The sequence below is a fragment of the Citrobacter sp. MGH100 genome (genome assembly GCF_001034465.1).
Taxonomy (GTDB): domain Bacteria; phylum Pseudomonadota; class Gammaproteobacteria; order Enterobacterales; family Enterobacteriaceae; genus Citrobacter; species Citrobacter youngae.
On record NZ_KQ089801.1, the window covers coordinates 1,255,420 to 1,299,095 of the forward strand.

Annotated in this window: 39 protein-coding genes and 1 rRNA gene (1 of these 40 running past the window's edge); 25 read left to right on the forward strand and 15 right to left on the reverse strand. The window is 51.3% G+C overall.

Annotation, left to right across the window (positions count from 1 at the left end; translation table 11 throughout):
* Positions 1–65, reverse strand: the 5' end (the start) of a protein-coding gene (mdh, locus tag SK32_RS17610) for a malate dehydrogenase (protein WP_040234161.1). It extends 871 nt beyond the left edge of the window; only the first 65 of its 936 coding nucleotides appear in the window; its start codon is at positions 63–65; the stop codon falls past the left edge of the window.
* A gap of 436 nt (positions 66–501) precedes the next feature.
* Here mdh and argR point away from each other — a divergent pair, with 436 nt between their 5' ends.
* Complete coding sequence (argR, locus tag SK32_RS17615) at positions 502–972, forward strand: transcriptional regulator ArgR (protein ID WP_003025162.1); 471 nt, start codon at positions 502–504, stop codon at positions 970–972.
* Between the two features lie 377 nt (positions 973–1,349).
* Positions 1,350–1,616 carry a peroxide/acid stress response protein YhcN gene (gene yhcN / locus SK32_RS17620; RefSeq protein WP_005121357.1) on the forward strand — a complete coding sequence of 89 codons (267 nt, stop codon included), beginning with the start codon at positions 1,350–1,352 and terminating at the stop codon, positions 1,614–1,616.
* Between the two features lie 49 nt (positions 1,617–1,665).
* Here yhcN and SK32_RS17625 read toward each other — a convergent pair whose 3' ends face one another.
* Complete coding sequence (locus SK32_RS17625; protein WP_048213449.1) at positions 1,666–1,950, reverse strand: barstar family protein; 285 nt, start codon at positions 1,948–1,950, stop codon at positions 1,666–1,668.
* Between the two features lie 418 nt (positions 1,951–2,368).
* Here SK32_RS17625 and xapA point away from each other — a divergent pair, with 418 nt between their 5' ends.
* The 3 genes from xapA to SK32_RS17640 are packed head-to-tail and all read left to right on the forward strand — an operon-like array spanning position 2,369 to position 5,419.
* Positions 2,369–3,202 carry a xanthosine phosphorylase gene (gene xapA, locus SK32_RS17630; protein ID WP_048213450.1) on the forward strand — a complete coding sequence of 278 codons (834 nt, stop codon included), beginning with the start codon at positions 2,369–2,371 and terminating at the stop codon, positions 3,200–3,202.
* 50 nt (positions 3,203–3,252) lie between these two features.
* A complete protein-coding gene (tsgA, locus tag SK32_RS17635) occupies positions 3,253–4,458 on the forward strand; it encodes an MFS transporter TsgA (RefSeq protein ID WP_048213451.1) in 1,206 nt (401 codons plus the stop codon).
* A 58-nt stretch (positions 4,459–4,516) separates the two neighbouring features.
* Positions 4,517–5,419 (forward strand): LysR family transcriptional regulator, encoded by a 903-nt coding sequence (locus tag SK32_RS17640; protein ID WP_048213452.1) that lies wholly within the window; start codon positions 4,517–4,519, stop codon positions 5,417–5,419.
* A 40-nt stretch (positions 5,420–5,459) separates the two neighbouring features.
* On the opposite strand, the gene aaeB is transcribed toward SK32_RS17640, so the two are convergent.
* From aaeB to aaeX, 3 genes are read right to left on the reverse strand one after another with little or no spacing between them, the layout of a single operon-like run.
* Complete coding sequence (gene aaeB / locus SK32_RS17645; RefSeq protein WP_048213453.1) at positions 5,460–7,430, reverse strand: p-hydroxybenzoic acid efflux pump subunit AaeB; 1,971 nt, start codon at positions 7,428–7,430, stop codon at positions 5,460–5,462.
* Positions 7,431–7,435: 5 nt separating this feature from the next.
* Positions 7,436–8,368 carry a p-hydroxybenzoic acid efflux pump subunit AaeA gene (aaeA, locus tag SK32_RS17650; RefSeq protein ID WP_048213454.1) on the reverse strand — a complete coding sequence of 311 codons (933 nt, stop codon included), beginning with the start codon at positions 8,366–8,368 and terminating at the stop codon, positions 7,436–7,438.
* A gap of 7 nt (positions 8,369–8,375) precedes the next feature.
* A complete protein-coding gene (aaeX, locus tag SK32_RS17655) occupies positions 8,376–8,579 on the reverse strand; it encodes a p-hydroxybenzoic acid efflux pump operon protein AaeX (RefSeq protein ID WP_003025177.1) in 204 nt (67 codons plus the stop codon).
* Between the two features lie 184 nt (positions 8,580–8,763).
* Here aaeX and aaeR point away from each other — a divergent pair, with 184 nt between their 5' ends.
* Positions 8,764–9,693, forward strand: a complete 930-nt coding sequence (aaeR, locus tag SK32_RS17660; RefSeq protein WP_038634351.1) for an HTH-type transcriptional activator AaeR — start codon at positions 8,764–8,766, stop codon at positions 9,691–9,693.
* An 86-nt stretch (positions 9,694–9,779) separates the two neighbouring features.
* Here aaeR and tldD read toward each other — a convergent pair whose 3' ends face one another.
* From tldD to csrD, 8 genes are all read right to left on the reverse strand, one after another.
* Entirely contained in the window at positions 9,780–11,225 is a 1,446-nt protein-coding gene (gene tldD / locus SK32_RS17665; RefSeq protein WP_003025183.1) for a metalloprotease TldD, read from the reverse strand.
* A gap of 162 nt (positions 11,226–11,387) precedes the next feature.
* A complete protein-coding gene (gene yhdP / locus SK32_RS17670) occupies positions 11,388–15,188 on the reverse strand; it encodes an AsmA2 domain-containing protein YhdP (RefSeq protein ID WP_048213455.1) in 3,801 nt (1,266 codons plus the stop codon).
* A 111-nt stretch (positions 15,189–15,299) separates the two neighbouring features.
* Positions 15,300–16,769 carry a ribonuclease G gene (gene rng, locus SK32_RS17675; RefSeq protein WP_003828822.1) on the reverse strand — a complete coding sequence of 490 codons (1,470 nt, stop codon included), beginning with the start codon at positions 16,767–16,769 and terminating at the stop codon, positions 15,300–15,302.
* A complete protein-coding gene (locus SK32_RS17680; RefSeq protein ID WP_048213456.1) occupies positions 16,759–17,352 on the reverse strand; it encodes a Maf family protein in 594 nt (197 codons plus the stop codon). Before SK32_RS17680 ends, rng begins: the two co-directional genes overlap by 11 nt.
* 8 nt (positions 17,353–17,360) lie before the next feature.
* The gene (mreD, locus tag SK32_RS17685; RefSeq protein ID WP_040234168.1) at positions 17,361–17,849 is read right to left on the reverse strand and encodes a rod shape-determining protein MreD; all 489 of its coding nucleotides are present in this window, start codon (positions 17,847–17,849) and stop codon (positions 17,361–17,363) included.
* Complete coding sequence (gene mreC, locus SK32_RS17690) at positions 17,850–18,872, reverse strand: rod shape-determining protein MreC (protein ID WP_048213457.1); 1,023 nt, start codon at positions 18,870–18,872, stop codon at positions 17,850–17,852. It abuts the gene before it with no gap.
* A gap of 63 nt (positions 18,873–18,935) precedes the next feature.
* Positions 18,936–19,979: a rod shape-determining protein MreB gene (mreB, locus tag SK32_RS17695; protein WP_000913396.1), complete on the reverse strand. Its 1,044-nt coding sequence runs from the start codon at positions 19,977–19,979 to the stop codon at positions 18,936–18,938.
* A 306-nt stretch (positions 19,980–20,285) separates the two neighbouring features.
* Positions 20,286–22,226, reverse strand: a complete 1,941-nt coding sequence (gene csrD, locus SK32_RS17700) for an RNase E specificity factor CsrD (protein ID WP_048213458.1) — start codon at positions 22,224–22,226, stop codon at positions 20,286–20,288.
* A 225-nt stretch (positions 22,227–22,451) separates the two neighbouring features.
* Here csrD and acuI point away from each other — a divergent pair, with 225 nt between their 5' ends.
* From acuI to SK32_RS25095, 12 genes are all read left to right on the forward strand, one after another.
* The gene (gene acuI, locus SK32_RS17705) at positions 22,452–23,426 is read left to right on the forward strand and encodes an acrylyl-CoA reductase (NADPH) (protein ID WP_048213459.1); all 975 of its coding nucleotides are present in this window, start codon (positions 22,452–22,454) and stop codon (positions 23,424–23,426) included.
* 119 nt (positions 23,427–23,545) lie between these two features.
* The gene (msrP, locus tag SK32_RS17710) at positions 23,546–24,550 is read left to right on the forward strand and encodes a protein-methionine-sulfoxide reductase catalytic subunit MsrP (protein WP_048213460.1); all 1,005 of its coding nucleotides are present in this window, start codon (positions 23,546–23,548) and stop codon (positions 24,548–24,550) included.
* Positions 24,551–25,150: a protein-methionine-sulfoxide reductase heme-binding subunit MsrQ gene (gene msrQ / locus SK32_RS17715; RefSeq protein ID WP_048213461.1), complete on the forward strand. Its 600-nt coding sequence runs from the start codon at positions 24,551–24,553 to the stop codon at positions 25,148–25,150. It begins immediately after the preceding gene.
* Positions 25,151–25,542: 392 nt separating this feature from the next.
* Positions 25,543–26,013, forward strand: a complete 471-nt coding sequence (accB, locus tag SK32_RS17720) for an acetyl-CoA carboxylase biotin carboxyl carrier protein (RefSeq protein WP_005121378.1) — start codon at positions 25,543–25,545, stop codon at positions 26,011–26,013.
* A gap of 10 nt (positions 26,014–26,023) precedes the next feature.
* Positions 26,024–27,373, forward strand: a complete 1,350-nt coding sequence (gene accC, locus SK32_RS17725; RefSeq protein ID WP_003025213.1) for an acetyl-CoA carboxylase biotin carboxylase subunit — start codon at positions 26,024–26,026, stop codon at positions 27,371–27,373.
* 107 nt (positions 27,374–27,480) lie between these two features.
* Positions 27,481–27,723 (forward strand): YhdT family protein, encoded by a 243-nt coding sequence (locus tag SK32_RS17730; RefSeq protein ID WP_048213462.1) that lies wholly within the window; start codon positions 27,481–27,483, stop codon positions 27,721–27,723.
* Entirely contained in the window at positions 27,713–29,164 is a 1,452-nt protein-coding gene (gene panF, locus SK32_RS17735) for a sodium/pantothenate symporter (protein ID WP_048213463.1), read from the forward strand. Before SK32_RS17730 ends, panF begins: the two co-directional genes overlap by 11 nt.
* Positions 29,165–29,175: 11 nt before the next feature.
* Positions 29,176–30,057, forward strand: coding sequence for a 50S ribosomal protein L11 methyltransferase (gene prmA, locus SK32_RS17740; RefSeq protein ID WP_003025221.1), 882 nt, complete (start codon positions 29,176–29,178; stop codon positions 30,055–30,057).
* A gap of 360 nt (positions 30,058–30,417) precedes the next feature.
* Positions 30,418–31,383, forward strand: a complete 966-nt coding sequence (dusB, locus tag SK32_RS17745; protein ID WP_003025224.1) for a tRNA dihydrouridine synthase DusB — start codon at positions 30,418–30,420, stop codon at positions 31,381–31,383.
* Between the two features lie 25 nt (positions 31,384–31,408).
* Positions 31,409–31,705: a DNA-binding transcriptional regulator Fis gene (gene fis / locus SK32_RS17750; protein WP_000462905.1), complete on the forward strand. Its 297-nt coding sequence runs from the start codon at positions 31,409–31,411 to the stop codon at positions 31,703–31,705.
* Between the two features lie 87 nt (positions 31,706–31,792).
* Positions 31,793–32,677 carry an adenine-specific DNA-methyltransferase gene (gene yhdJ, locus SK32_RS17755; RefSeq protein ID WP_048213509.1) on the forward strand — a complete coding sequence of 295 codons (885 nt, stop codon included), beginning with the start codon at positions 31,793–31,795 and terminating at the stop codon, positions 32,675–32,677.
* Positions 32,678–32,759: 82 nt separating this feature from the next.
* Complete coding sequence (locus tag SK32_RS25095) at positions 32,760–32,924, forward strand: DUF2556 family protein (RefSeq protein ID WP_048213464.1); 165 nt, start codon at positions 32,760–32,762, stop codon at positions 32,922–32,924.
* Between the two features lie 53 nt (positions 32,925–32,977).
* Here SK32_RS25095 and envR read toward each other — a convergent pair whose 3' ends face one another.
* Positions 32,978–33,634 carry an acrEF/envCD operon transcriptional regulator gene (envR, locus tag SK32_RS17765; RefSeq protein WP_048213465.1) on the reverse strand — a complete coding sequence of 219 codons (657 nt, stop codon included), beginning with the start codon at positions 33,632–33,634 and terminating at the stop codon, positions 32,978–32,980.
* A 412-nt stretch (positions 33,635–34,046) separates the two neighbouring features.
* Between envR and SK32_RS17770 the strand changes: the two genes are divergently transcribed.
* From SK32_RS17770 to SK32_RS17800, 7 genes are all read left to right on the forward strand, one after another.
* The gene (locus SK32_RS17770; protein WP_048213466.1) at positions 34,047–35,207 is read left to right on the forward strand and encodes an efflux RND transporter periplasmic adaptor subunit; all 1,161 of its coding nucleotides are present in this window, start codon (positions 34,047–34,049) and stop codon (positions 35,205–35,207) included.
* An 11-nt stretch (positions 35,208–35,218) separates the two neighbouring features.
* Positions 35,219–38,332, forward strand: coding sequence for an efflux RND transporter permease subunit (locus SK32_RS17775; protein WP_048213467.1), 3,114 nt, complete (start codon positions 35,219–35,221; stop codon positions 38,330–38,332).
* A gap of 269 nt (positions 38,333–38,601) precedes the next feature.
* Entirely contained in the window at positions 38,602–38,823 is a 222-nt protein-coding gene (locus SK32_RS17780; RefSeq protein WP_048213468.1) for a putative periplasmic lipoprotein, read from the forward strand.
* A 460-nt stretch (positions 38,824–39,283) separates the two neighbouring features.
* A complete protein-coding gene (locus SK32_RS17785; protein ID WP_048213469.1) occupies positions 39,284–40,309 on the forward strand; it encodes an amino acid ABC transporter substrate-binding protein in 1,026 nt (341 codons plus the stop codon).
* 69 nt (positions 40,310–40,378) lie between these two features.
* A complete protein-coding gene (locus SK32_RS17790; RefSeq protein ID WP_048213470.1) occupies positions 40,379–41,560 on the forward strand; it encodes an amino acid ABC transporter permease in 1,182 nt (393 codons plus the stop codon).
* Between the two features lie 9 nt (positions 41,561–41,569).
* A complete protein-coding gene (locus SK32_RS17795) occupies positions 41,570–42,673 on the forward strand; it encodes an amino acid ABC transporter permease (RefSeq protein WP_048213471.1) in 1,104 nt (367 codons plus the stop codon).
* Between the two features lie 7 nt (positions 42,674–42,680).
* Positions 42,681–43,439, forward strand: coding sequence for an amino acid ABC transporter ATP-binding protein (locus tag SK32_RS17800; RefSeq protein WP_048213472.1), 759 nt, complete (start codon positions 42,681–42,683; stop codon positions 43,437–43,439).
* A 149-nt stretch (positions 43,440–43,588) separates the two neighbouring features.
* On the opposite strand, the gene rrf is transcribed toward SK32_RS17800, so the two are convergent.
* Positions 43,589–43,676, reverse strand: a 5S ribosomal RNA gene (rrf, locus tag SK32_RS17805); the annotation flags it as partial.

The window sequence follows — 43,676 nt, forward strand, 5'->3', positions numbered from 1 at the left end:
GTTTTTAACAGTAATGCTAGCGCCTGACCGATACCACCAGCAGCGCCGAGGACTGCAACTTTCATCCTAAACTCCTTATTATATTGATAAGCAAAATGTCTATTGCTCCGCGGCGGCGACCTTAATTCACAAATCCAACGAATTCAATAACCACGCGTCAAGAATGCGTAGTCACGCAAATTTGGCTTTTATGCATTTAACTTACGTAAAATAAAACCTAAGTTACGTAATTCAAAACCACTCGCACAGTAGAGCAACTTTCCAACAGGTGCTGACAATATACCCTACAGCCATCTCAAAACAACATCAATTTGATAACATTTAATTTACTTTTAATCTTATTTGCGAGCCGTGACACAGGCATGTTTCTTGATAACGAAATTTGATAAAATTCCGCTCTTTCATAACATTATTTCAGCCTTGAACGAGGCAGACCGTTTGCATAAAAATTCATCTGTATGCACAATAATGTTGTTTCTACCGCCATATTACGGGTGACTTATGCGAAGCTCGGCAAAACAAGAAGAATTAGTAAAGGCGTTTAAAGCGCTGCTTAAAGAAGAAAAATTCAGCTCTCAGGGCGAAATCGTCCTCGCGTTGCAGGATCAGGGCTTTGATAATATCAACCAGTCCAAGGTTTCACGCATGCTGACCAAGTTTGGTGCCGTGCGTACCCGCAATGCGAAAATGGAAATGGTGTACTGTCTGCCTGCAGAGCTGGGAGTCCCGACAACGTCAAGCCCGTTGAAAAATCTGGTGCTGGATATCGACTACAACGATGCCGTTGTCGTTATTCATACCAGCCCAGGCGCTGCGCAGCTAATTGCCCGCCTGCTGGATTCACTGGGTAAAGCAGAAGGTATTCTTGGAACGATTGCTGGTGACGATACCATCTTCACCACACCGGCCAAAGGTTTTACGGTCAAAGACCTGTACGAAGCCATTCTGGAACTGTTTGAACAAGAACTGTAATCCCCTTCCCCGTCACGCCCTGTGGCGGGGAAAAATCTCTCTTTTCTGCTCCCCTTCTCAACTTTCCACTACCGAACATTTAACAAATAGTGCGTTTCACCGCCAAAATACATTCACACAGTGAATGATCCCAATCAAAAACGCACAATTTGCAAAATATCATATCCTCATGAATTTATTGATTTTATTTTCAAAAATAAGTTCTAACCTGTATTTTTAATTCCATATAGTTATAAAAAAAATTTTTTTTAACACTTGATTACCATAGAAACAATTAGCGTGGTATTAATTTATCACGTGATTAGTGTATACTTGATTTTGTGATGAGGGTCACGAAACAAAGACCCCTAGTAAAAGAATTCGACGAGGTAAATATCATGAAAATCAAAACCACTGTTGCAACTTTAAGCCTTCTCTCAGTTCTCTCTTTCGGTGCAAGCGCCGCTGTTAATCAGGTGAACTCGCAAGAAGCACAGAATCTGCAATCCATGGGTACCATCTCTGTATCTCAGATCGGTAGCTCACCAATGGATATGCGTCAGGCAATCGCCGCTAAAGCAGAAAAAGCGGGCGCCAGCAGCTATCGTGTCACTGAACTCCGTGAAGGTGCTCACTGGCATGCAACCGCAGAATTGTACAAATAAACCCTCGTCGTCTAGTCCGACGACTTGCCCCCGCCTGCCGGGGGCTTTTTTATACCTGTTTTGAGTGACGAACGTTAAAGCGTAACTGTCCTTCGAGCTCTTCTTCTGCTTCATCGAACAGTAAAATCAGCGCGCCATATCGCCTGCGTAACTTATCCGGTAAATGAACAAATTCGATTTCCAGAGGTAAAGGCAAGATTTCCCCAACCACAACCTCCCACAAAGAATCTAAATCAACCACCTTTTCCCGGGCCAGACCGAATGTACGTGCAAACTCACGGTAGAAATCACTCTGATTTTCAATCTCGTCAAAATCAAACGTATAGATATTCATCTATAGCCACCATCCCGACGCCAGTTACTCCACAGACCACCGATATGCAGGGTCTTCCTCAACCTGTTTCCCCTATCCCGCCAGCAAAATTTTATGTTCCTGCGGTCCAGGCATCGTTTACCACCCCCAGCTAAATACTCGTCTTAAGTATAGCCCTGCCTCAGTGTGCGTAATACGTCAGGAATGAACTGTTCATCGTTTAGACAAAGAGAGATACATCACATTTTTGTGCAATCCTATGACTGCGTTTCGGAAACAGTATGAAACAGGTTGGCCATAACTTTCTGAAAAATAATAGATCCGATATTTATCTGATTTTTTCAATATAAAAATCATATCAATAACCGCATTTATCATATTGGATTTGTAATTGAAGCCTCCACAAAATGCATGCAACTAAATAGTCTCTGGAGTCGATATGTCCATGTCTGTTGTCAACGATACCCCGTATGAAGCGGCTGAAATTCTGCGTTCTGCAAAACCCAATTTTCATCCACGTATCGCTCTGATACTTGGGTCAGGTCTGGGGGCTCTTGCCGATCGCATGGAAAATAAAACCACGCTTTCATATCAACAATTACCTGGGTTTCCGGTCAGCACTGTAATCGGCCATGCCGGGGAAGTGGTGATGGGAACGCTTTATGGTATCGACCTCATCTGCATGAAGGGACGTGGGCATTTTTATGAAGGGCTGGGAATGGGCATCATGACCCATGCCGTACGTACCTTTAAACTGTTGGGCTGCGAATTTTTATTCTGTACCAACGCCGCGGGTTCGCTGAACGTAGATATTCCTGCAGGTAGTCTGGTCGCCCTCAACGATCACATCAACACCATGCCATCTACCCCACTTGTCGGGCCGAACGATGAACGCTTTGGTCCTCGCTTCTTTAGCCTCGCTAACGCATACGATCGCGAACTGCGCCAGCAGCTTCACGGTGCCGCAGAGCAGTTGGGTATCACGCTTCATGAAGGGGTTTTTGTCTCTTATCCTGGACCTAATTTTGAGACGGCTGCGGAGATTCGCATGATGCAGCGTATGGGCGGCGATGTCGTCGGTATGTCGGTGGTACCGGAAGTGATAGCTGCACGCCACTGTGGCCTGAAAGTACTGGCCGTTTCAGCCATCACAAATATGGCTGAAGGTCTCAGTGATGTTGAGCTTTCCCATGAACAAACGCTGAAATGCGCTGCCATGGTAACCGAAGATTTTATTCGTTTGATCAGCCAGTTCCTCAAGCAGTACGCCTGATCGTGGTTCCGTAGACGGACAGGTCGTCCTGCTCCGTCTGGAGAAAAGTTATGCCAGACAATCAGTTTTCTCGCGCAAATCTCAATGCCGTTTCGTACCTGAGCTATTACTTTGTTGGCGCACTGGTGTCGACACTGGGGATTGTGCTTGGGCCACTTTGTGCCGCTTTTCATAAAGACCCCAGCTTTATCGGGCAGGTCTTTACTCTGATGAACATCGGAATGTTTGTGCCTATTATGCTTGGCGGCATTCTGATGAAAAAATGGGGGCTGAAAAAACCATTAGTTATTGCTGCAACGCTCACCGTGATTATCAGCGTAGTACTTTTTATCCAACCAACCTTAACGCTGTTTAGCGTTGCAGTGGCCGGAATTGGTGCCTGCGGGGGCGTGTTTATGACCATCGGCAGTTATCTGGTGGTCCGTATTAATCCCGATGAAAAGAGCCGCTCTTCCAGCCTGATTTTTACCGATTTCTTTTTCAGCTTTGCCGGAGCAACCCTTTCCTTACTGTTAGCCTGGATGTTTAAACTGGGTGCCAGTTGGATTGCGATGTATGGGATTATGGGCGGTCTGGGCGCGTTGATGTTGGCACTTACCCTGCGTTGTCGCTTCCCATCGACAGAGGCTGCGCAGCCGCAGCAACACGAGAAAACGGAAGAGTCAGAACCCTGGGGGATCTCTGTCTATTTGATCTGTTTTACTCTCTTTGCTTTCCTGCTGGCTGAACCCATTTTTACCATGTGGACACCGGGCTACCTGCAATCGCGTTTTACACTTCAGGCGCAGGATGCCGCGCTATTCACTACTGTGTATTGGGTGACGAAAGCCATTGGCCTGTTCCTGAATCAGTTCACCGTGAAATGGATGAAACTGCGCACTTTCCTGCTGATCTGCGCAAGCATTGGTCTGGTCTCTATTGCGCTAATTGCCAACAGCAACAATACCACGCTGATTCTGATAGCGTGCGGCGTGTTGGGTTTCTTTAACTCCGGTTTATTCTCCGGCCTGATGAGCTATGGTTCACTGCAGGTGAGTCGCAGTTCACCAACCTTGATCTCCGCCTTGTTGACGTGCGGCACAGTGGGCACGCTACTGTTTGCCAGCGTCTCCTCCATGGTAAACAGCCACTTTGGTCTGCAGGGTGCGGTGAATACGTCAACTGTCGCCTATTGTGTGTTACTGCTGACGCTGGTTATCGCTGTCACCTGCAGCCAGGCCGAGCGTCTCGCCCGCCCGCCATCCGCTGCGGTTTGACAAGCTTTGGGGAGGACGGCATGATGCCGTTTCTCTCCCTCTCTTACGCGTAACCAGCATGATTGATCTCCAGGCCAATAGCCGAATTCGTCTTCGAACATTGCGTTATTTTCAGGTTCTCGCTGACGAGCTGCACTTTGGCCGGGCCGCGGCCCGGTTAAACATCTCTCAACCGCCGTTGAGTATGCAGATTAAAGAACTGGAAGAGATCCTTGAAACGACGCTATTTGAACGTACCAGCCGTAAAGTGGTTCTCACGCGAGCCGGACAGGTATTGAAAACGGAAGTCGATCGTATCCTGAGTACCACCGATCAATCCCTCAATTATGTGCGGCAGATTGGCCGTAGCGAACATCAGCATTTCAACATTGGGATAGTCGGTAGCGCATTGTGGGGAACGCTGCTGACACGTCTAAAGGACTTTAAGAAGCAACAGCCGTACGTAAACTGGAGTTTGCAGGAGCTTTCCCAACATCAGCAAATTGAAGCCTTGCATGCCCGGACGATTGATATTGCGATTAGCCGGAACGTACTGCCCCAATCCGAGACGAATATTCGTAGCCAATTGATTTCCCGCGAAGCGGTTGCTCTCGCCGTACCTGAACACGATCCTCTCTGCCAACACCAAAGCGTCTCACTGGCGATGCTCGCTGAACGCCCCATCATTTCGCTTTCATTCAATCAAAGCAATTTCGCCCGTCAGGTACATGACCGCTGTGTTGAGGTAGGATTTTATCCTCTGATTACCCACCAGGTTAACGAACCGCAAACAGCGCTGGCGCTGGTTAGCGCAGGAATTGGTCTCTCTTTGCTGCCAGAAACCTGCGGATTGATCCACTGGCCAGGCGTTCGTTTCTTACCGTTGAATGACCCTATTCCAGCCGATCTTTATGCCTACTGGTACGACGAACAGCTCTCCACATTAATGAACGCGTTTATCATGACATTACAGGGGCGGTAAAACTGAAACCGGAAGAGATATCCTCTTCCGGTTAGATGAGTTATGAATTGCTGGTCAGCGCATGCTGGTATTTGTGCAACATTCCCGTGAGTCGTTTCACTGGCTCCGTCACCTGAGGCGGGGCTTCCCAAAGCGTTAATTTTTCCTGGTAGATATCAAGCTCCTCCAGCAACTGACCAAAGTAGCGTCGGCGTTTGTCATCATTGACTGCAGAAATAACTTGATCGGCGGTACGGCGAAGCTGGCGATGAAACGCCGATAAATCGTCGTTTACCGGTACAGGCGCATCACGTAAACGCTGGTGAGCAATAATCATCGTCAGTGCCAGGCGGAACTTTGCCAGATCACCGGGGAATTTGTTCATCAGTAAAAACAGCTGCTGATACAACGCCGGAAGGTGGTTTTCTTTACGGCGCACAACATTGGTGGTCATTGCGGAAACCGCTGCCGACACAAACTGGTTAAGCAACACACGACCTGTTCTGTCACGCGAGTTATCCCGCACCAACAGAATAACGATAAACGCCAATACGCAGCCGACAATCTGCCCCAGTGCACTGTCGAGGAACTGACTAAAGTGGAACGTCATCGGGTTATCAAGCACGATAATGTTAATGGTGCTCGCCAGCGCCCCCATTGAGCCCAGACGCCGCTTCTGCACCTCAATACCCAGAAAGAATCCCAGCACCGCCAGACTCAGACACAGCAACAACATGCTTTGCTGGGTATTGGGGATAATCACCAGAAAATAGAGCGCCCCCAGCGGCAATGCTGCCAGCGTGCCATAGATAAAGTCGATGGCCACCATGCGGGGGTTAGGCAAACGCATGGCCAGCGAGGTGACGACTGCTATCATGACCATCGCGCCGCTACCTGATGTCCAGCCGGTCCACAACCAGAATAAGGTTCCCAGCACACAGGACAGCGTAGTACGCCAGAAGTTGACCAGCGCATGGTGATGTTCGGCGGATTCCACCTTCACCACCGGTTCGCCTTGCAGGATCTCTTCTTCAATAGCGCTAATTTTGGTATTGCTGACCACACCGCGTTTCAACAGCAGGTAGCGCGTCGCCGCGCCGGCCCAGCTATAGATCGTCACTGGCGTATCACGCTCACCGGTCCAGACAATCACGCGGCGCATCCGCTTCAATTGTTTATGTACGTCCTGCACCGTTTCAACCGGCGTATCAAACAACTCGCGGAAGGTATCTGTAATCAGTTCTGGTCGCGTATTCTGAATAAGATAGGTTTCGCAGGACTGCGTGATGAGTGTGAGCGACAGCGTATTCAATGCCTTGAGTCTACGATTGGCGCGCACCCAGCGTGAGGATTCCATGTTCAGGTTGCTGCGCATACCTTCAAGCGCCGCCGTACGACGAACTAAAGCGCCCCAGGCCTTGTCCACCTCTTCGCTATCGCCATGCTTTATACACAGTTGCATAAGCTGATATTGCGCCACCAGAAGACTGTCTAACTCGACATCTATCTCCTGTTTCACTGAACGGGGCGAAAAGAGCAGGTCGGCGATGATAGCGCAGACAATCCCCATCACAATCTCGCTGCAGCGTTCAAGCGCAAATTGTGGCGTCAGCAGAGGCTCCGCCTGAATGGTAATGACGATAATCAGAGCCGTGTAACCCGAAAGCCCCCAGGCATAGGAGTTTTCGATCTTTACCAGTGAAGAGATCCAGGTACAAAAACCGGCCCAGATACAACACACCAGGATCATCAATAGCGGGGCGCGGATCATGCTGATGATAATGATCAGTGCGGCAATACAGCCGATAAATGTCCCGACAATACGCAACATGCCGCGATAGCGGATAGCGCCTGAATAAGGTTCTCCGCCAGCGGCAAAGGCAGGGCCTGCCGCCACAATGGCTGCGGTCAGTACCGCCCAGCGAGGGGTCTCAAGCTGGAAGTGAAAGCCAACGAACAGCGCCAGTACAATCGCGCAGGCCAGTTTTACCGCAAAGCGGATATGCTGGTTGGCAATGGAGAAAATACCCATCGCGATTAACCAAACTCGCGCAGGCGATGCGCCATTTTACGGAAGAAAGATTCCTGGCTGGCATCGCGATCCTGCTTGCCGGTAATGACGACGGTCGCCGTCGTCCCGGCAGGCCACAAGGTTCCCTGCTGCTCATCAAGACGAATTCGCACCGGCACGCGCTGCGCCAGACGCACCCATTCAAGATTGGAATCAATGGTCGCCATACCCTTTGCGTCCCGCGTGCTGCTGGCATTCGTTACGCCAGCCGCCACGCTATCAACGGTGCCTTTCAGCACATTATTACTGCCAAGCGGGGTGATTTCAGCGCGATACCCTGGGCGAACGCCTTCCAGTTTGGTCTCTTCCATATACGCCAGTACATAGAATGAGTGCTGTTTTACCAGTGCCACCGCCGTGGAGCCGCGCGTAATAAATTCACCGCTATAGACGTTCAGGTTAGTCACCCATCCGTCTGCAGGCGCACGGATAACGGTACGTTCCAGATCTAATTTTGCCAGGTCGCGGGTCGCTTGTGCTTTCGCAAGCTGGTGTAATACGGTTTGCAGGACGTTGTTGGACTGGTCGATCTCTTCGCGAGACATAGCCTGCACGCCCAGTCGGTTACGACGACCGGCCTCCTGGCGTTTTTCCTGCGCCAGAACCTGATAATAAGCGACGTCAGCTTCGGCCTGCTCAAGGGCTTTCTTATAGCGTGGCTGGTCGATGGTGAACAGGATCTGATCCCTTTTCACCAGTTGGTTATCATGGATGTTAACGTTGGTAATAAGCCCCGCAACATCCGGCGCAATCGCGACGACATCGGCGCTGAAACGCGCATCACGCGTCCACGGCGACTCGGTGTAGAACACCCATGCGCGGAAAATAGCGATGAAGGCCAGAATGACCAGTATCACGGTAATGGCCGTGCGGGAGAGTTTTCTTGTTAGTGTTTTCACTTCAACCTCAAACGAACAGGCGCGTTATTAAGTAGAACAGACAGCAATACAGCGCAGTGTTAAACAGAGCCGGATGCCAGACAAAATCATAGATGCCAGTCGGAACAAGCACCCGGCGCACCAGCCAGAAAATCGCCAGTGACAAAAGTAATTCGAAAAAAATCGGTGGGAAGGACAGACCAAACACCACGATAACGGGAAACAGACTCATGTTGACCTTGGTAACGTAAGAGAGTGCAGATGATAGATTTTCTAGCGTATGTCACCGCAGAGAAGGGCAAGGATGAGCCAGGCGAGAGCGACATAGCCGTTATTTGAATAATAATATATTAACGTAACTGTTATGCTGTTATCTATATTATGTGATCTAAATCACTTTTAAGCCAGAGTGAACAATGGAACGATTAAAACGTATGTCGGTGTTCGCCAAAGTTGTCGAACTGGGCTCCTTCACCGCCGCCGCAAGACAGCTACAAATGAGCGTTTCATCGATAAGCCAGACGGTCTCAAAACTGGAAGATGAGCTACAGGTCAAGCTGCTAAACCGCAGCACGCGTAGTATTGGGCTAACTGAAGCCGGTAAAATTTATTATCAGGGCTGCCGCCGGATGCTGCACGAAGCGCAGGATGTTCACGAGCAACTGTATGCTTTTAACAACACGCCCATCGGCACGCTGCGCATTGGTTGTTCTTCAACCATGGCACAAAATGTCCTCGCCGGACTGACCGCAAAAATGCTCAAAGAGTATCCTGGGCTGACGGTAAATCTGGTGACGGGAATACCGGCACCCGACCTGATTGCCGACGGTCTGGACGTGGTTATCCGCGTGGGTGCCCTGCAGGACTCCAGCCTGTTTTCACGTCGTCTGGGGGCTATGCCGATGGTGGTCTGCGCGGCAAAAAGTTATCTCGCCCAGTTTGGCGTCCCGGAGAAACCCGCCGATCTCAGCAACCACTCGTGGCTGGAATACAGCGTGCGTCCGGATAATGAATTCGAGCTTATCGCCCCGGAGGGCATCTCTACCCGCCTGATCCCAGAGGGACGTTTCGTAACTAACGATCCGATGACGCTGGTACGCTGGCTGGCCGCAGGCGCGGGCATTGCCTATGTACCGCTGATGTGGGTGATCAATGAGATCAATCGTGGCGAAGTGGAGATCCTGCTCCCCCGCTACCAGTCGGATCCGCGTCCGGTGTATGCGTTGTATACCGAAAAGGATAAGCTGCCGCTCAAGGTGCAGGTGGTGATTAACTATCTGACAGACTATTTCGTCGATGTGGCGCAGCTGTTTCAGGGAATGTACGGTCGGGGAAAAGAGAAATAAAAAGAGTCCAGGCCGGATAAGGCGTTGACGCCGCATCTGGCAAGATGCCCGATAGCACTGGTGCTTATCGGGCCTGAATCATGATGTTACGCGGTGCCACCTACGGTCAGGTTATCCACCTTCAGCGTCGGCTGGCCCACGCCAACCGGCAGACTCTGTCCTTCTTTACCGCAAACACCCACGCCGTTATCCAGTTTCAGGTCGTTACCCACCATCGAAATCTGCTGCATTGCTTCGATACCGGAGCCTATCAGCGTCGCGCCTTTCACCGGTTTGGTCACTTTACCGTTTTCAATCAGATACGCTTCGGAGGTAGAGAAGACGAATTTCCCGGAGGTGATATCCACCTGGCCACCGCCGAAATTAGGCGCATAAATACCGTATTCAACGGATTCGATGATTTCCTGCGGCGTGGATTTGCCCGGCAGCATATAGGTGTTGGTCATACGCGGCATGGGCAGATGCGCGTAAGATTCACGACGACCGTTACCCGTTGGCGCCACGCCCATCAGGCGCGCATTGAGTTTGTCCTGCATATAGCCTTTCAGAATGCCGTTTTCGATCAGCACGTTGTACTGACCCGGCGTTCCTTCGTCATCAATGGCTACTGAACCACGACGATCAGCCATCGTGCCATCATCAACGACGGTACACAATTCTGACGCCACCAGCTCACCCATGTGACCGCTGAATACCGACGTGCCACGGCGGTTAAAGTCACCTTCCAGACCATGACCGACCGCTTCATGCAGCAGAACGCCCGGCCAGCCAGCGCCGAGTACCACCGGCAGCGTACCGGCAGGCGCGGCTACCGCAGAGAGATTGACCAGCGCCATGCGTACGGCCTCTTTCGCCCATGCGTCAGCACGAACTTCGCCATCAAGGTCGCCAAGGAAATAGTCATAGCCAAAACGACCGCCGCCACCGCTGGCGCCACGCTCGCGTTTGCCATCCTCTTCAACCTGTACGCTTACGGACAAACGCACCAGAGGACGGACGTCAGCGGCCAGCGTACCGTCGGTCGCCGCCACCAGAATCAGTTCATACACACCGGTCAGGCTCGCCGTCACTTCCTGCACACGCTTGTCGGCGGCACGCGCCACGCTGTCTACGCGGCGCAGAATATCCAGCTTCTCTTCGCGGCTCATGCTCTGCAGGGGATCTACTGAGGTATAAAGCGCCTGATGCTCTACCGCCCCCAGCGTTTTTACTTTGCCATCACCGCTGTCGCGCACGATAGTACGCGCGGCATGAGCACTTTGCTCCAGCGCCAGCAGGCTAATCTGGTCTGCATAGGCAAACCCGGTTTTTTCGCCGCTGATGGCGCGCACGCCAACGCCCTGATCGATATTGTAAGAACCATCTTTAATGATGCGGTCTTCTAAAACCCAGGATTCGTGATAGCTCGACTGAAAATAGAGATCGCCGTAATCAAGACGGCGTTCGGCCAGTTGGCCCAGGATGGCAAACAGATCCTGATGTTTCAGGCCATTCGCCGCTAGCAATTGTTCACTTACCAGGTTCAGACTCATCGTTTTGCTACTCATTAGTTACTGTTGTAGGCCTGATAAGACGCGCCAGCGTCGCCATCAGGCGCTTCAATGCCCGGATGGCGGCGTAAACGCCTTATCCGGCCTACGGACTGCGGTAGAAGTTCTATGTTGAGATTGGGGCAATTACTCGCCCCCGTCAAATCATTGCTGGCTTTCTTTGCGCGGCTGGCGCAGAACTTCGTTGATCTGTGGCTTATCGACCGGACCGGTAATGCGATAGCGCAGAATTGAAACTTTGCTCCACAGCGGTCCCAAAACTTTACTGGCGGCAAATACCGCCGCGCCGACAATTGGGTTGACGGCAAACGCCGCGGCCACCCCAACGGTGGCAGAAATTTCAGGTGCGACAACGGCTTCCATATCCAGTTCGCGACGCACCAGATTCACCGAACCTTTCATGGCGATGTCAGCTTCCAGGCCATCCACCAGCGTATCATCAGTGTGCATCACACCGTCTTTGATCCACGCCGTACTGCGGATAGAGTCAAAGTAAAAACCTTCGCTGAACGTATCGCTAAAATCAAAACGCAGTTTACGCAATAGCGCATCAAAGCTCAGCAGACGTAACAGTTGTCCCGCATGTCCGGTGCTAAGTTCAGTCAATTCACCTTTGCCCAAACGGGTGCGCAAAATCCCATTCAGTGAAGCTTCATCCGGATCCCAGGGCGGATTACGCCAGTGCAGATCGTACTCGACGTTAAAGGAAGAGTTACGAATCGGGGTAGATACGCCAAAGAAACCCGCGGCTGAATCAATCTTGTTGCCATTCAGCTTTCCTTTCAGTGACGTACGCTCCTTGCCCGGCACATTGACCCATTCGCCATCGGCGGTCAGCCGGGCAAACCCGGTATCCAACAGACCATTGCTCAACGTTAATGTGTCACCTTTTATCGCGACATCGGCATCAATGCGCCCATACTTTTGCCCCCACATCCAGCACTCTTCGCAGCGTATCTGCGCATCCGGCCAGCCACGGAAACTGACGTTACTGATAGCAGAGAACAGCGAGGCTGGCGTTGTATTTGGCGATGACGTTGCAGCGTTCGGGTTGTAATACAGATACTTGATATTGGCAAGCCACGGAGCATTATTGCGCATAGCCAATGTGGCGTTAATCTCACGCCCCTGTGCCCGTACGCTGGTACCATTAAGCCCAGGTTCAGACACAATGCTCAGGTTATTCCACTGCTGGCCGCCCAGGGATAAAGAAGGCGTGCGCACCGCAATACGCTGCGGGAAGTTCGCATTACTTCCGACGTTATCTGCCGCGCCTTTCTGGAACAATGCCAGCCATTGCGCACCGTCCATGGGAGGAAGATTAAGTTCGATACCCTGCTGGTCAGGAAGCGCTGGCACGGTACGGCTTTCCGAAGTCCAGATTGCGCGGTCAAGCGTCAGTTTCTGATTCAGCAACCAGTGGCTATTAAAGTGGTTCTTGCTTCCGGCGTTACCGGTCAGATCGAAGCTGCGCAGGTTACCATCTGCCTTAACATTAACCGGTAGCGACTCACCGGCGACTTTGTTTAACGGAGCAGGTAAGTGACTGCTTACATTTTTCAGGTCGCCTTTCAGCTCAATGTTGTAGGTCGCTCCGGCATGATATGGCAGGTCAATGCCAACCTTACCGTTCCACGCCATACTGCCGCTTAAGGCATCATTCACCTGTGCGGGGAGTATCCCCATGCGAGTTGGCTGCCAGTCACCGTTCAGATTCACAGCAACCTGGTAAGCTTTTGCACCCTCGGTAGTGGAAAAGTCGACGTTCAGCGGCTGATTAAACCAGTTCGCCGTCATCGGCTCACTCTTGAGATCGCCGTTGATAAAGCTGAATTTACCGTTCAAATTCTTCAGCGTGCTATCAAGCGGCTTGATAAACAGACTGTTATTACGCAGGTTCACGTCGCCTTTGGCCGTAACCAGCGAACCATCTAACGGGATATCAAGATGTAAGCGAGCACTCACATCACCGTCAATTTGCAGCTGTTCAAGCGTGGCACCAAGCGACTCTTTCAGCGGTGTTTCGTCGAAATAAGGCCCAACCGCTTTGCCCGGCCCGTTGATGTCGGCATCAATCAGCAGTTTTTCTTTTGCGTAGTCAGGGATATTTGCCGTCAGGTTAGTGGCTTTTACCCCCCCTAAATTGACGCTATCCGTCTTCATCCACAGGCCATCGTTAATGAAGTTCAGTTCAATATTGAGGTCAGTCAGTGCGGGCCAGTCCGGCTGGAAGGCAAATTTTGCATTACGCAGCGGCACCAGCACCTGGAACTGACCTTCGTTATGCAAATACGGGAACAGATGTGGGTTACCGCCATAAACCAGTGTTGCGTTATCCGCCTCACCGCCCTGAATTGCCCCACTGAGATAATCAACCAGCTCTTTTCCCATCAGATTTTCCGGGAAATAGCGCCAGGCCTGGGAGCCATCGTGAGTGCTAATCCCCGCCAGAATCCCCAGCCACGGTTCATCACCGGTTGGTTGCAGATAACGAAAACCGCCGCGCGCATGTACCGCTTTCGCTTTAACGTCAATATTGCGCCCGTCTAGCTGAAAGCCATTTTCATTCTTCAGCCAACTGAGCGTTGCCACGCCATCTTCTATCTCCAGCGGGGCACGAAAGACGGTTTCATACGGCATTTTTGCCTGCTTCATGGAGGCCGTTAATGCGCCATTTTCCACGCTGCCAGACAATGTACCGGAGAAATGTTCTGCCCCCGGCAGCAGCTTCCACTGTTTCCAGGCCAGATCGGTCCACGAGGACTGGAAACGGGTTTTTTCGGTCGCCTGTAACGGGATATCCAACGCCAACACGTTTATCTTGCCGCTCGGTTGCGTGGCCCGCCAGATATCACCCAATGCCGGAGATAACTTAGCGGCCATCGGGCGTAGCCCCTCTAACCCGGCTAGCTCCAGGTTACTGGCGCGAATACGTAATTCGTCGCTGCGCTTATTATTGGCGCCCCCCACTTCCTGCCCGGGGAACCAGGCCAGCGTTAATGCCCCACTCGGCCAGGGTTTGTCATCCATCGTGATGCGCGTATCCGGGATAGCAAACAACCAACCGGAGTGCTCACGGCTGATATGCGCAGTCAGGTTATCGACGGACAGCGTGTGGATGTTGCTCTCTCCCTTCCAGCTTGCGCCGCCCTTTTTCAACCAGACATCGCCACCAGAGATTCCGCCTTTGTTGAGCGTCATCCAGCCTTCCAGGCTAAAGCGCGCAGTTTGCAGCGCAACATTATCCTGCATCCATTTTCCCAACCACGGCTTAACGTCGATGTCGTCAGCCTGCAGCCAGACTCGACCATTATTCAGCAGGCCGTCATCATCACGCAGATCCATACGCACCTGCATAACACCGTGCTGCCCGGTCAGGCTGGAGAGGCTGACCTGGCCTTCAGCACGATGCCGGTTTTTACCGTTCAACCAGGTTAGCTGAGGGATCGCCAGTTCCGCACGCTGGCCTGACAGGGTCAAAAAACTAACCTGGCTGTCGCGAAGATCAAAATGATCAAACTGGCGCAGGAACAGATCGCTGATGTGGCTGGTTTCAATCCCGTCGCCGCTATCGCTGCGCTGGATCGGTGTATTGGTGCGCAACTGCAGTTGCCAGAAGGTGAGATCGCGAAACTGCCAGCGCATGTGCAGCAAACTTTGCCAGACATCCAGCGCCAGCGTGACACGCTTTACCGAGAATTCGCCACCGTCTTTCAGCTGTGCATGAATATCGCGAGCTTCGAGCGTAGGGCCAAAATTTTGCCAGTTAGCAGAAAGCTGGCTGGCGGAAACGGGCATACCGGTGGCAGATTCGATCTTGCCCAGAATGGTCGGACGCCAGCTATCGAGATGCGGTAGAGCAAGGCGCAGCCCACTGACCAGCAGCGCTGCGATGACAACGAATGCGGCTCCAGTGAGCAGTAAAATCCCCGGCAATCGCCTCACGCGCCTCTCCTTGTCTGCCAAAAAATGTGACTCACACCCCTTGAGTGAATATTGCCGGATAGCGGCGTTTGTGCCTTATCCGGCCTACATGCGCGGGTGCCACTACACGATTTACATCATTACCACGTCAAACTGCTCCTGGTTATAGAGCGGTTCGACTTGTACTTTGACCTGTTTGCCGACAAAGATTTCCACTTCCGCCAGCGCATGCGACTCTTCCCCTTTCAGGGTTTCAGCCACTGCCGGAGACGCATACACCAGGAAACGATCGGAGTCGTAAGCATGGTGCACGCGGACGATTTCACGCATGATTTCATAACATACGGTTTCGACCGTTTTCACCGTGCCACGTCCGTGGCAGGTTGGGCACTCGTTACACAGCACATGCTCCACGCTTTCACGCGTGCGCTTACGTGTCATCTCTACCAGACCTAGTTGTGAAAAACCGTTAATGCTGGTTTTTACGCGATCCTTGCTCAGCGCCTGCTCCAGAGAGTGCAGCACCCGGCGGCGGTGATCTTCATTATTCATGTCGATAAAATCGATAATGATTATGCCGCCCAGATTACGCAGACGCAGCTGACGTGCGATAGCCTGCGTTGCTTCAATATTAGTATTAAAGATAGTGTCGTCGAGATTACGATGCCCAACAAATGCGCCGGTGTTGATGTCGACGGTAGTCATCGCTTCGGTTTGGTCGATGATCAGATAGCCGCCGGATTTCAGCTCAACCTTACGCTCCAGCGCACGTTGGATTTCATTCTCAACGTCGAAGAGATCGAAAATCGGTTGGCGTCCGCTGTAATGTTCCAGTTTGCTGGTCATCTCCGGGATGTATTCCGCCGTAAATTCCAGCAACGCTTCATAAGTCAGACGGGAATCAACGCGAATTCGGTCTAACTGAGCATCAGCAAAATCACGCAGAACGCGCTGTGCCAGTGCCAATTCACCATACATCTGGTAGCGCGTTTGTGGCCGCTTCTTACGCTCCATGACCTTCGTCCAGACACGCTTCAGGTAGGCAGCATCCGAAGCCAGATCCTCTTCACAAACGCCTTCAGCCGCCGTACGAATGATGAATCCGCCCTGTTCGTCGCAGTAATCCGCCACCACCTTTTTCAGGCGTTCGCGTTCGGTTTCGCTCTCGATTCGCTGAGAAACCCCCACGTGCGACGCCCCCGGCATAAAGACGAGATAACGGGAAGGTAGCGTGATGTCCGTTGTCAGGCGTGCGCCCTTCGTGCCCAGAGGATCTTTCACCACCTGTACCATCAGGTCTTGCCCCTGACGCACAAGTTCGGAGATATCGCGTACAGTGAACTGTTTTTGTTCTTCACCCGCTACGCATTCGGTATGCGGCATGATGTCTGATGCGTGGAGAAATGCGGCTTTATCCAGCCCAATATCTACAAAAGCCGCCTGCATACCCGGAAGTACACGACTTACACGACCTTTGTAGATATTGCCTACGATTCCGCGTCGCGCCTCACGTTCAATATGAATTTCCTGCAGAATACCGCCATCAATGTACGCCACCCGCGTTTCCGATGGCGTTACGTTTACCAACAATTCAGCCGTCATGTTTATCCCTTTTCTCACGCAGTGCGTTAAAATTGCTCAGCAACTCATACGTTTCTACCAGCGGTAAGCCGACTACGGCGTGATAGCTGCCATTGATCTTCCTGACAAAACAGCCACCCAACCCTTGAATACCGTATGCACCTGCTTTATCCATAGGCTCACCGCTGGCAACATAACCGGCGATGTCCTCATCTGTTAGTGTTCTGAATGTCACTTCCGTCACCACCAGACAGTCCAGGTTGTGCTGGCGATCGGCTAATGCGACAGCCGTCATGACCTGATGCGTTTTGCCTGACAGTTTGTGCAGCATCGCTGCTGCATGGTCGGCATCATGCGGTTTTTCCAGCACTTCGTCATTAAGGATAACAATGGTATCCGCCCCCAGCACAGGTAAATCGCGCACAGCCATTGCTACGCCTGCCTGCGCTTTTTCACGCGCCAGACGAACAACATACTGCTGAGCGCTTTCCTGCGGGTGCCGCTGTTCTTCAATTCCAGGAACCAGCCGTTCAAACGTAACACCAAGCTGAGCGAGCAACTCCTGACGACGTGGAGAACCTGAAGCAAGATACAGAGTATTCATATCAACCTTTATTGCACCGCAAACTGCTGGCGGACTTTACGCATCAGTAAGAATAGCCATGGCCAAAGCACACCATTTACTACACTACTCCAGAACACTTCAGGTCTGAAAGAGACGTTGATCACTAAAAACTCGGCCCAGAAAACAATAATATCCACGACCAGTGACAACAACATAACTACCAGCGCCTGCTGCCAGAGCGCGAGGTTACGGAAGAGCTGAAATTTCAGTGCGACCAGATAAGCAATGATACTCATCGACAATGCCCGCACACCAAGCGTAGAGCCGCTAATGAGATCCAGTATGGCACCCACGATAAATCCTGTGCCCACATTTACGCGATGCGGCAGCGCCAGGATCCAGTACAGCAGAATGAGCAGCACCCAGTTCGGCCGGAAAACGAGGATCTCGTCCGGCCAGGGCATGACTTGCAGCAGAAATGCAATTAGGAACGAGAGCCAAATGACCCAACGTCCCTGGTGACGGATGCTTGCCACTTACTGCCCTCCCGGCTTACGCGGAGCAGGTTGTGACGGCGTGGTTGTTGCAGGAACCGGCGTTACACCTGTCGCCGGAGCAGGAACTGGCGCAGGAGGCCCCATGGCATCCGGTGCCGGCAGGACTTGCGGCATCATTTGCATCAGACGTTCATTAGCTACACGGTGCACTTCTTCTGGCGTCATCGGGTTAGCACCATTACGATCGGCTCCCCACAACAGCAGCAGATAGCGCAGACGCTGTAAACCCGCCGTCGGGCGCGCCTGAATCACGGTGTATGCGCGCTGGGTATCCAGCTTCACAGAGGAAACGACACCGACTGGATAGCCTTCAGGGAAACGCCCACCCAGACCGGAGGTCACCAGCACATCGCCAACGCGAATGTCAGTATTAGCCGGCAGGTGTTCAAGCTGAAGATCGTCCGTGCAACCGTTACCGGCAGCGATCACGCGAATATCGTTACGCAATACCTGGATTGGCAGCGCATGCGTCGCGTCACAAATCAGCAGTACGCGGCTGGTCAGTTTAGCCACCGCAACGACCTGGCCCACTACGCCTTTATCGCTGATGACCGGCTGACCTTCATAAACGCCGTTAACACTCCCTTTGTCGATCACCACCTGATCGCTGTAAGGATCGTTAACCGTTGAGATGACCTGCGTCACCATTTTTTGTTCGTCCTGGCGCAGCGGCGATCCCAGCAGCTCACGCAAACGCGCGTTCTCCTGTTTATATTGCCCCAGCATCAGCAGTTCACTGTTTTTCAGCAGCAGTTCCTGACGCAACGCCCGGTTTTCAAGTTCGAGTTGGTCACGAGAAGCCAGCGTTTGCGACACGCCGTCGAGTAATTCACGGGGACCATTAGAGATAAAGTAGAAAGGACTGACGGCGGTATCCATGTACGTTCGGATTTGACTAAACGTACCCAGGCGGCTGTCGGCAATAATAACGCCGATCGCCACCAGCACCGCCAGAATAAGGCGAATCTGTAGCGACGGGCCACGGCTAAAAATTGGCTTCATAGTCTATGCGTATTCTCGCATCAGAGCGGAAGAGCAACCCAGGGCTACCCTTCCTGCATCCGATTACTCTTCGCTGAACAAGTCGCCGCCGTGCATATCGATCATTTCCAGTGCTTTACCGCCACCGCGAGCCACACAGGTCAGCGGATCTTCGGCAACAACAACTGGAATACCGGTCTCTTCCATTAACAGACGGTCAAGGTTACGCAGCAGCGCACCGCCGCCGGTCAGGACCATACCGCGTTCTGAGATGTCAGACGCCAGTTCTGGCGGACACTGTTCCAGTGCAACCATCACCGCGCTTACGATACCGGTCAGGGGTTCCTGCAACGCTTCAAGGATCTCGTTAGAGTTCAGGGTAAAGCCACGTGGAACACCTTCTGCCAGGTTACGACCGCGAACTTCGATCTCGCGTACTTCGTCGCCAGGATAAGCAGAACCGATTTCGTGCTTAATACGTTCCGCGGTAGCTTCACCGATCAGAGAGCCGTAGTTACGGCGAACATAATTAATGATGGCTTCGTCGAAGCGGTCACCACCAATACGCACGGAGGAGGAGTAAACTACGCCGTTCAGAGAGATAACGGCGACTTCTGTGGTACCACCACCGATATCGACAACCATTGAGCCGGTTGCTTCAGAAACTGGCAGGCCCGCACCGATCGCTGCCGCCATCGGCTCTTCGATCAGGAACACTTCACGTGCGCCTGCACCCTGAGCGGATTCACGGATGGCACGGCGTTCAACCTGAGTTGCTCCAACCGGTACACACACCAGTACGCGCGGGCTTGGGCGCATGAAGCTATTGCTGTGCACTTGTTTAATAAAGTGCTGGAGCATTTTTTCAGTCACGAAGAAGTCAGCGATAACGCCATCTTTCATTGGGCGAATTGCAGCGATATTGCCCGGCGTACGACCCAGCATCTGCTTCGCATCATGACCTACTGCAGCCACGCTTTTCGGCGAACCGGCACGATCCTGACGAATGGCCACAACGGAAGGCTCATTCAATACGATGCCTTGTCCTTTTACATAAATAAGGGTATTCGCGGTACCCAGGTCAATGGACAGGTCATTGGAAAACATGCCACGAAATTTTTTCAACATACTAAGGGATAATCCTGAAAGCTGGGGCGGAAAACAAAATCCGCTTACTTTACCAACCACACGCAGCAGCGACAAGGCGCAAAAATCATCTGCTACGGTGAAAATTAGTGCAGTTCGTTTCCTTTGTTACAAAACCGGCCTGAGTCCATCAGGGCTGAAAAACTCAGCAGCAGTCCTCGCTTTTGTTTGCAACCTGTCAAAGGTCATTCACCTGCATGTTTGCTGTTACAACCTGGCGAGCAGACAAGCACACCCCCAGAAGGCACAGCGCGCGTTATTCTACGTGAAAACAAATTAAACGGCAGGTTAAACCGAGTATCTTTGCGAATATTTTTTCACGTTTGTGTCAAGTGGCTGTGATGCGGCAAAAAAATCACCCTGCCCACCCGCGACTCCACGTTCTGTCAGGGTATGCCACTCGCTGCGCGAACGAACGCCCGTGGCATAAACCTGCGTTGGCGTTCCGGTACACGTCTCTACCAGGCTTTGAACCAGCAGCTGATTTTCCGTTCGCTTATCAATGTTTCTCACCAGACTGGGATGAAGCTTCAACAATTCGACATTCAGCTCTTTGATCCAACTGGTACTCACCAACGTTAAACCGGCCTGCGTAACGGCAATACGTACGCCAAGCGCATCCATCAATCGGATAACCGGTTGTAACCGGCTGATGTGTTGACAAACATCCGCCTCAGCAAGTTCAATAATTATGCGTTTACGTAGCGATTTTTCGCACTGCATCAGCGTATCTCGCAGCCAACGCTGAAAACGTGGGCGAATGAGCGATTCAACCGTCGTCTGCATCGCCAGGCTTTCCTGCGGCCAGTACCCCAACAACAGGATCAAACGGCTGATTTGCAGACGGTCATACTCTTCCGCCAGACCAAATTGCAGCACCATCGGCATATATTCCGCCGAAATAACCTCTTCGCTGCCATCGAAAATACGGCACATCAGCTCGCGATGGTGCACCCGCCCTTCACGCGTTACGGCAGGTTTTTGATAAATTCGCGGTCCGCCCCGACTGAGCATCTGTTCAATCAGCGTTCGCCAGCGCACATTGCCCCGGCCTTTTTCCGGCAGAGAGTCGTCATACACCGACCAACTGTTCCCGCCTTGTAATACTGAATTCCGGGTGGCGGCTTCAGCGTGATCCATAACTTGTTCAGTCGACTGACCGCTGCGACAGACACAAATGCCAATATGAACCATATCGGCACGATCGATCATTTTGTTAGCCGGAAGTGCATCCACCGCCTTTAAGAGTTGCCCCGCGATACTTTCCGCTTCTTTTAACGTGCGGTGTGGCAGCAGGATGGCAAAATCGCTTCGGTGGTAACGCGCTAACAGTGCGCCCGGATAGCGCATCATAAAAGTAGACAACAAATTGATAAGCGTTGAAATTTGTTCTTCCGCCTGGGTAATGCCCCAGCTCTCGCGTAGCAGCGTAAAGTCCGGCAAACGAACCATCATCACCACACCATGCGAGCCGACTTTTTCCTGATCTTCCAGCAGCGTCGCCAGTTGGTTATCAAAGAACAAGCGGTTGCTCAGCCCCGTTTTTGTATCCTGCGCGACATAGGAGCGAATTAGCGTATCCAGCCTGCTGCGCTGCTCACGAGCATTTTGAATTTCGGTCAGTAGCATGTCGAGCGCACTACTGGTACGCGCTGGCCACTCATAGACCGTTCCCCGCACGTTTGGCCCGCGTTCACCGTTGAGGATCCGCGTTGAACGAATCTCCAGTAATTCCTGTCCGGAAAGTTGACGTTGAAGCCAGCGCACCGACAAAAACAGCATCAGGATAATAAAGCCTATCGATAGCGTGAGCGGTGCCGTAGTCATCAACGAATGGAAATAGTTGCCCATCGGATCCTGGTAAACCATGCGCAGCGACATCCCCGGATGCTTGACCAATGGCACGGTGAGATTGCGATAAAGGTTATTCGTCCCCGCCGGGCGGTAGCTACTGGTTCGGGAATGGCTATAAACAACGCGGTCATCCTGAAGCAATTCAATACGGACGATATCAACCGAAATCATCAGTTCATCAATTTGCGGCGTTAAGGACACGACATCTCTGGTGACCAGATGGGTATCGATCGCCGTCGCGACGGCATGGACGCGGGTGGTGAACTTATATTGAATAGCGTTATAGAAACTCAGCGAGCAACCTATCAGCGTCACGAAAATCGTTAACCCGGTAAGCAGCGTGACAAAGGCTGAAAATTTCGTCGTTAATCGCATCCTTGTGTTAACTCCGACAGTGATGAATCAGGTGTGAAAGTGAAAAAGCGACACGAAAATGCAAAACTGAACGCGAAATCCGTCAATTTACACAAATAATGTGGGCATACTACCAAATCAGGTATATCTGGCAATTTATTGCGCAGAATCGGCATCATGTTTTAATTAGCGAGTATAGTCTTCACAGATAATTTTCCAATCCACTATATGAATTGAGGACAGGTTATGCAGGCTTTGATCTTAGAACAGCAGGACGGAAAAACCCTCGCATCCGTTCAACCCCTCGACGAAAATCAGCTACCTGAAGGCGATGTGACGGTGGATGTTCACTGGTCGAGCCTGAACTATAAAGATGCCCTCGCCATCACCGGTAAGGGTAAAATTATCCGCAATTTTCCGATGATTCCTGGTATCGATTTCGCCGGTACCGTACGCACAAGTGAAGATCCTCGTTTTCATGCAGGTCAGGAAGTCTTACTAACCGGATGGGGCGTGGGTGAGAATCATTGGGGGGGACTGGCCGAACGCGCTCGTGTGAAAGGCGATTGGCTGGTTGCGCTGCCAAAAGGACTGGACGGTCGCAAAGCCATGGTCATCGGTACCGCCGGTTTTACTGCCATGCTGTGCGTCATGGCGCTTGAAGATGCCGGTATCCGCCCGGAAGACGGCGAAATCGTCGTCACTGGTGCCAGCGGTGGCGTAGGCAGTACTGCCGTTGCGCTGCTGCACAAACTGGGTTACCAGGTTGCGGCAGTATCGGGCCGCGAAAGCACCCACGACTACCTGAAAAGCCTGGGAGCCAACCGCATTCTGGGTCGTGATGAGTTTGCTGAATCTCGTCCGCTGGAAAAGCAACTGTGGGCGGGTGCCATTGATACCGTTGGCGACAAAGTGCTGGCAAAAGTACTGGCGCAGATGAACTATGGCGGTTGTGTTGCCGCCTGTGGCCTGGCTGGCGGTTTTGCGCTACCCACCACGGTGATGCCGTTTATTCTGCGCAACGTGCGCTTACAGGGCGTCGACTCCGTGATGACGCCTCCGGATCGTCGTGCACAGGCCTGGCAACGTCTGGTTAACGACCTGCCAGAGTCGTTCTTTACCCAGGCAGCGACAGAAATCACGCTTGCCGATGCGCCGAAGTTCGCCGATGCCATCATCAATAACCAGGTGCAGGGCCGTACGCTGGTGAAAGTGAAATAAAACAATTTGCAGATACAAATTTACATTTAATTAACTAAATTTCTCTGCACATTGACGGACTCCCTGCCATAGTAACTACGCGCCAGTATGAGCCTTTGCGCGTATGTCGGGAGTCCGTTATGAAGAAAATACGTCCATTCACTGAAGCCGATGTAACAGCCGAGTCGGCTTTTTTTATGCAGCGCCGCCAGGTGCTGAAAGCGCTGGGTATCAGCGCCGCCGCTTTGTCTTTGCCCTTTTCTGCCGAGGCCGATCTTCTGAGCTGGTTTAAAGGCAATGACCGTCCGCCCGCGCCTGCCGGTAAACCCCTTGATTTCACCAAACCGGCAGCCTGGCAAAATACACTTCCTTTAACACCAGAAGATAAGGTTTCTGGCTATAACAACTTCTACGAATTCGGCCTCGACAAAGCCGATCCTGCAGCCAATGCCGGCAGTCTGAAAACCGATCCCTGGACGCTGAAAATCAGCGGTGAAGTCGCTAAACCGTTGACGCTCGATCATGATGCCTTAACCACCCGCTTCCCACTGGAAGAGCGTATATATCGAATGCGCTGTGTTGAAGCCTGGTCGATGGTCGTACCGTGGATTGGTTTTCCTTTACATAAACTGTTAGCGCTGGTTGAACCCACCAGCAATGCAAAATATGTCGCGTTCGAAACACGTTATGCCCCTGAAGAGATGCCGGGACAGAAAGATCGCTTTATTGGCGGTGGGTTAAAATATCCTTATGTTGAAGGGCTACGTCTGGATGAGGCCATGCACCCGCTCACGTTGCTTACAGTGGGCGTGTATGGCAAGGCACTTCCACCACAAAATGGTGCCCCTATTCGCTTAACGGTGCCATGGAAATACGGGTTTAAAGGCATTAAGTCGATCGTCAGTATTAAACTGACGCGTGAACGCCCGCCAACCACCTGGAATATGGCTGCGTCCGATGAATACGGTTTTTATGCCAATGTGAATCCTCATGTCGATCATCCCCGCTGGTCACAAGCGACTGAACGCTTCATCGGCGCGGGCGGCATACTGGATGTACAGCGCCAGCCCACGTTGCTGTTTAACGGCTATGCAAAGGAAGTCGCTTCCCTGTACCGAGGTCTCGATCTGCGGGAGAATTTTTAAGTGCGCCTGACTGCAAAACAGATTACCTGGCTGAAAGTTTGCCTGCATCTTACCGGACTTTTACCGTTTCTCTGGCTATTTTGGGCGGTAAATCATGGGGGACTGAGCGCCGATCCGGTCAAAGACATTCAGCACTTTACCGGTCGGACAGCTCTGAAATTCCTACTGGCTACCTTGCTGGTGGCGCCGTTGGCGCGCTACGCTAAACAGCCATTATTGATACGCACTCGTCGCCTGTTAGGGCTATGGTGTTTCGCCTGGGCGACGTTACATTTAACCAGCTATGCGCTACTGGAATTAGGCATTAATAACCTGGCATTGCTGGGGCGGGAACTTACTACTCGACCTTATTTGATGTTGGGTATTTTCAGCTGGGTCATTTTATTCGCCCTCGCCTTGACCTCTACACAGGCAGCCCAGCGAAAACTGGGTAAATATTGGCAGTATCTGCACAACTTCGTCTATCTTGTGGCGATCCTGGCACCCATACATTATTTGTGGTCGGTAAAAATTATCTCTCCGCAACCGATTATTTATGCCGCACTTGCAGCGGTGCTGTTAGCCTGCCGCTACAAGAAGTTTCGCCAGTGGTGGCGGTAGTTACACGATATGTGCAGTACGTTGCAAAACACAGACGAACCCATGTTCTTTACATGCCAGCGGTTGATTATCTTCCCTGATAAGACCAGTATTTAGCTGCCAATTGCTACGAAATAGTTATAATGTGCGCCTTTGCTCTCCCCGGTAGCGTTTTTACAGCGCAGAAAGGGTGACAATCGCATATTGAAGGTATATTTTGTCTTTTACCCGAAAATGGCAGAAGATAGCCGCACAATGACTAACAAGTCTGGCAATCTCATATAATGGCCGCAGCACGCAGTGCAACGCCTGAGATGCGTGGCATCTTGTCACTCACTGTTATAAAAATGCTATACAGACGGCGGTAAAACGCCTGTCACAATCTCACTAAACAAAGAGTACGGAACCCACTCATGGATATTCGTAAGATTAAAAAACTGATCGAGCTGGTTGAAGAATCAGGCATCTCCGAACTGGAAATTTCTGAAGGCGAAGAGTCTGTACGCATCAGCCGTGCAGCGCCAGCTGCAAGTTTTCCAATGATGCAACAGGCTTATGCTGCACCAGTGATGCAGCAGCCAGCTCTGTCTAACGCTGTCGCACAAACTGCCACTCCAAGTATGGAAGCGCCGGCAGCAGCGGAAATCAGTGGTCACATCGTACGCTCCCCAATGGTTGGTACGTTCTACCGCACCCCGAGCCCGGATGCTAAAGCGTTCATCGAAATCGGCCAGAAAGTGAATGCGGGCGATACCCTGTGCATCGTTGAAGCCATGAAAATGATGAACCAGATCGAAGCCGACAAATCCGGCGTAGTGAAAGCGATTCTGGTAGAAAGTGGTCAACCGGTAGAATTTGACGAGCCGCTGGTCGTCATCGAATAACGAGGCGAACATGTTGGATAAAATTGTCATCGCTAACCGCGGCGAGATTGCCTTGCGTATTCTTCGTGCCTGTAAAGAACTGGGCATCAAGACTGTCGCCGTGCATTCAAGCGCGGATCGCGATTTAAAACACGTATTGCTGGCGGATGAGACGGTCTGTATTGGCCCGGCTGCGTCCGTAAAAAGCTATCTGAACATCCCGGCAATCATTAGCGCCGCTGAAATCACCGGCGCAGTGGCAATCCACCCGGGTTATGGCTTCCTCTCTGAGAACGCCAACTTCGCTGAACAGGTAGAACGTTCTGGTTTTATCTTCATCGGCCCGAAAGCCGACACTATCCGCCTGATGGGCGACAAAGTGTCCGCGATCACCGCGATGAAGAAAGCTGGCGTACCGACCGTTCCAGGCTCTGACGGCCCGCTGGGCGATGACATGGACGCTAACCGCGCGCATGCTAAACGTATCGGCTACCCGGTTATCATCAAAGCCTCCGGCGGCGGCGGCGGTCGCGGTATGCGCGTCGTGCGCAGCGATGCCGAACTGGCACAATCCATCTCCATGACCAAAGCGGAAGCGAAAGCGGCTTTCAACAACGACATGGTTTACATGGAGAAGTACCTGGAAAACCCACGCCACATCGAAATTCAGGTGCTGGCTGACGGTCAGGGTAACGCGATTTATCTGGCTGAACGTGACTGCTCCATGCAGCGTCGTCACCAGAAAGTCGTCGAAGAAGCACCTGCGCCGGGTATTACCCCGGAACTGCGTCGCTACATCGGCGAGCGTTGCGCCAAAGCGTGCGTTGATATCGGCTATCGCGGGGCAGGTACTTTCGAGTTCCTGTTCGAAAACGGCGAGTTCTACTTCATTGAGATGAACACCCGTATTCAGGTTGAACACCCGGTAACCGAAATGATCACCGGCGTTGACCTGATCAAAGAGCAGCTGCGTATCGCGGCAGGACAACCGCTGTCCATCAAGCAGGATGAAGTTGTGGTTAAAGGCCATGCGGTAGAATGCCGTATCAACGCCGAAGACCCGAACACCTTCCTGCCAAGCCCGGGTAAAATCACGCGTTTCCACGCGCCGGGTGGCTTTGGTGTGCGCTGGGAGTCTCATATTTACGCAGGCTACACTGTACCTCCGTACTATGACTCAATGATCGGTAAGCTGATTTGCTACGGCGAAAACCGCGACGTAGCGATCGCCCGTATGAAAAACGCATTGCAGGAACTGATCATCGACGGTATCAAAACCAACGTTGATCTGCAGATCCGCATCATGAATGACGAGCACTTCCAGCATGGTGGAACCAATATCCACTATCTGGAGAAAAAACTCGGACTTCAGGAAAAGTAAGCATGCGTTAACCGAAAAGGCCGGAAATTCCGGCCTTTTGTTTTTCTCCCCTCCCGAACGCGCCATAAGGTACAATCCCCGCTTTCTTTATCCACAAGGGACAAAAAATGGACGCTCGTTTTGTTCAGGCCCATAAAGAGGCGCGCTGGGCGCTGTGGCTGACCCTTTTATATCTTGCCACATGGTTAGTAACCGCTTACTTACCAGATTCCACGCTCGGTTTTACCGGCTTACCGCACTGGTTCGAAATGGCCTGCCTGCTAACGCCGCTGGTTTTCATCGTACTGTGCTGGGCGATGGTGAAGTTTATCTATCGCGACATTCCGTTGGAGGATGACGATGCAGCTTGAAGTTATTTTGCCGCTGGTCGCCTATCTGTTGGTGGTCTTCGGTCTCTCTGTTTACGCTATGCGTAAGAGATCGACCGGTACTTTCCTGAACGAATATTTCCTCGGCAGCCGCTCGATGGGCGGGGTCGTGTTAGCCATGACGCTAACGGCAACCTACATTAGCGCCAGTTCGTTTATTGGCGGCCCTGGCGCGGCTTATAAATACGGATTGGGATGGGTATTACTGGCGATGATCCAGTTGCCTGCCGTCTGGCTCTCTTTGGGGATCCTCGGGAAGAAATTCGCCATTCTGGCGCGCCGTTATAATGCCGTTACCCTTAACGACATGCTGTTTGCCCGCTACCAGAGCCGTCTACTGGTGTGGCTGGCAAGTCTTAGCCTGCTGGTCGCGTTTGTCGGAGCAATGACCGTACAGTTTATTGGCGGCGCACGTTTGCTGGAAACGGCTGCGGGTATTCCTTACGAAACCGGTCTGCTGATCTTTGGCGTCAGTATCGCTTTATATACGGCATTCGGCGGATTTCGCGCCAGCGTACTGAACGACACCATGCAAGGCATGGTAATGCTGATTGGGACTATCGTTCTGCTGGTCGGCGTCGTTCATGCCGCCGGCGGCCTTAGCAATGCGGTAGTAACCCTGCAAACCATCGATCCGAAACTGGTCTCACCGCAGGGCGCGGATGACATTCTGTCACCCACGTTTATGACCTCATTCTGGGTACTGGTGTGTTTCGGCGTGATTGGACTGCCGCATACGGCGGTACGCTGTATCTCCTATAAAGACAGTAAAGCGGTACACCGTGGGATTATCATCGGCACCATCGTGGTGGCGATCCTGATGTTTGGCATGCATCTGGCGGGTGCGTTGGGACGTGCGGTGATCCCTGACCTGACGGTACCGGATCTGGTGATCCCGACCCTGATGGTCAAAGTGTTGCCACCGGTAGCTGCCGGGATCTTCCTCGCGGCACCCATGGCCGCGATCATGTCAACGATCAATGCCCAATTGCTGCAAAGTTCCGCTACGATCATTAAGGATCTGTACCTGAATCTTCGTCCGGAACAGTTGAAAAACGAAACCCGGCTGAAGCGCATGTCCGCTGTGATCACCCTACTGCTGGGCGCGTTACTGCTGCTGGCCGCCTGGAAACCGCCAGAGATGATTATCTGGCTCAACCTGCTGGCGTTTGGCGGGTTGGAAGCGGTCTTCCTGTGGCCGCTGGTGCTGGGCCTGTACTGGGAGCGAGCAAACGCGACTGGCGCATTGAGCGCGATGATTGTCGGCGGCGTGTTGTATGCCGTACTTGCTACCTTTAATGTTCAGTACCTGGGCTTCCATCCGATTGTGCCTTCGTTGCTGATAAGTTTGCTGGCTTTCCTGGTCGGAAACCGTTTCGGTTCTACCGTCCCGCAAGCTGCCATATTGACTACTGATAAATAAAGAGTTTTGCCATGCCATGGATCCAACTGAAACTGAACACAACGGGTGCTAACGCAGAAGAGTTAAGCGATGCACTGATGGAAGCGGGCTCCGTTTCCATCACTTTCCAGGATACGCATGATACGCCGGTGTTCGAGCCTCTGCCGGGCGAGACTCGCCTGTGGGGCGATACCGATGTTATCGGCTTGTTCGACGCAGAAACCGACATGAAAGAAGTCGTTGCCATTCTGGAGCAGCATCCGCTGCTGGGTGAAGGCTTCGCGCATAAAATCGAACAGCTTGAAGATAAAGACTGGGAACGCGAATGGATGGATAACTTCCATCCGATGCGCTTTGGCGAACGCCTGTGGATTTGCCCGAGCTGGCGCGATGTCCCGGATGAGAACGCCGTCAACGTGATGCTGGACCCGGGTCTGGCGTTTGGTACCGGCACTCACCCCACCACCTCTCTGTGCCTGCAATGGCTGGACGGTCTCGATCTTAACGGCAAAACGGTTATCGACTTTGGCTGCGGCTCCGGCATTCTGGCCATTGCGGCATTGAAACTGGGCGCAGCGAAAGCCATCGGCGTGGATATCGATCCACAAGCGATTCAGGCCAGCCGTGATAACGCCCAGCGTAATGGCGTTTCTGAGCGTCTGGAGCTTTATCTGCCGAAAGACCAGCCAGAAGCCATGAAAGCCGACGTGGTGGTCGCCAACATCCTCGCGGGTCCATTACGTGAACTGGCGCCGTTAATCAGCGTACTGCCCGTTGAGGGCGGTCTACTGGGGCTTTCTGGCATTCTTGCCAGCCAGGCGGAAAGCGTCTGTGAGGCCTATGCCGATCTCTTTACACTCGATCCGGTCATCGAAAAAGAAGAGTGGTGCCGTATTACCGGTCAGAAAAAATAATCGTCACGCGTTACTATCGCTAACCCCAAAATCGCTTTCGTTTTCGCAAAATGATTTGCGGAAATGAGAGCGAGATCGCATTACAAAGTCACTATTTGTACACAAAAACAGCTTTTTATCCTGATGTCCTGAGCCTGAGCGCAATAAAAAAAGAGAAGTTTTCGGAATTTATAAACGGATGATAAATTAGCGCAACTACGTATCCAAATGATTATTAAAGCTTTTAATTTGAAACTGTGTACTTAGTCAGCAATTCATTGATCCACCTCAGTGGATTGGTCAAAGTTTGGCCTTTCATCTCATGCAAAAAATGCGTAATATACGCCGCCTTGCAGTCACAGTATGGTCATTTCTTAACTCATGCGCATCGGACAATACCAGCTCAGAAATCGCCTGATCGCAGCACCTATGGCTGGCATCACTGACAGACCATTCAGGACGCTGTGCTATGAGATGGGAGCAGGATTGACGGTATCCGAGATGATGTCTTCTAACCCGCAGGTTTGGGAAAGCGACAAATCTCGTTTACGTATGGTGCACGTTGATGAGCCAGGAATTCGCACGGTGCAAATTGCCGGTAGCGATCCTGTTGAGATGGCTGATGCCGCACGTATTAACGTGGAAAGCGGCGCCCAGATTATTGATATCAATATGGGGTGTCCGGCTAAAAAAGTGAATCGCAAGCTCGCAGGTTCAGCCCTCTTGCAGTACCCGGATTTAGTGAAATCGATACTAACCGAGGTCGTCAATGCAGTGGACGTTCCTGTCACACTCAAGATTCGCACCGGCTGGGCTCCGGAACACCGTAACTGCGTAGAGATTGCCCAACTGGCTGAAGACTGTGGCATTCAGGCTCTGACCATTCATGGACGCACCCGCGCCTGTTTGTTCAATGGAGATGCTGAGTACGACAGTATTCGGGCAGTTAAGCAGAAAGTTTCCATTCCGATTATCGCGAATGGCGACATTACTGACCCGCATAAAGCCAGAGCTGTACTCGACTATACGGGGGCGGATGCCCTGATGATAGGACGTGCAGCTCAGGGAAGACCCTGGATCTTTCGGGAAATCCAGCATTATCTGGACACTGGGGAGCTGCTGCCCCCGCTGCCTCTGGCAGAGGTGAAGCGCTTGCTTTGTGCGCATGTTCGGGAATTGCACGACTTTTATGGTCAGGCAAAAGGGTACCGAATTGCGCGTAAACACGTATCCTGGTATCTCCAGGAACACGCTCCGGATGACCAGTTTCGGCGCACATTCAACGCCATTGAAGACTCCAGCGAACAGCTGGCGGCGTTGGAGGCATACTTCGAAAATTTTGCGTAAACAGAAATAAAGAGCTGACAGAACTATGTTCGAACAACGCGTAAATTCTGACGTACTGACCGTTTCTACCGTTAACTCTCAGGATCAGGTAACTCAAAAACCCCTGCGTGACTCGGTTAAACAGGCACTGAAGAACTATTTTGCTCAATTGAATGGTCAGGATGTTAACGATCTCTATGAGCTGGTACTGGCTGAAGTAGAACAGCCCCTGTTGGACATGGTGATGCAATACACCCGCGGTAACCAGACCCGTGCTGCCCTGATGATGGGCATCAACCGTGGTACGCTGCGTAAAAAACTGAAAAAATACGGCATGAACTGATACTAATCAGCGAAATGTTTGTTTTAAAAGGCGCTACTCGGCATGGGGAAGCGCCTTTTTTATTCGCGTCACACGGAGGCTTTGGTGATGAAAGCGAGATGTGAACCTGTCTACTTTGGTGATGAATCAAAAAAGATAATCCAGGGTGATGCGCTGACTGAACTGAAAAAGCTGCCGTCTGAAAGCATCGATCTGATCTTTGCCGACCCACCTTATAACATCGGGAAAGACTTTGACGGGTTGGTAGAATCCTGGGACGAAGAGAGCTTTCTGGCCTCGCTGTTCGAGTGCATTGATGAATGCCATCGAATATTAAAGCCACAAGGCACCATGTACATCATGAACAGTACGGAGAACATGCCGTACATCGACCTCAAATGTCGACAGCTTTTTACCATCAAGAGCCGTATTGTGTGGGCCTATGATAGCTCAGGGGTACAGGCCAAAAAGTACTTTGGCTCCATGTATGAACCGATCCTGATGATGGTCAAAGACCCAAAAAGTTATACATTTAACCGTGATGATATTTTGGTTGAAGCGAAAACCGGGGCGAAACGCGCGCTAATAGACTACAGAAAAAACCCACCTCAGCCCTACAATCATAAAAAAGTACCCGGTAATGTCTGGGAGTTTCCACGCGTTCGCTACCTGATGGATGAATACGAAAACCACCCCACGCAGAAACCCAAAGCCCTGCTGGAGCGCATCATTCTGGCTTCCTCCAACCCAGATGACAAAGTGCTGGATCCGTTTGCCGGTAGCTTCACAACCGGTGCCACTGCCGTGGAATTAGGTCGCAAGTTTGTCGGGATTGAAATCAATGCCGAATACGTAAAAATGGGGCTCAGAAGATTGAGTATTGGTTCTCATTTTTCAGAGAATGAGCTTGCAAAGGTGAAAAAGCGCAAGACGAAAAACCTGTCTAAAAAGAGTCGATTACCGGAAAAGAGCGGTGGAATTTCAGCAAAGTAAAAGCATTGTAAGTCTGCTTTTCAGCTTTTAGATTTCGTGTATATTCCCTGCACGCTTGGGCATGAATACACAGGATTTGGTAATGATTCGCAAGTATTGGTGGCTGGTTGTTTTTGCTGTCTTTGTTTTTCTTTTTGATGCGCTGCTCATTCAGTGGATAGAGTTGATGACAACAGAGCACGATAAGTGCCGGAATATGAACTCAGTAAATCCCCTCAAGCTGGTCAACTGTATCGACCTCGAATAGTACGTCCGGTGACTTACCGTTCTGCAACTGCCGTCAGTCCATGGCGGCAGAAACTAGCCAGCCTGATCCTCACCCTGAATCAATTGCAGCATGCAGCCATCAGGGCTTAACATTTTTAATACATTATCAACTAATACTGGCGCTTGTTTATAAAGATCATAACTCATTGGATTAATGAGCCAGTTTTTAACAATGCCACTAAAACTCCCATGAAGAATAATTATTATAACGTCTAAATCAAGGCTGGTTGCGATAAGCCCGTCGTCCATACATTTCTGCAAGGCAATGCGCATACCCAGATGGTTGATACCAATTTTTTCACGAATAGTCTGTTCCGATATCATATCATTATGGAATTCACATTTATGATATAAAATCTGCATTAATGCCTGCTGTCGAGGATTCTCAGCAATATATTGCAAACCCACAACTAATCTTTCTTGTAGCCGCTGTAGTGGGTTATCTCCCCAACGGCCCACGAGCCGCTCCTGAATAAGATCGCGCAAGGGCGGCTGCTGTAACCAAAGCTCATTAAAAAGCTGCGTTTTATTTTCGAAATGCCAATAGAGCGCTCCCCGCGTAACGTTGGCGGCGTCCGCAATGTCGTTGAGCGTCGTATTGCTTACGCCGCGCGCGGCAAACTGCGCTATCGCTGTTTCAATCAGGTGCTGCCGCGTTTTGAGAGCATCAGCTTTCGTTCTTCTGACCATGGTTCCGACTGTCCGGAGTAGAGTGGAGAATGATTAACTTTCTTATCTAATATTTGCTAAACGAAATAAATGTATCACTTAGCGTTTATTTAGACGAGGTCTAAAAGCGTTAATTGCTGACATTGCACACGAATAAACAAAGCATATAAAAACCTTAAATACATTCACCAATCAAATACTTATTTCAATATGTATTTATGCGCATCATAGTATTGCTATTAACACCATAATAAAACAGCAGAGGATTAATCTTTTTTTGTTTTTATGTGCCGTGTGTCGCGCCCATAAATAAGTATTGCTTACATCGCAAGCTAATAATTTGTAGGATAGCCAACTATTATTTTTCTTGTGCGCGTTATCGCCTCTGCGTTACCCGGTTAATAACGAGCGTTCGGTTTTTTAAGGAATAGAAATGACGAAAAATGCCAGGTTTTCACTCCTGCCCTCATTCATCATCATCTCCGCTGCATTACTCGCCGGTTGTAACGATCAGGGAGAAACACAAGCTCATCCCGCAGAGCCGCAGGTGACTGTCCATGTCGTCGAAAAGGCGCCCTTAGCCGTGACGACCGAATTACCCGGGCGCACAACGGCATTTCGTATCGCAGAAGTCCGTCCTCAGGTTAGCGGGATTGTACTTAAACGGAATTTCACTGAGGGAAGCGATGTTGAAGCCGGTCAGTCGCTTTATCAGATCGACCCCGCGACTTACCAGGCTGACTATGACAGCGCCAAAGGCGAGCTGGCAAAGAGTGAAGCGGCGGCAGCTATCGCGCATTTAACGGTAAAACGTTATGTTCCGCTGGTAGGCACTAAGTACATCAGCCAGCAAGAGTACGATCAGGCCATTGCTGATGCCAGCCAGGCCGATGCATCCGTAATCGCAGCAAAAGCCGCGGTCGAAAGCGCACGTATTAACCTGGCCTACACCAAAGTGACATCGCCCATTAGCGGACGGATCGGTAAATCTAACGTCACCGAAGGCGCATTAGTCACGAATGGCCAGGCGACTGAGCTTGCTACCGTTCAACAGCTTGATCCTATTTATGTCGACGTAACGCAGTCCAGCAATGACTTTATGCGCCTCAAACAGTCAGTTGAGCAAGGGAGCCTGCATAAAGACAGCGCCAGCAGTACCGTCGAACTGGTAATGGAAAATGGTCAGTCGTACCCACTGAAAGGCTCTTTGCAATTTTCTGACGTGACGGTTGATGAAAGTACCGGATCCATCACCCTCAGGGCCGTCTTCCCTAACCCGCAGCACACGCTGCTGCCGGGCATGTTCGTGCGTGCGCGCATTGATGAAGGTGTTCAGCCAAATGCCATTCTCGTTCCGCAGCAGGGGGTAACACGTACGCCTCGCGGCGATGCCACCGTGATGGTCGTTAACGATAAAAGTCAGGTTGAGTCTCGCGCCGTTGTTGCCGCACAAGCCATTGGCGACAAGTGGCTCATCAGCGAAGGTCTGCAACCGGGTGACAAAGTTATCGTGAGCGGCTTACAGAAAGCACGCCCTGGCGTCCAGGTTAAAGCAACTGCCGACACCGAAATCTCTGCCACGAAAGCCCAATAAGGTAACCGGACATGGCTAACTTTTTTATCAGGCGTCCTATCTTTGCCTGGGTACTGGCCATCATTCTGATGATGGCGGGTGCTCTGGCAATCATGCAGCTCCCCGTGGCGCAGTACCCAACCATTGCACCTCCTGCGGTCGCTATTACCGCAACCTATCCAGGTGCGGATGCGCAGACGGTACAAGATACTGTTACGCAGGTTATCGAACAGAATATGAACGGTATCGATAACCTGATGTATATGTCCTCCACCAGCGATTCCGCTGGAAGTGTGACCATCACGCTGACCTTCCAGTCCGGTACCGACCCCGATATCGCCCAGGTTCAGGTGCAAAATAAACTGCAGCTCGCCACACCTTTACTGCCGCAGGAAGTCCAGCAGCAGGGGATCGGCGTTGAGAAATCCAGCAGCAGCTTTTTAATGGTCGCGGGGTTTGTTTCTGATAACCCGCAAACCACACAGGATGATATTTCCGACTACGTTGCCTCTAACGTTAAAGACTCAATCAGTCGTCTTAATGGCGTGGGTGACGTACAGCTGTTTGGTGCACAGTATGCTATGCGCATCTGGCTGGATGCGAACTTGCTGAACAAGTACCAGCTTACGCCGGTTGATGTGATCAATCAGTTGAAGGTCCAGAACGATCAGATAGCCGCAGGTCAGTTAGGCGGTACGCCAGCATTACCTAACCAGCAGCTTAACGCTTCTATCATTGCGCAAACGCGACTGAAAGATCCTGAAGAGTTCGGCAAAGTCACTTTACGCGTAAACAGCGATGGTTCAGTTGTTCACCTGAAGGACGTTGCGCGGATCGAGTTGGGTGGTGAGAACTACAACGTGGTGGCGCATATTAACGGTAAGCCTGCGTCCGGCCTCGGTATTAAGCTGGCAACCGGGGCAAACGCGCTGGATACCGCTAACGCTATCAAAGCCAAACTGGCTGAGTTGCAACCGTTCTTCCCGCAGGGAATGAAGGTGGTCTATCCGTACGACACCACGCCGTTTGTGACCATCTCCATCCACGAAGTGGTAAAAACGCTGTTTGAGGCGATCGTGCTGGTGTTCCTGGTCATGTATTTGTTCCTGCAGAACATCCGGGCAACGCTCATTCCAACCATCGCTGTCCCCGTCGTATTGTTAGGCACATTTGCCGTACTTGCCGCGTTTGGCTACTCAATAAACACCCTGACGATGTTCGGGATGGTGCTCGCCATCGGTCTATTGGTCGATGATGCGATAGTGGTAGTGGAAAACGTCGAACGTGTGATGATGGAAGATAATCTGCCGCCTAAAGAGGCGACGGAAAAATCCATGTCACAAATTCAGGGAGCGCTGGTCGGCATCGCCATGGTGCTGTCTGCGGTCTTTATCCCGATGGCTTTCTTTGGTGGGTCGACAGGTGCTATCTACCGGCAGTTCTCCATCACCATTGTTTCCGCCATGGCGCTTTCTGTTCTGGTCGCGCTGATCCTGACTCCCGCGCTTTGCGCAACGCTGCTGAAGCCGGTATCGGCTGAACATCACGAGAAAAAAAGCGGTTTCTTTGGCTGGTTTAATGCCAAATTCGATCACAGCGTCAACCACTACACCAATAGTGTCAGCGGTATTGTGCGTAAAACCGGGCGTTACCTGGTTGTCTACCTGATCATCGTGATCGGAATGGCGGTGCTGTTTATGCGTCTGCCGACCTCCTTCCTGCCGGAAGAAGATCAGGGCGTATTTATGACTATGATTCAGCTCCCGGCGGGGGCAACACAAGAGCGCACCCAGAAAGTGCTGGATCAGGTCACCCAGTATTATCTGAACAATGAGAAAGCTAACGTCGCAAGCGTCTTCACGGTTAACGGCTTTAGCTTCAGCGGTCAGGGACAAAACTCAGGTCTGGCGTTCGTCAGCCTCAAGCCCTGGGATGAGCGTAGCGGAGAGGAAAACAGCGCCGAAGCGGTTATTGCACGCGCCACTCGCGCCTTCAGCCAGATCCGCGATGGTCTGGTCTTCCCCTTCAACATGCCGGCGATTGTTGAATTGGGTACTGCAACCGGCTTCGACTTCGAGCTGATCGATCAGGGCGGTCTGGGACATACAGCATTAACGCAAGCCCGTAACCAACTGCTGGGTATGGTGGCTAAACACCCAGATTTGTTAGTCCGCGTGCGTCCGAACGGCCTGGAAGATACCCCTCAGTTCAAACTGGATGTCGATCAGGAGAAAGCACAAGCACTGGGCGTTTCGCTGTCGGACATTAACGAGACCATCTCTGCATCGTTGGGCGGCTATTACGTCAATGACTTTATTGACCGCGGCCGAGTGAAGAAAGTGTACGTTCAGGCGGATGCTAAATACCGCATGCTGCCAACGGACATCAGTAATCTGTATATCCGCAGTGCCAATGGCGAAATGGTTCCGTTCTCTGCGTTCAGCGCATCGCATTGGGTTTACGGCTCACCGCGCCTGGAGCGTTACAACGGCATGCCATCGATGGAAATACTGGGGGAAGCCGCGCTGGGTCGAAGTACGGGTGAAGCAATGGCACTAATGGAAAGCCTCGCAGAAAAGCTGCCAAACGGTATTGGTCATGACTGGACGGGTATGTCTTATCAGGAACGACTGTCGGGTAACCAGGCACCTGCACTTTATGCCATCTCGCTAATCGTCGTCTTCCTTTGCCTGGCCGCGTTGTATGAGAGTTGGTCGATTCCCTTCTCCGTCATGCTGGTTGTACCGCTCGGTGTGGTAGGCGCACTGTTAGCTGCATCAGTGCGTGGGATGAATAACGACGTCTACTTCCAGGTGGGTCTGTTAACCACTATTGGCCTCTCGGCGAAGAACGCCATCCTGATCGTCGAATTTGCCAAAGACCTGATGGATAAAGAGGGCAAAGGATTGATAGAAGCCATTCTGGAGGCGTCGCGCATGCGTCTTCGTCCAATCCTGATGACATCCCTGGCGTTTATTCTGGGGGTTATGCCTCTGGTTATCAGCCATGGTGCAGGTAGCGGTGCGCAGAATGCTGTTGGTACCGGTGTTATGGGGGGGATGCTCACCGCAACATTGTTAGCGATCTTCTTCGTTCCCGTCTTCTTCGTTGTCGTTAAACGGCGTTTTAGCCGGCACCACGAATAATTTGTAAAATAAAGGCGTCCATAGACGCCTTTTTACATGATGATGAGTTCTTTATTTATTAATGAGATAGACATTTAATTTTGCTGAAGCATTGCAGAACAAACTTTCAGGTGCCCCATTTCATCCATTATTTTTACAATCCACATGAATTGAGATTATTCCTCATGTCAGTCTTTTTTTAAGCAGTGGTAAAATAGCAGTCGAGTTCGCAGATGGCTGAGCGTTTACCTTTGCTCAATTAGCGAAACGCTTATTTTTGAGGTAACACCATGAAAAGATTAATACCCGTTGCACTGCTTACCGCATTACTGGCTGGCTGTGCACACGATTCCCCTTGTGTGCCTGTCTATGACGATCAAGGGCGTCTGGTTCATACCAATACCTGTATGAAAGGCACCACGCAGGATAACTGGGAAACTGCAGGAGCGATAGCCGGTGGTGCAGCCGCTGTTGCCGGCTTGACGCTTGGGATAGTTGCCTTGACGAAATAAAAAATCATAAAAGCGCGGCCGTTACCGCGCTTTTAGCAATACTAATTAAATCTTAATATAAGACAAAATGTTAGTTCATGGCATCATTCATAAAATAAAATTATTATAGATTCGCTTCACATATCCATGAACTCAAATTAGCATTTTCTGTATTCTTCGTTATAACGCACATCCCTTTCATTATTCTCACGCTACGGATATTCACGCCTGAAATCGTTATCATGCGTCCTGTCTTATTTTTAAATTTTTTGCGCCGAAATGTGGCTTACGTTTCAATTTTGCACCACTTCAGGGCGCTGCATTTATTCTTTCCTGTCTACACTCTGCATATTGCGTCGAATAATCGTGCGCAAAAACCTGGCACTACCTTTGCTTAGAAGAGTATGGCCATAGCCACAGACAGGTAAAAGACGTTTTCAGAACGTTTCCATAACAATAATTCCTCCACACAGGATGCTCTATGAAAAAGATGATAATAGCCAGCCTGGCTGCGGCCGGCGTGCTGCTTGCGGTTGCAAATCAGGCACATGCCGGCGCAACTCTCGATGCCGTACAGAAAAAGGGTTTTGTGCAATGTGGTATCAGTGATGGCCTGCCTGGTTTTTCTTACGCTGATGCAAGCGGTAAGTTCTCAGGTATTGATGTCGATGTATGTCGTGGCGTTGCCGCTGCCGTATTTGGTGATGACAGCAAAGTAAAATATATCCCACTCACCGCCAAAGAACGCTTCACCGCGTTACAGTCTGGTGAGGTCGATATGCTTTCCCGTAATACCACATGGACCTCTTCTCGCGATGCCGGAATGGGAATGTCTTTCACTGGCGTAACGTATTACGACGGCATCGGTTTTCTTACCCACAATAAAGCGGGCCTGAAGAGCGCTAAAGAGCTGGATGGCGCAACGGTTTGTATTCAGGCAGGAACAGATACTGAACTGAATGTGGCCGACTACTTTAAAGCCAATAAAATGAAGTATACCCCTGTCACCTTTGACCGTTCTGATGAGTCCGCTAAAGCTCTCGAATCAGGGCGCTGCGATACACTTGCCTCCGACCAGTCTCAGTTGTACGCCCTGCGGATCAAACTGAGCAACCCAGCAGAATGGATTGTACTGCCAGAAGTTATTTCTAAAGAGCCACTGGGGCCAGTCGTGCGTCGTGGTGACGACGAGTGGTTCTCGATTGTTCGCTGGACGTTGTTCGCTATGCTGAACGCCGAAGAGATGGGGGTTAACTCGAAAAATGTTGACGAAAAAGCGGCAAATCCTGCAACACCGGATATGGCGCACCTGCTAGGTAAAGAGGGGGATTATGGCAAGGATCTGAAACTTGATAACAAATGGGCTTATAACATTATCAAGCAGGTAGGTAACTACTCGGAGATCTTTGAGCGTAACGTTGGATCGGAAAGCCCGCTGAAGATCAAGCGTGGGCAGAACAACCTCTGGAATAACGGTGGCATTCAGTATGCACCACCCGTGCGCTAATGCGCAGTGATGCAACGAGCGCCGCAACTGCGGCGCTCAGCCCAGAGTCATAGTTACCGAGGTTTTCTTATGCCCCATCGCCGCTCAAACGTAAAAGGATCGTTATCCTTTTCTAACCCTGCGGTCCGCGCCTGGTTATTTCAAATACTCGCTGTGATTGCGGTCGTTAGCATTGCGATCTATCTCATTCATAACACCATTAATAACCTGAGCAGTCGCGGTATTACCTCGGGATTTTCTTTTCTCGAACGCAGTGCCGGATTTGGTATCGTCCAGCATCTGATTGATTACGAGCAAGGCGATACATATGGCCGCGTTTTTATCGTCGGTCTGCTTAATACGCTATTAGTCTCTGCGTTGTGCATTGTTTTCGCATCATTTCTCGGCTTTTTTCTCGGGTTGGCACGGCTGTCGGATAACTGGTTACTACGAAAGCTCTCTACGATTTATATCGAAACGTTCCGCAATATCCCGCCATTGCTGCAGATCTTCTTTTGGTATTTTGCCGTATTGCGGAATTTGCCCGGACCGCGGCAGGCTGTTAGTGCCCTGGATCTGGTCTTTCTGAGCAATCGCGGGCTCTACATTCCGGCACCACAGATGGGAGAAGGCCTGATTACCTTCTGTGCCGCAATCATGCTTGCCGTCATCATCACCATTGGGTTATTTCGCTTCAACAAAATGCACCAGACCAAAACAGGCCAGTTGCGCCGAACATGGCCAACAGCCCTGATGCTAATCGTGTTTCTACCGATGATTTCACATTGGATTTTCGGTGCGGCGCTGCACTGGGATATCCCTGAACTACGCGGGTTTAACTTCCGTGGCGGTATGGTGCTTATTCCCGAACTGGCTGCCCTGACGCTGGCGCTTTCGGTGTATACCTCAGCGTTTATTGCTGAAATTATCCGGGCGGGGATTCAGGCTGTTCCTTATGGCCAACATGAAGCAGCACGCTCGCTGGGCCTGCCAAATCCGGTAACGCTGCGCCAGGTGATCATCCCACAGGCGCTGCGCGTCATCATTCCCCCATTGACCAGCCAGTATCTGAATATCGTCAAGAACTCCTCTCTCGCAGCCGCCATTGGCTATCCGGATATGGTGTCATTGTTTGCCGGTACTGTGCTCAATCAAACAGGACAGGCCATCGAAACTATCGCCATCACCATGTCGGTGTACCTGATCATCAGCCTGAGCATTTCTCTGTTGATGAATATTTATAACCGCCGCATCGCACTGATTGAGCGCTAAGGAGCCATGATGACAAAAGCACTGCTGTCTCGCCCCGCGCGCCCGAGCAGTAACCAGGCAAGTCGCATTCTATTTTGGGTACGTAAAAACCTGTTCTCTAGTTGGTCAAACAGCCTGCTCACATTGCTATGCGTGTGGCTTATTTGGTCGTTCCTTCCCCCGCTGTTGAACTGGGCATTCCTGCAGGCCAACTGGGTCGGTTCTAGCCGGGCCGATTGTACAAAAGCAGGGGCTTGCTGGGTTTTCATCCATGAACGCTTCGGGCAATTTATGTATGGACTGTATCCACACGATCAACGCTGGCGCGTCAATCTGGCTCTGATTATTGGTCTGCTTTCCTTCATCCCGATGTTCTTGAAAATCATCCCCCACCGTGGCCGCTATATCGCCGTCTGGGCCGTCATTTATCCAGTGGTGGTTTGGTGGCTGATGTACGGGGGTTTTTTCGGGCTTGAGCGCGTAGAAACTCGCCAGTGGGGTGGATTAACACTGACGCTTATCATCGCATCCGTGGGTATTGCAGGCGCGCTTCCGTGGGGCATTTTACTGGCGTTAGGCCGCCGTTCTCATATGCCGATCGTGCGTGTTTTATCGGTCATTTTCATTGAGTTCTGGCGTGGTGTGCCGCTTATAACCGTCCTGTTTATGTCCTCAGTCATGCTCCCGCTATTTATGTCGGAGGGTACAACTATCGACAAACTTATTCGGGCACTGGTTGGTGTCATTCTCTTCCAGTCAGCCTATGTTGCTGAAGTGGTACGCGGAGGATTACAGGCCTTACCAAAAGGTCAATATGAAGCGGCTGAATCACTGGCGCTTGGGTACTGGAAAACGCAGGGGTTGGTTATTCTTCCCCAGGCGCTGAAGCTGGTCATTCCCGGCCTGGTCAATACCATCATCGCGCTATTCAAGGATACCAGCCTGGTCATTATCATCGGCCTGTTTGATCTCTTTAGCAGCGTCCAGCAAGCAACTGTCGACCCGGCCTGGCTGGGAATGTCGACAGAAGGATATGTTTTCGCTGCACTGATTTACTGGGTTTTCTGTTTCAGCATGTCGCGTTATAGCCAGCATCTGGAAAAACGTTTTAACACCGGGCGTACACCGCACTGAGGAATTTATGAGCCAAATAGTAATGCCGTCCACTGACGCGATGATTACGCTGGAAAACGTCAACAAATGGTATGGGCAGTTTCATGTCCTGAAAAATATCAACCTGCAGGTAAAACAGGGAGAACGTATCGTATTGTGCGGGCCTTCTGGTTCCGGAAAATCGACGACTATTCGCTGTATTAACCATCTGGAAGAACATCAGCAAGGGCGTATTGTCGTGGATGGAATCGAGCTCAACGAAGATATCCGCAATATCGAACGTGTCAGACAGGAAGTTGGCATGGTCTTTCAGCACTTTAATCTTTTCCCTCATTTAACGGTTCTGCAAAACTGCACACTGGCTCCTATTTGGGTGCAAAAGATGCCGAAGAAAGAAGCCGAAGTGCTGGCAATGCACTACCTTGAGCGGGTCCGCATTGCTGAACATGCACATAAATATCCCGGGCAAATTTCCGGTGGTCAGCAACAGCGTGTCGCTATTGCGCGCTCGCTGTGTATGAAACCCAAAATCATGCTGTTTGACGAACCCACGTCAGCGTTAGATCCCGAAATGGTAAAGGAAGTGCTGGATACGATGATTGGCCTGGCGCAATCGGGAATGACAATGCTGTGTGTAACACATGAAATGGGGTTCGCCCGCACGGTAGCGGATCGGGTGATCTTTATGGATCTTGGAGAGATTGTCGAACAGGCGCCTCCAGATGAATTTTTTGCCCATCCTAAATCCGAACGAACCCGTGCCTTTTTATCGCAGGTTATACATTAACGCCCAATTGCCTGCACGTATCAGACCGACAGAAATATCAACCTCGTGGGCCGGGTAAAGCGTTTACGCGTATCCGGCCTCTTTTCCGTGATACGTTAAAAAAGCAAAAAGGCCCAGTCTTTCGACTGGGCCTTTCGCTTTTATTTGATGCCTGGCAGTTCCCTACTCTCGCATGGGGAGACCCCACACTACCATCGGCGCTACGGCGTTTCACTTCTGAGTTCGGCATGGGGTCAG

Coding starts and splice junctions, on each gene's coding strand:
- yhdJ (WP_048213509.1), top strand. CDS start 31,793: ATGAAAGCGAGATGTGAACCTGTCTACTTTGGTGATGAATCAAAAAAG.
- accC (WP_003025213.1), top strand. CDS start 26,024: ATGTTGGATAAAATTGTCATCGCTAACCGCGGCGAGATTGCCTTGCGT.
- csrD (WP_048213458.1), bottom strand. CDS start 22,226: ATGCGATTAACGACGAAATTTTCAGCCTTTGTCACGCTGCTTACCGGG.
- SK32_RS17775 (WP_048213467.1), top strand. CDS start 35,219: ATGGCTAACTTTTTTATCAGGCGTCCTATCTTTGCCTGGGTACTGGCC.
- SK32_RS17680 (WP_048213456.1), bottom strand. CDS start 17,352: ATGAATACTCTGTATCTTGCTTCAGGTTCTCCACGTCGTCAGGAGTTG.
- SK32_RS17730 (WP_048213462.1), top strand. CDS start 27,481: ATGGACGCTCGTTTTGTTCAGGCCCATAAAGAGGCGCGCTGGGCGCTG.
- SK32_RS17785 (WP_048213469.1), top strand. CDS start 39,284: ATGAAAAAGATGATAATAGCCAGCCTGGCTGCGGCCGGCGTGCTGCTT.
- SK32_RS17800 (WP_048213472.1), top strand. CDS start 42,681: ATGAGCCAAATAGTAATGCCGTCCACTGACGCGATGATTACGCTGGAA.
- xapA (WP_048213450.1), top strand. CDS start 2,369: ATGTCCATGTCTGTTGTCAACGATACCCCGTATGAAGCGGCTGAAATT.
- SK32_RS17770 (WP_048213466.1), top strand. CDS start 34,047: ATGACGAAAAATGCCAGGTTTTCACTCCTGCCCTCATTCATCATCATC.
- rng (WP_003828822.1), bottom strand. CDS start 16,769: ATGACGGCTGAATTGTTGGTAAACGTAACGCCATCGGAAACGCGGGTG.
- acuI (WP_048213459.1), top strand. CDS start 22,452: ATGCAGGCTTTGATCTTAGAACAGCAGGACGGAAAAACCCTCGCATCC.
- SK32_RS17790 (WP_048213470.1), top strand. CDS start 40,379: ATGCCCCATCGCCGCTCAAACGTAAAAGGATCGTTATCCTTTTCTAAC.
- fis (WP_000462905.1), top strand. CDS start 31,409: ATGTTCGAACAACGCGTAAATTCTGACGTACTGACCGTTTCTACCGTT.
- SK32_RS17795 (WP_048213471.1), top strand. CDS start 41,570: ATGACAAAAGCACTGCTGTCTCGCCCCGCGCGCCCGAGCAGTAACCAG.
- dusB (WP_003025224.1), top strand. CDS start 30,418: ATGCGCATCGGACAATACCAGCTCAGAAATCGCCTGATCGCAGCACCT.
- mreB (WP_000913396.1), bottom strand. CDS start 19,979: ATGTTGAAAAAATTTCGTGGCATGTTTTCCAATGACCTGTCCATTGAC.
- aaeR (WP_038634351.1), top strand. CDS start 8,764: ATGGAACGATTAAAACGTATGTCGGTGTTCGCCAAAGTTGTCGAACTG.
- tsgA (WP_048213451.1), top strand. CDS start 3,253: ATGCCAGACAATCAGTTTTCTCGCGCAAATCTCAATGCCGTTTCGTAC.
- accB (WP_005121378.1), top strand. CDS start 25,543: ATGGATATTCGTAAGATTAAAAAACTGATCGAGCTGGTTGAAGAATCA.
- SK32_RS17640 (WP_048213452.1), top strand. CDS start 4,517: ATGATTGATCTCCAGGCCAATAGCCGAATTCGTCTTCGAACATTGCGT.
- yhcN (WP_005121357.1), top strand. CDS start 1,350: ATGAAAATCAAAACCACTGTTGCAACTTTAAGCCTTCTCTCAGTTCTC.
- argR (WP_003025162.1), top strand. CDS start 502: ATGCGAAGCTCGGCAAAACAAGAAGAATTAGTAAAGGCGTTTAAAGCG.
- tldD (WP_003025183.1), bottom strand. CDS start 11,225: ATGAGTCTGAACCTGGTAAGTGAACAATTGCTAGCGGCGAATGGCCTG.
- SK32_RS17780 (WP_048213468.1), top strand. CDS start 38,602: ATGAAAAGATTAATACCCGTTGCACTGCTTACCGCATTACTGGCTGGC.
- msrP (WP_048213460.1), top strand. CDS start 23,546: ATGAAGAAAATACGTCCATTCACTGAAGCCGATGTAACAGCCGAGTCG.
- aaeX (WP_003025177.1), bottom strand. CDS start 8,579: ATGAGTCTGTTTCCCGTTATCGTGGTGTTTGGTCTGTCCTTCCCACCG.
- aaeB (WP_048213453.1), bottom strand. CDS start 7,430: ATGGGTATTTTCTCCATTGCCAACCAGCATATCCGCTTTGCGGTAAAA.
- SK32_RS25095 (WP_048213464.1), top strand. CDS start 32,760: ATGATTCGCAAGTATTGGTGGCTGGTTGTTTTTGCTGTCTTTGTTTTT.
- SK32_RS17625 (WP_048213449.1), bottom strand. CDS start 1,950: ATGAATATCTATACGTTTGATTTTGACGAGATTGAAAATCAGAGTGAT.
- mreC (WP_048213457.1), bottom strand. CDS start 18,872: ATGAAGCCAATTTTTAGCCGTGGCCCGTCGCTACAGATTCGCCTTATT.
- envR (WP_048213465.1), bottom strand. CDS start 33,634: ATGGTCAGAAGAACGAAAGCTGATGCTCTCAAAACGCGGCAGCACCTG.
- prmA (WP_003025221.1), top strand. CDS start 29,176: ATGCCATGGATCCAACTGAAACTGAACACAACGGGTGCTAACGCAGAA.
- panF (WP_048213463.1), top strand. CDS start 27,713: ATGCAGCTTGAAGTTATTTTGCCGCTGGTCGCCTATCTGTTGGTGGTC.